The organism is Antiquaquibacter soli (assembly GCF_030580675.1).
GTDB lineage: Bacteria > Actinomycetota > Actinomycetes > Actinomycetales > Microbacteriaceae > Rhodoglobus > Rhodoglobus soli.
In genome coordinates this window covers 1-56,826 of sequence record NZ_JAUQUB010000001.1, presented here as the reverse complement: position 1 = coordinate 56,826, position 56,826 = coordinate 1, and the positions used below count along the sequence as shown (strand labels likewise).

General features: G+C 70.2%; 50 protein-coding genes (1 of these 50 only partly in view). 18 read left to right on the top strand and 32 right to left on the bottom strand.

All coding sequences use genetic code 11. From position 1 onward, the window contains the following. Positions 1–326, bottom strand: the 5' portion of a protein-coding gene (locus Q5716_RS00250) for an acyl-CoA dehydrogenase family protein (RefSeq protein WP_305001081.1). Its footprint begins 778 nt before the window's first position; only the first 326 of its 1,104 coding nucleotides appear in the window; its start codon is at positions 324–326; its stop codon lies beyond the left edge, outside the window. 265 nt (positions 327–591) lie between these two features. Beyond that, positions 592–957: a DoxX family protein gene (locus tag Q5716_RS00245; protein WP_305001080.1), complete on the bottom strand. Its 366-nt coding sequence runs from the start codon at positions 955–957 to the stop codon at positions 592–594. A 104-nt stretch (positions 958–1,061) separates the two neighbouring features. Between Q5716_RS00245 and Q5716_RS00240 the strand changes: the two genes are divergently transcribed. Together Q5716_RS00240 and Q5716_RS00235 are read left to right on the top strand one after the other, a co-directional pair. After that, positions 1,062–1,445 carry a winged helix-turn-helix transcriptional regulator gene (locus Q5716_RS00240; RefSeq protein WP_305001079.1) on the top strand — a complete coding sequence of 128 codons (384 nt, stop codon included), beginning with the start codon at positions 1,062–1,064 and terminating at the stop codon, positions 1,443–1,445. A gap of 19 nt (positions 1,446–1,464) precedes the next feature. Then, positions 1,465–2,445 (top strand): LacI family DNA-binding transcriptional regulator, encoded by a 981-nt coding sequence (locus Q5716_RS00235; RefSeq protein ID WP_305001078.1) that lies wholly within the window; start codon positions 1,465–1,467, stop codon positions 2,443–2,445. A gap of 19 nt (positions 2,446–2,464) precedes the next feature. Here the strand turns inward: Q5716_RS00235 and Q5716_RS00230 are convergent, their stop codons facing one another. Together Q5716_RS00230 and Q5716_RS00225 are read right to left on the bottom strand one after the other, a co-directional pair. Continuing rightward, positions 2,465–3,268, bottom strand: a complete 804-nt coding sequence (locus Q5716_RS00230) for a hypothetical protein (protein ID WP_305001077.1) — start codon at positions 3,266–3,268, stop codon at positions 2,465–2,467. Then, the gene (locus Q5716_RS00225) at positions 3,249–4,187 is read right to left on the bottom strand and encodes a HipA domain-containing protein (protein ID WP_305001076.1); all 939 of its coding nucleotides are present in this window, start codon (positions 4,185–4,187) and stop codon (positions 3,249–3,251) included. Before Q5716_RS00225 ends, Q5716_RS00230 begins: the two co-directional genes overlap by 20 nt. 167 nt (positions 4,188–4,354) lie before the next feature. On the opposite strand from Q5716_RS00225, the gene Q5716_RS00220 reads away from it, so the two are divergent. Genes Q5716_RS00220 through Q5716_RS00210 form a run of 3 tightly spaced genes read left to right on the top strand, consistent with a single transcriptional unit; the run spans position 4,355 to position 7,457 of the window. Beyond that, complete coding sequence (locus tag Q5716_RS00220; RefSeq protein ID WP_305002940.1) at positions 4,355–5,479, top strand: Gfo/Idh/MocA family protein; 1,125 nt, start codon at positions 4,355–4,357, stop codon at positions 5,477–5,479. Then, the gene (locus Q5716_RS00215; protein ID WP_305001075.1) at positions 5,479–6,615 is read left to right on the top strand and encodes a dihydrodipicolinate synthase family protein; all 1,137 of its coding nucleotides are present in this window, start codon (positions 5,479–5,481) and stop codon (positions 6,613–6,615) included. The genes Q5716_RS00220 and Q5716_RS00215 overlap by 1 nt, the downstream gene beginning before the upstream one ends. Next, positions 6,612–7,457: a sugar phosphate isomerase/epimerase family protein gene (locus tag Q5716_RS00210; protein ID WP_305001074.1), complete on the top strand. Its 846-nt coding sequence runs from the start codon at positions 6,612–6,614 to the stop codon at positions 7,455–7,457. Before Q5716_RS00215 ends, Q5716_RS00210 begins: the two co-directional genes overlap by 4 nt. Here Q5716_RS00210 and Q5716_RS00205 read toward each other — a convergent pair. Continuing rightward, the gene (locus Q5716_RS00205; RefSeq protein ID WP_305001073.1) at positions 7,454–7,903 is read right to left on the bottom strand and encodes a winged helix-turn-helix transcriptional regulator; all 450 of its coding nucleotides are present in this window, start codon (positions 7,901–7,903) and stop codon (positions 7,454–7,456) included. The genes Q5716_RS00210 and Q5716_RS00205 overlap by 4 nt on opposite strands. A 76-nt stretch (positions 7,904–7,979) precedes the next feature. On the opposite strand from Q5716_RS00205, the gene Q5716_RS00200 reads away from it, so the two are divergent. After that, entirely contained in the window at positions 7,980–8,681 is a 702-nt protein-coding gene (locus tag Q5716_RS00200; RefSeq protein WP_305001072.1) for an SDR family oxidoreductase, read from the top strand. Here the strand turns inward: Q5716_RS00200 and Q5716_RS00195 are convergent. From Q5716_RS00195 to Q5716_RS00180, 4 genes are all read right to left on the bottom strand, one after another. Then, positions 8,678–9,865: a kynureninase gene (locus Q5716_RS00195; protein ID WP_305001071.1), complete on the bottom strand. Its 1,188-nt coding sequence runs from the start codon at positions 9,863–9,865 to the stop codon at positions 8,678–8,680. The two genes, Q5716_RS00200 and Q5716_RS00195, sit on opposite strands and share 4 nt — an antisense overlap. Before the next feature lie 113 nt (positions 9,866–9,978). After that, positions 9,979–10,995: a Gfo/Idh/MocA family protein gene (locus Q5716_RS00190; RefSeq protein WP_305001070.1), complete on the bottom strand. Its 1,017-nt coding sequence runs from the start codon at positions 10,993–10,995 to the stop codon at positions 9,979–9,981. 12 nt (positions 10,996–11,007) lie between these two features. Further along, a complete protein-coding gene (locus tag Q5716_RS00185; protein WP_305001069.1) occupies positions 11,008–13,074 on the bottom strand; it encodes a beta-galactosidase in 2,067 nt (688 codons plus the stop codon). Then, positions 13,071–15,947, bottom strand: coding sequence for a DUF5107 domain-containing protein (locus Q5716_RS00180; RefSeq protein WP_305001068.1), 2,877 nt, complete (start codon positions 15,945–15,947; stop codon positions 13,071–13,073). The genes Q5716_RS00185 and Q5716_RS00180 overlap by 4 nt, the downstream gene beginning before the upstream one ends. Positions 15,948–16,031: 84 nt before the next feature. Here Q5716_RS00180 and Q5716_RS00175 point away from each other — a divergent pair, with 84 nt between their 5' ends. Continuing rightward, a complete protein-coding gene (locus Q5716_RS00175) occupies positions 16,032–16,895 on the top strand; it encodes a helix-turn-helix domain-containing protein (protein WP_305001067.1) in 864 nt (287 codons plus the stop codon). An 84-nt stretch (positions 16,896–16,979) separates the two neighbouring features. Here Q5716_RS00175 and Q5716_RS00170 read toward each other — a convergent pair whose 3' ends face one another. The 5 genes from Q5716_RS00170 to Q5716_RS00150 form a co-directional block, all read right to left on the bottom strand. Next, positions 16,980–18,332, bottom strand: coding sequence for a GH1 family beta-glucosidase (locus Q5716_RS00170; RefSeq protein ID WP_305001066.1), 1,353 nt, complete (start codon positions 18,330–18,332; stop codon positions 16,980–16,982). A gap of 102 nt (positions 18,333–18,434) precedes the next feature. After that, a complete protein-coding gene (locus Q5716_RS00165) occupies positions 18,435–19,763 on the bottom strand; it encodes an ABC transporter substrate-binding protein (protein ID WP_305001065.1) in 1,329 nt (442 codons plus the stop codon). Positions 19,764–19,869: 106 nt separating this feature from the next. After that, positions 19,870–20,724 (bottom strand): carbohydrate ABC transporter permease, encoded by an 855-nt coding sequence (locus tag Q5716_RS00160; protein ID WP_305001064.1) that lies wholly within the window; start codon positions 20,722–20,724, stop codon positions 19,870–19,872. Continuing rightward, positions 20,724–21,659, bottom strand: coding sequence for a carbohydrate ABC transporter permease (locus Q5716_RS00155; RefSeq protein WP_305001063.1), 936 nt, complete (start codon positions 21,657–21,659; stop codon positions 20,724–20,726). The genes Q5716_RS00160 and Q5716_RS00155 overlap by 1 nt, the downstream gene beginning before the upstream one ends. After that, entirely contained in the window at positions 21,656–23,761 is a 2,106-nt protein-coding gene (locus Q5716_RS00150; protein ID WP_305001062.1) for a beta-galactosidase, read from the bottom strand. The genes Q5716_RS00155 and Q5716_RS00150 overlap by 4 nt, the downstream gene beginning before the upstream one ends. Before the next feature lie 106 nt (positions 23,762–23,867). On the opposite strand from Q5716_RS00150, the gene Q5716_RS00145 reads away from it, so the two are divergent. Further along, positions 23,868–24,851, top strand: coding sequence for a Gfo/Idh/MocA family protein (locus Q5716_RS00145; RefSeq protein ID WP_305001061.1), 984 nt, complete (start codon positions 23,868–23,870; stop codon positions 24,849–24,851). Between the two features lie 96 nt (positions 24,852–24,947). On the opposite strand, the gene Q5716_RS00140 is transcribed toward Q5716_RS00145, so the two are convergent. Then, positions 24,948–25,970: a LacI family DNA-binding transcriptional regulator gene (locus tag Q5716_RS00140; protein ID WP_305001060.1), complete on the bottom strand. Its 1,023-nt coding sequence runs from the start codon at positions 25,968–25,970 to the stop codon at positions 24,948–24,950. 96 nt (positions 25,971–26,066) lie between these two features. Between Q5716_RS00140 and Q5716_RS00135 the strand changes: the two genes are divergently transcribed. Both Q5716_RS00135 and Q5716_RS00130 read left to right on the top strand, forming a co-directional pair. Next, positions 26,067–26,639: an L-rhamnose mutarotase gene (locus tag Q5716_RS00135; protein WP_305001059.1), complete on the top strand. Its 573-nt coding sequence runs from the start codon at positions 26,067–26,069 to the stop codon at positions 26,637–26,639. 34 nt (positions 26,640–26,673) lie between these two features. Next, complete coding sequence (locus Q5716_RS00130) at positions 26,674–27,726, top strand: LacI family DNA-binding transcriptional regulator (protein ID WP_305001058.1); 1,053 nt, start codon at positions 26,674–26,676, stop codon at positions 27,724–27,726. Here the strand turns inward: Q5716_RS00130 and Q5716_RS00125 are convergent. The 5 genes from Q5716_RS00125 to Q5716_RS00105 all read right to left on the bottom strand — a co-directional run bounded on the left by Q5716_RS00125 (position 27,669) and on the right by Q5716_RS00105 (position 34,974). After that, entirely contained in the window at positions 27,669–29,603 is a 1,935-nt protein-coding gene (locus Q5716_RS00125; protein ID WP_305001057.1) for a cellulase family glycosylhydrolase, read from the bottom strand. The two genes, Q5716_RS00130 and Q5716_RS00125, sit on opposite strands and share 58 nt — an antisense overlap. Positions 29,604–29,605: 2 nt before the next feature. Continuing rightward, positions 29,606–30,472, bottom strand: coding sequence for a carbohydrate ABC transporter permease (locus Q5716_RS00120; protein ID WP_305001056.1), 867 nt, complete (start codon positions 30,470–30,472; stop codon positions 29,606–29,608). Continuing rightward, positions 30,469–31,413, bottom strand: coding sequence for a carbohydrate ABC transporter permease (locus Q5716_RS00115; RefSeq protein WP_305001055.1), 945 nt, complete (start codon positions 31,411–31,413; stop codon positions 30,469–30,471). Before Q5716_RS00115 ends, Q5716_RS00120 begins: the two co-directional genes overlap by 4 nt. Then, on the bottom strand, positions 31,410–32,690 hold the full coding sequence (locus tag Q5716_RS00110; RefSeq protein WP_305001054.1) for an ABC transporter substrate-binding protein: 1,281 nt from the start codon (positions 32,688–32,690) through the stop codon (positions 31,410–31,412). The genes Q5716_RS00115 and Q5716_RS00110 overlap by 4 nt, the downstream gene beginning before the upstream one ends. A 193-nt stretch (positions 32,691–32,883) precedes the next feature. Further along, on the bottom strand, positions 32,884–34,974 hold the full coding sequence (locus tag Q5716_RS00105) for an alpha-amylase family protein (RefSeq protein WP_305001053.1): 2,091 nt from the start codon (positions 34,972–34,974) through the stop codon (positions 32,884–32,886). Between the two features lie 90 nt (positions 34,975–35,064). Here Q5716_RS00105 and Q5716_RS00100 point away from each other — a divergent pair, with 90 nt between their 5' ends. Beyond that, positions 35,065–35,634: a GNAT family N-acetyltransferase gene (locus Q5716_RS00100; protein WP_305001052.1), complete on the top strand. Its 570-nt coding sequence runs from the start codon at positions 35,065–35,067 to the stop codon at positions 35,632–35,634. Here Q5716_RS00100 and Q5716_RS00095 read toward each other — a convergent pair. Next, on the bottom strand, positions 35,631–36,380 hold the full coding sequence (locus Q5716_RS00095; RefSeq protein WP_305001051.1) for a DUF899 family protein: 750 nt from the start codon (positions 36,378–36,380) through the stop codon (positions 35,631–35,633). The genes Q5716_RS00100 and Q5716_RS00095 overlap by 4 nt on opposite strands. A gap of 70 nt (positions 36,381–36,450) precedes the next feature. Between Q5716_RS00095 and Q5716_RS00090 the strand changes: the two genes are divergently transcribed. Next, entirely contained in the window at positions 36,451–37,356 is a 906-nt protein-coding gene (locus Q5716_RS00090; RefSeq protein ID WP_305001050.1) for a TerC family protein, read from the top strand. Positions 37,357–37,545: 189 nt separating this feature from the next. Here the strand turns inward: Q5716_RS00090 and rocD are convergent, their stop codons facing one another. Both rocD and ddaH read right to left on the bottom strand, forming a co-directional pair. Next, on the bottom strand, positions 37,546–38,778 hold the full coding sequence (gene rocD / locus Q5716_RS00085; RefSeq protein WP_305001049.1) for an ornithine--oxo-acid transaminase: 1,233 nt from the start codon (positions 38,776–38,778) through the stop codon (positions 37,546–37,548). Beyond that, on the bottom strand, positions 38,751–39,605 hold the full coding sequence (gene ddaH, locus Q5716_RS00080; protein WP_305001048.1) for a dimethylargininase: 855 nt from the start codon (positions 39,603–39,605) through the stop codon (positions 38,751–38,753). Before ddaH ends, rocD begins: the two co-directional genes overlap by 28 nt. A gap of 103 nt (positions 39,606–39,708) precedes the next feature. On the opposite strand from ddaH, the gene Q5716_RS00075 reads away from it, so the two are divergent. After that, entirely contained in the window at positions 39,709–40,146 is a 438-nt protein-coding gene (locus tag Q5716_RS00075; RefSeq protein WP_305001047.1) for an Lrp/AsnC family transcriptional regulator, read from the top strand. A gap of 151 nt (positions 40,147–40,297) precedes the next feature. Here Q5716_RS00075 and Q5716_RS00070 read toward each other — a convergent pair whose 3' ends face one another. The 6 genes from Q5716_RS00070 to Q5716_RS00045 are packed head-to-tail and all read right to left on the bottom strand — an operon-like array spanning position 40,298 to position 46,694. Next, on the bottom strand, positions 40,298–41,071 hold the full coding sequence (locus Q5716_RS00070) for an SDR family NAD(P)-dependent oxidoreductase (RefSeq protein WP_305001046.1): 774 nt from the start codon (positions 41,069–41,071) through the stop codon (positions 40,298–40,300). Next, on the bottom strand, positions 41,068–42,255 hold the full coding sequence (locus Q5716_RS00065; protein ID WP_305001045.1) for a mandelate racemase/muconate lactonizing enzyme family protein: 1,188 nt from the start codon (positions 42,253–42,255) through the stop codon (positions 41,068–41,070). The genes Q5716_RS00070 and Q5716_RS00065 overlap by 4 nt, the downstream gene beginning before the upstream one ends. Then, positions 42,252–43,505: a cellulase-like family protein gene (locus tag Q5716_RS00060; RefSeq protein ID WP_305001044.1), complete on the bottom strand. Its 1,254-nt coding sequence runs from the start codon at positions 43,503–43,505 to the stop codon at positions 42,252–42,254. Before Q5716_RS00060 ends, Q5716_RS00065 begins: the two co-directional genes overlap by 4 nt. Positions 43,506–43,509: 4 nt before the next feature. Continuing rightward, positions 43,510–44,409 carry a carbohydrate ABC transporter permease gene (locus tag Q5716_RS00055; protein ID WP_305001043.1) on the bottom strand — a complete coding sequence of 300 codons (900 nt, stop codon included), beginning with the start codon at positions 44,407–44,409 and terminating at the stop codon, positions 43,510–43,512. Next, entirely contained in the window at positions 44,406–45,338 is a 933-nt protein-coding gene (locus tag Q5716_RS00050) for a carbohydrate ABC transporter permease (RefSeq protein WP_305001042.1), read from the bottom strand. Before Q5716_RS00050 ends, Q5716_RS00055 begins: the two co-directional genes overlap by 4 nt. A gap of 42 nt (positions 45,339–45,380) precedes the next feature. After that, complete coding sequence (locus Q5716_RS00045; RefSeq protein ID WP_305001041.1) at positions 45,381–46,694, bottom strand: ABC transporter substrate-binding protein; 1,314 nt, start codon at positions 46,692–46,694, stop codon at positions 45,381–45,383. Positions 46,695–46,968: 274 nt separating this feature from the next. Here Q5716_RS00045 and Q5716_RS00040 point away from each other — a divergent pair, with 274 nt between their 5' ends. Together Q5716_RS00040 and Q5716_RS00035 are read left to right on the top strand one after the other, a co-directional pair. Further along, entirely contained in the window at positions 46,969–47,742 is a 774-nt protein-coding gene (locus tag Q5716_RS00040) for an IclR family transcriptional regulator (RefSeq protein ID WP_305001040.1), read from the top strand. 42 nt (positions 47,743–47,784) lie between these two features. Next, complete coding sequence (locus Q5716_RS00035) at positions 47,785–48,144, top strand: GntR family transcriptional regulator (protein ID WP_305001039.1); 360 nt, start codon at positions 47,785–47,787, stop codon at positions 48,142–48,144. On the opposite strand, the gene Q5716_RS00030 is transcribed toward Q5716_RS00035, so the two are convergent. The 3 genes from Q5716_RS00030 to Q5716_RS00020 all read right to left on the bottom strand — a co-directional run bounded on the left by Q5716_RS00030 (position 48,145) and on the right by Q5716_RS00020 (position 53,100). Further along, positions 48,145–48,963, bottom strand: coding sequence for an aldo/keto reductase (locus tag Q5716_RS00030; protein WP_305001038.1), 819 nt, complete (start codon positions 48,961–48,963; stop codon positions 48,145–48,147). A 10-nt stretch (positions 48,964–48,973) separates the two neighbouring features. Continuing rightward, positions 48,974–52,402 (bottom strand): bifunctional proline dehydrogenase/L-glutamate gamma-semialdehyde dehydrogenase, encoded by a 3,429-nt coding sequence (locus Q5716_RS00025; RefSeq protein WP_305001037.1) that lies wholly within the window; start codon positions 52,400–52,402, stop codon positions 48,974–48,976. 110 nt (positions 52,403–52,512) lie between these two features. After that, positions 52,513–53,100 (bottom strand): NADPH-dependent FMN reductase, encoded by a 588-nt coding sequence (locus Q5716_RS00020; RefSeq protein WP_305001036.1) that lies wholly within the window; start codon positions 53,098–53,100, stop codon positions 52,513–52,515. Between the two features lie 78 nt (positions 53,101–53,178). Here Q5716_RS00020 and Q5716_RS00015 point away from each other — a divergent pair, with 78 nt between their 5' ends. From Q5716_RS00015 to Q5716_RS00005, 3 genes are all read left to right on the top strand, one after another. After that, positions 53,179–53,670 carry a MarR family winged helix-turn-helix transcriptional regulator gene (locus tag Q5716_RS00015; protein ID WP_305001035.1) on the top strand — a complete coding sequence of 164 codons (492 nt, stop codon included), beginning with the start codon at positions 53,179–53,181 and terminating at the stop codon, positions 53,668–53,670. Further along, positions 53,663–55,225: a phytoene desaturase family protein gene (locus Q5716_RS00010; RefSeq protein ID WP_305001034.1), complete on the top strand. Its 1,563-nt coding sequence runs from the start codon at positions 53,663–53,665 to the stop codon at positions 55,223–55,225. The genes Q5716_RS00015 and Q5716_RS00010 overlap by 8 nt, the downstream gene beginning before the upstream one ends. A gap of 71 nt (positions 55,226–55,296) precedes the next feature. Then, a complete protein-coding gene (locus Q5716_RS00005) occupies positions 55,297–56,604 on the top strand; it encodes an FAD-binding oxidoreductase (protein WP_305001033.1) in 1,308 nt (435 codons plus the stop codon). Positions 56,605–56,826: the final 222 nt, after the last annotated feature.

Below are 56,826 nucleotides of genomic sequence, written 5' to 3'. Positions count from 1 at the left end.
TCGTTGCCCTGCTCGCTGTTGCCGAACGCGAAGAGCTCCCCGGCGGATGCCTCATCCAGCAGCCACTGCAGCGAGTCGTCCCCCCGGTCCGCGAGCACCCGCGCGACCCCCACCCACACGAGGTGCATGTTGATCGCGAGGGCCGTGGCGGGGGCGTAGGCCGCGAGCAGGCGCTGGTCGCGCGCCGTCTCGAGCAGGCTGCGCGGCTTCAGGTAGCCGGCATCCCGGAGCTCGTCCAGGTCTTCGGTGAAGAAGGCGTTGTCGCGGTCGTATCCGGCGGCGCGGGAGCGGATGCGCGCCAGCAGTTCGGGCGTGAGCACGGTCATGGATGCAACGGTACGCCCGCTCCCTCTCCGAAGCCTCCCTCTCCGAAGTTCCCCTTTCCGGAGTTCCCCTCTCCGAAGTTCCCCTTTCCGGAGTTCCCCTTTCCGGAGTTCCCCTTTCCGAAACGACGGAGATTGGGCGGGGCGCATGACCTCCGCCGCATCTCACGGCCGTCGGGCCGCCGATCTCCGTCGTTTCGGAAAGAGAAAGACAGGTAGGGGTTGGTGTGGGGGATGCGTGAGTGCGGCGCGCGAGGCGGGACGGGTATCAGTAACCCAGGAAGCGGGTTACCGCCACGAAGGCCGCGAGGGCAGCCAGCACGAGGTTGATGCCGATCATCTGCGGCTCCTTGCGGCGCGCGTGCACGACGGCGGCGACGAGCTGCAGCACGGCGAGGCCGACGGCGGCGATCGGCGTCAGAACCGGGGCGATGCCCGTGAGCACCGGAAGGATGAGCCCGATCGCGCCGAGCACCTCGAGCGCGCCGATCGCCTTGACCTGCCACGGGCTGAAGTCGTCGACCCAGGCCATCTGGGCCTTGAGGTCCTCCCGCGAGCGGAGGAGCTTAACGCCCCCCGCGAAGACGAAGAGCAGGGCGGTGATGCCGGAGACGATCCACACGGCGATGGTCATAGTGGTTCCTTTCGAGAACTAAGGCACGTTTGGTAACCTTTGTACTCGATCGTCGCGGGGCACTGCAGTGTTCCCGAGGCACACGGGAGTAACCGGGAGGCACCATGATCACCGACGCGGACTGCCCCTCGGGCGGCATCGAGATCGTCCGGGAGGTCTTCAACCGGATCGGCGACAAGTGGTCGCTCATCGTGATCAGGACGCTGGATGCCGGCCCCCAGCGCTTCACGGCCTTGAGGCACAGCATCCCCGGCATCTCCCAGCGCATGCTCACGCTCACCCTGCGCCAGCTCGAGCGCGACGGACTCGTCTCGCGCACCATCTACGGCGAGGTGCCGCCGCGCGTCGAGTACGCGCTCACCGAGCTCGGCGAGACGATCGTGCCGCCCGTGATCGCCCTCGCGACCTGGGCGTTCGCCCACGAGCGCGACATCACCGCGAACCGCGACCGCTACGACGCCGAGCACTTCGCGGAGGAGGCGGGCTAGCTGCCGCTAGGGTGGGCGCGTGGCCGCAGGCAATCCGACGCTGTATGACGTGGCCCGGGAGGCCGGGGTGTCGTTGGCGACGGCATCCCGCAGCCTGAACGGCAGCGAGCGACGCGTCAAGGACGAGTACCGCGAGCGCGTGCTCGCCGCCGCCGCGAAGCTCGGCTACACCGTCAATGCCTCGGCGCAGGCTGTCGCGCGCGGCGGAACCTCGACGGTCGCCCTCCTTGTGAGCGACATCGCCGACCCCTACTTCTCGACGATCGCCGCGGGAGTGATCCGCGCGGCGGAGAGCGAGGGGCTCGTCGTCACGATGGCCGTCACCGAGCGGGACGCCCAGCGGGAGATCGAGCTGGTGAGGATGCTCCGCGGCCAGCGCCCCCGCATCCTCGTGCTCGCGGGCTCCCGATTCGCCGACGAGCCGTCGCGGGCGACCCTCGTCGGCGAGCTCGAGGCGTTCGAGTCGGCAGGCGGTCGGGTCGTCGTGATCGGCCAGGAGGATCTCCCGTTCGCGACCGTCGCGATCGACAACGCGGGTGCTACCGCTCTCGCCCGGTCGCTCGTCGAGCTCGGGTACCGGCGTTTCGCCGTGCTCGCGGGGCCGGCCGACCTCGTCACGGCTCGCGACCGCGCTGCGGCGTTCGCGGCCGGACTGCCGACTCCGCCGGTGATCGTTCACGGCGCGTTCTCCCGTGACGCCGGCTATGCGGCGGCGCACGACCTCGACCTCGACGGCATCGACGCGGTGTTCGCCGTCAACGACGTCATGGCGATCGGCGCGATGTCGGCCCTCCGCGACCGGGGTGTCGACGTGCCGGGCGCCGTTGCGGTGGCGGGCTACGACGACATCCCGACGGCTCGGGATGTCTCCCCCGCTCTCACCACGGTGCACCTTCCCCTCGAGGAGGCCGGGGCCGCATCGGTGCGCCTGGCACTCGGGCAGGAGTCATCCCTGCCCTCCGCGGACGTCGTGCTGCGGGCATCCACCCCCGCTCGCTGATTGGGTACTCGCTAAACGTCTAGCTCCTGCTCTGCCATTCAAAGAACCGGGTGTTTGGGCCTGCGTCGATAGTCATCCGCGCTAGGAGCCGCAGGTGCCATCCCGCTTCTGGTGGATTTACTCTCTCAACGAACACGTGAACCCGACCGTCACTATGAGCGGGCTTGACGCCGAAGAGCAAGAAATCAGGAACATAGCCAAGCGGATACCGTCCTCGCGTTGTTACGAGCAGCGCACGATCGGTGTACTCGTTGGTTTCCTCCGCAACAAGTTCAAGAGATTCACCTTCAACCAATTCACCGAGCAAGGATTCCAACTCGGAGACTGAGTAGCCGCCTCTGGGAACACCGTCTATGGGTACGGTTTTGCCGAGAAGATGCCTCATCCCATGGACGAGAAACCTGCTTGTCCACGCGCCGTCAGCGTATTCCGGCACGGGGAAGAGCTGCAGGGTGTCGCCTTCTCGCGATCCCCCCGAGCGATAGATCTGCTCCCACGGTGACGTTTCACCACTAAGGCCCAACTCTGAAACGTAGCGTTCAAAGTCAGGCCGCTTAGGATCCATGACTCGCTGCTGAAAAAGTGGGAATAGTGCACGCGATGTGTATTGAACGCCAAACTCCGGAAAGCCAAGAAGCGGCTTGAAACCTGCCACCGAAGCAGCAGATTCAAGATAGGCAAAGGAGTACTTTTCGCCGTCGAAACTCAACAGCGCGACTGGCGCAATCGCGCGGGTGTCTGGGTGCCCCCAGGCCACGACCAGCTCCCGCTGTCGACCGTCGGCAACCCCTGAAGGAGTGCGGTCAAGCGTCGCGGATGGCATGTCTTAGCCTCTCGATGTTGGTATGGGTGAGCTTAACGGCGAATGTACGCGCCACGGAGGACATTTGTGGTATCGCGGAAACCATTTCCTCCACAAGATCGAACTCGAAGTCCCCAAGTTTTTGTTCCCACTCGTCCTGCGTACCGACCTCTTTAATGGCGTTCGCGGCGAACGCAACCAAGTCCGGCATGGCCTCCGAAGTGTGGTGAAACCGAACAGCCTGACCACGAGTAGCCCATCCTTCGACTCCTCCACTCTTAGCTCCGTCTAGGATCAACGTCTTGTGGGCATCAGGGAGTTGATACCCGAGGGAGTTTTCGTTGTCGTATGCGGGCGCCAGCAGCGTTTTCGCGTCGCCCACGATGGGTCTCAGAATTCCCCAGTTGTTCTCGTGTCGATCTGCATTCGCGATGATCGCGTCGAGTGCGAGATATGAGACGAAGGTTTCCTGAGCGCCACGGATAGCGCCCTTAGACTCAGGGGGCGCGCCGATGTCTCTAAGAGAATCGAGGACGTTACGAAGGCTGTAACCAGCCGCCGCTCGACCTTTGTTCACCCAGCCCAAGCCGGGATAGGGAACGTCTGGACTGGCCGACATCCACACGTGCCCCGAGTGGAGTTCATATCCACGGGGCCGTATGTTCCGAGACAGTGAGCCGTCGCGACCCGCTCGTTTAGCGAGGCGGATCTCGGCGCTAGGAACTCCCAGTAGCGATGCAACTTCCGCGGCGATCTTCTCCGAAAGATCGCCGCATTGGATCGAACCGTCCTTGTGTATCGTCACGGGCTTGAACAGCCATCGATTGCGCGGTTCCTCAGAGTCCGCGGGATCCACCAACCAGACCTTTTCGCTGCGGCCCGCTGTCTCTTCGACGGCAAACTTCCAGTCTGAAACGTCCACGCGTTCATAACCGGCCACTATCCGACACTAGCTGCGAATACAAGACAGTGGTCCCGCATATCATTCGCACGCTGGCTGCCTTGCGGAAAGCGCATCCCGTCACCTAAGTTGGTAAGCGCTTTCCCGGCACTCCGGCCGGACGACCAGCGAAGGAGCATCCCGTGGCCCAGTCCATCGGCATCATCATGAACGGCGTCTCCGGGCGCATGGGCTATCGGCAGCACCTGCTGCGGTCGATCCTCGCGATCCGCGAGCAGGGCGGGGTTCTCCTCTCCGACGGAACCCGCGTGCAGGTCGAGCCGATGCTCGTCGGGCGCTCGAAGGAGAAGCTCGCCGAGCTCGCCGCGAAGCACGGCATCGAGCACTACACCGACAGCCTCGACGAGGCGCTCGCGAACCCCGACTTCCCGATCTACGCCGACTTCCTCGTGACGACGAAGCGCGTCGAAGCCATTAAGAAGGCCATTGCCGCGGGCAAGCACATCTACACCGAGAAGCCCACCGCCGAGAGCTTCGACGACGCCCTCGAGCTCGCGCGCCTCGCCACCGCGGCGGGCGTCAAGAACGGAGTCGTGCACGACAAGCTCTACCTCCCCGGGTTCCAGAAACTGCGCCGCCTCATCGAGTCGGGCTTCTTTGGCCGCATCCTGTCCGTGCGCGGCGAGTTCGGCTACTGGGTGTTCGAGGGCGACTGGCAGCCCGCCCAGCGCCCCAGCTGGAACTACCGCGCCGAGGACGGCGGCGGCATCGTGAGCGACATGTTCGCCCACTGGAACTACGTCATCGAGAACCTCTTCGGCCGCATCGACAGCGTCTACGCGCGGGCCGTGACCCACATCCCGACGCGCGTCGACGAGGCCGGGGCATCCTACGCAGCGACCGCGGATGACGCCGCCTACGCGATCTTCGAGCTCGACGGCGGCGCGATCGTTCAGCTCAACTCGAGCTGGGCCGTGCGGGTGAACCGCAAGGAGCTCGTCGAGTTCCAGGTGGACGGCACGCTCGGCTCGGCCGTCGTCGGGCTCTTCGGCTGCCGCATCCAGCCGCGCAACGCCACCCCGAAGCCCGTCTGGAACCCGGACCTGCCGGAGACGCACGACTACTTCCAGGACTGGATCGAGGTGCCCGACAACGACGTGTTCGAGAACGGGTTCAAGGTGCAGTGGGAGCAGTTCCTGCGGCACGTGCTCGAGGATGCGCCGTACGAGTTCGACCTGCTCGCGGGCGCCCGCGGGGTGCGGCTGAGCGAGGAGGGCCTGCGCTCCTCGGCGGAGGGGCGTCGCATCCAGCTCCCCGCGGTGTCGCTGTGATGCTGCGCCTCCTGGACGCCGACGGGGGCGTGACCTCCACGCAGCTCGCGGCCGCGCCGGCCTTCTCGAAGCCCGCCGCCCCGCTCGAGTCGCGGGTGGCGTACGCCGCCGCGCACGTCGTGCCGCGGGTGACGGGCAACAACGTGCCGGGCGCCCCCGCCGATGTGGACTGGGATGCGACGCTCGCGTTCCGTCACCACGTCTGGTCGTGGGGGCTCGGCGTCGCCGACGCGATGGACACGGCGCAGCGCAACATGGGCCTCGACTGGACCGCGTGCGCCGAGCTCATCCGCCGGAGCGCGGCCGAGGCGGCGTCGGTCGGTGGGGCGCTTGTGGTGGGCGTCAACACCGACCACGTCGACTCGGCCGCGATCTCGGTCGACGAGGTCATCGACGCGTACGTCGCCCAGCTGGAGGTCGCCGAGGATGCCGGGGCCGGCGTCGTCCTCATGGCGAGCCGTCACCTCGCCCGCGCGGCGAGCGGCCCGGGCGACTACGAGCGGGTCTACCGCGCTGTGCTGTCGCGCGCGGGCGGTCCCGTCGTGCTGCACTGGCTCGGCACCGCCTTCGACGCGAGCCTCGCGGGCTACTGGGGCTCGGTCGACGTCGCCACCGCGAGCGACACGGTGCTGCGCATCATCCAGGAGAACCCGGCGAAGGTCGCGGGCATCAAGATGTCGCTCCTGGATGCCTCGGCCGAGATCGCCCTCCGCTCGCGACTGCCCGAGGGCGTACGCATGTTCACGGGCGACGACTTCAACTTCGTGGGTCTCATCGACAGCGGGTCGGATGCTCTGCTGGGGGCCTTCGCCGCATTCGCCCCGAACGCGTCGGCGGCGATCCAGGCGCTCGACGCGGGCGACCGGGCCGGCTTCGAGCGCATCCTCGGCCCCACCGAGGCGCTCGCCCGCCAGGTCTTCGCGGCACCGACGCAGTACTACAAGACGGGTGTCGCGTTCCTGTCGTGGCTCAACGGGCACCAGTCGGCGTTCCAGATGGTCGGCGGGCTGCACTCCGGCCGCGACCTGCGGCACCTGAGCGAGATCGTGCGGCTCGCCAACGAGGCGGGAGCGCTCGAGCGGCCCGAGCTCGCGGCCTCCCGCTGGCACGCGATGCTGGCGGTGAACGGGCTGTGAGCGGGGCCGCGGCGACCCGGTTCTCGCTCAACCAGGCCACGATCAAGTTCGCGTCGCTCACGGAGGCCGTGGATGCGACCGTCGCGGCGGGAATCCCCTCGATCGGGTTGTGGCGCGAGCCGGTCGCGGAGTTCGGCCTGCAGGCGTCGGCCGCGTACGTGCGCGACGCCGGGTTGCGGGTCTCGAGCCTGTGCCGCGGCGGGTTTCTCACGGCCGTCGAGGCGGGCGCTCGCGCCGCCGCCCTCGACGACAATCGGCGCGCGATCGAGGAGACGGCGGCGCTCGGCGCCCCCGCCCTCGTGCTCGTCGTCGGCGGGCTGCCCGCCGGGTCGCGCGATCTCGCGGGCGCGCGGGAGCGGGTGCGGGATGCCCTCGGCGAGCTCTCACTGGATGCCCGGGCCGCGGGCATCCAGCTCGCCATCGAACCGCTGCACCCCATGTACGTCGCCGACCGCGCCGTGGTGTCCACGCTCGGTCAGGCGCTCGACATCGCGGAGCAGTTCGATGCGCGCGACGTCGGCGTGGTGGTCGACACGTTCCATGTGTTCTGGGACCCGGACGTGCTGCCGCAGATCGCCCGCGCCGGGGCATCCGGCCGCATCTCCAGCTACCAGGTGTGCGACTGGAACCTGCCCATCGCGACGGATGCACTGCTCTCGCGCGGCTACCCGGGCGACGGGTTCATCGACTTCGAGTCGCTCACGCGCGCGGTCGCTGCGGCGGGCTACGAGGGCGACGTGGAGTGCGAGATCTTCCGCCAGGACATCTGGGATGCGCCGTACCCCTCGGTCGTCGAGACGTCGCTGTCGCGGTACCGGGAGCTCGTGGAGCCGTACCTCTAGACCGCGTCGGCGAAGACGCTCGTCACCACGCTGGCGGGGACGGGCCGACCGTCGGCGGTGACGAACTCGAGGTGCACGGGCTGGCCGCTGGCCTCCTCGACGTAGGCGACGCTCGGCCCGGTCGGCAGGGCGCGGTGCCGGTCGCCCCACTCGGTGAGGGCGACGAGCACCACCCGCAGGTCGCGGCCCGCGGGGGTCAGCACGTACTCGAAGCGCTCTCGCGCGTTCTCGTCGCGGTAGGCGCGCTTCTCGAGCACGCCGTACTCGACGAGCGTCGCGAGCCGGTTGGCGAGGATGTCACGGGCGACCCCGAGAGAGTCGCGGAACTCGCTGAACCGCGCTCGGCCGCGGAACGCCTCGCGCAGGATCAGGAGGGTCCACTTCTCGCCCAGGACGTCGAGGCTGCGGGCGATCGAGCAGCGGGCGTTGAACTCGGTGGGATCCATACCGCCATCTTAGCTGAGTTTGATAATCGGACCGAGGGTGCTAGGTTGTGAATCCCAACCCAGCTAGGAGCATCCCATGACCGATCTCTCGGGCGCCATCGTCCTCGTCACCGGAGCGAACGGAGGGCTCGGCACCGAGTTCGTCCGCCAGGCGCTCGACCGGGGAGCCGCCAAGGTCTACGCGACGGCCCGCACCCCGCGCGACTGGGACGACGCCCGCGTCGTTCCCCTCGCCCTCGACGTGACGGACGAGGCATCCGTCGCCGCCGTCGCGCAGCAGGCGTCCGACACGACCGTCGTCATCAACAACGCGGGCATCGGCGGCACCGCCCCCATCGCGACGGGCGACATCGCGCTCATCCGCTCGATCATCGAGACCAACCTCTTCGGCGCGATCCACGTGGCGCGAGCGTTCGCCCCCGTCCTCGCCGCGAACGGCGGCGGTGCCCTCGTCGACGTGCACTCCGTGCTCAGCTGGGTCGGGTTCGCCGGAGCGTACAGCGCGTCGAAGGCCGCGTTCTGGTCGGTCACGAACTCGCTGCGCCTCGAGCTCGCCCCGGCGGGCACCCACGTCGTGGGACTGCACCTCGGCTACACCGACACCCCGATGACCACCGACGTGACGGAGCCCAAGAACGACCCCGCCGACATCGTGCGCCTCGCCTACGACGGACTCGAGGCCGGCTCGCTCGAGGTGCTCGCCGACGAGATCAGCGTGCGCGTGAAGCAGGGGCTGGCGGCGCCGGTGGAGGCGCTGTACCCGCAGCTCGCGCGCTAACCGCGGAGCAGCTCGGCGATCATCCCCACCCCGGCCTCGAGCTCGGCGAACGAGGTGCTGAGCGGGGAGAGCCCGAGGCGGATGCCGTCCGGCCGTCGGAAATCGGGGACGACCCCGCGCTCCCACAGCCGCGGCATGAGCTCCGCGAAGCGGGGGTGGTCGATCGTGATGTGGCCGCCGCGGCGGGCGGCGTCGCGGGGTGACGCGAGCCGGGCATCCGGCAGCACGTCGTCGACGAGCGCGATCGCGTGCTCCGTGAGGGCGACCGACTTGGCGCGCACCGCCTCGAGACCGGCCTCGTCGATGAGGGCGACCATGTCGCGCATGGCCTGCATGCCCACCATCGGCGGGGTGCCGGACAGGAAGCCCCGGATGCCCGGAGCCGGCTCATACCCCTGCCCCATCTCGAACGGGCTCGCGGATCCCAGCCACCCCTGGATCGGCTGCCGCAACTCCGCCTGCAGGTCGGACCGCACATAGAGGAACGCCGGAGCTCCCGGCCCGCCGTTCAGGTACTTGTACCCGCAGCCGACAGCGAGGTCGACGCCCCAGTCGTCGAGCGGCGTGGCGACGACTCCGGCCGAGTGGCACAGGTCCCACAGCACGAGGGCGCCAGCGTCGTGAGCGAGCGCGGTGATCGCCGGGATGTCGGCGAACCACGCCGAGCGGTACGCGACCGAGCTCAGCACGAGGAGGGCGGTCTGCTCGCCGAGCACGGGTGCCACGAGCTCAGGGGTGACCCCGCCGTCGTGCGGGGTCTCGACCCAGCGAACGGTGAGACCGCGGTCGCGAGCGATGCCCTCGACGAGGTACCGGTCGGTCGGGAAGTTGTCGCGATCGATGACGATCTCGGTGCGGCCCGGCCGGGCATCCAGAGCCGCGCGGATGAGCTTGTACAAGCTCACAGTCGTCGAGTCGGCGATCGCGACCTGGCCGGGGGCGGCGCCGAGGGCCACGCGGCCGAGCTCGTCGCCGAGAGCTAGGGGCAGCTGCATCCAGCCCTCGTCCCACCCACGGATGAGGCGACCGCCCCACTCCTCGCGGAGGAACGCCTCGACCCGCTCGATCGACGCGGTCAACGGCCTCCCGAGCGAGTTGCCGTCGAGGTAGGCGACGAGGCCGGGGCTCCCGACGAAGCGATCGCGGTAGTGCGCGAGCGGGTCGGCGGCGTCGAGCGGATGCACGGACCGAGGCTACCGCGCTGGCGCTGCCTCGGCCCGCGATCGAGTTGCCACTCGTGGCGGGAATGGCGCCCCCAGACCCGCCACGAGTGGCAACTCGACGCCGAGGCAGCCGGCTACGCCGCGCCAACCTGGCGGCGGGCCTCGTCGAGCACCGTCATGATTGCGACCGTGTCGTCGAGGGAGTGCAGGGGCGACTCGGTGCGGCCCTCGGCGATGTACGTCGCGACCGCGACGGCCTCGTAGCAGAGGCCATCGCGCCAGCGGAAGCCGTTCGGGTCGTCCATGCTCGCGAGCACCTCGTCGTCGCGCACGAGGTGCAGCTCGCCCGGGCCCATGAAGTCGCGCGGCAGGCGCACCTCGGCGAGGGTTCCGCTGACCGCCGCACGGCGCGGCGTGGAGACGAGCATGCTCGTGGTGAGCACCGCTTGGGCGGGAGTGCCGTAGTCGAGGATGACGGCGGCCTGAGCATCCACGCCCGTGGCGGTCAGCGAGCCGCGGGCCGTCACCGCCGAGGGCGTCCCGAGCACGAGGTGCGCGAACCACACCGGGTAGATGCCGACGTCGAGGAGCGCCCCGCCGCCGAGCGCCGGGTTGTAGGCGCGACCCTGCGGGTCGGTGTCGAACACCGCGCCGAAGTCGGCCGTGACCGTGAGCACGTCGCCGAGGGCGCCGTCCTCGAGCAGTCGCGCGAGCACCGTCGTCTGCGGCAGGAACCGCGACCACATCGCCTCCATCGCGAAGACCCCTGCTGCGCGCGCCGCCACCGCGATCTCGCGCGCCTCGGCGGCGGAGAGCCCGATCGGCTTCTCCACGAGCACGTGCTTGCCCGCGCCGATCGCGAGGAGCGCGAGCCGCCGGTGCTCGCTGTGCGGAGCGGCGATGTAGACGACATCCACACCGGGGTCCGCGACGAGCTCGTCGTACGAGCCGAACGACCGCCCGACGCCGTGACGGGCGGCGAACTCCTCCGCCCGCGCGAGCGTGCGCGACGCGACAGCGGCCACGCGCTGGTCGGTGTTGCGGTGCAGGGTCTCGGTCCAGGCGTCGGCGATGCCGCCGGGAGCGAGGATGCCCCAGCGCACGACGGGACCGCCGCGCAACGGCACGTGGGTGGGCTCGGGGAGGATCATGCGACGACGCTACTACCGCCGCTCGACCCTCCGCACGCGCGCCGAGCGAACCGCCGCCCGCCCGTCGCCGAGCGCCGCCCGGGCGTCCTCCGGCAGGGAGATCGGGGCCGCCGGATCCATCGACAGCACCTCGATCGTGACCTCGGCCGCCCCGTCGAGGAGGTCGAGCGGCAGCATCCACGACCGCCCCGTGAAGTAGCGGTCGTCCACCGGCCGCCCGTCGACGATCGCGCGGGCGACATCGCCGACCCAGTCGAGCTCGATCAGTACCCGCAGCCCCTCGCGCATCGGCAGCCCCGAGACGTCGAGCCGCCACCGGCCGGCGTCGGTCCAGTCGGTCGGTGCGGATGCCCGCTCCCACGGTCCGAGGCGAACGGGGGCGGGCATCCCGGCCTCCCGCAGTGCCGTGACAGGCACCTCGGCCGGCAGCGGATAGCCGGGCTCCAGCACCCGCCGCACGAACCGCTCGCCGTCCCACTCGTCGAACTCGGGATGCTCGCGCTCGGCGTACAGCCACTCGGGAGTGACCACGTCGTCGCACAGCACGAGGCGATCCCCCACGACGTGGGCGCGCTCCGCGTCCGCGCGAGACAGGAGGAGGAACCCGTCCACGTTCACCCGCTCGCGCAACGGCACCTCGGCTCCGTCGAAGGAGAGCCGCGCATCCGGGCCGCCGGTGACGACGAGGACGCCGCCGATCGCCGTCACGATCTGTGCCGTCGCCCAGTCGACGACACCGCCCGCCCACTCGAAACCGAAGGGCCAGAAGAAATATGCACCAGAAGGAATATCGACCGGGGGGAATCCCTCGAACACCACCCCGCGGTGCTCGGGCAGCGTTACGTGCGGCTCGTGATTCGTGACGAACACGAAGCCGCGGCCCCCCGAGCCGCGCACCGCCCAGCGCAGGGTCGTCGTGTCGCCGACCTCCGGCGCGTCCGGCGGCAGCACGAGGGGGAGTGGCGCGAGCCGGTCGCCGAAGCACGCGAGGAAGTGGTGCTGCAGCCGCAGCTTGCCGAGACTCGGCCTCGACTCGCCCATCACCCCGAGCGGCGCACCGAAGTCGTAGGAGAGCTCCGGCAGGTCGTTGCGGGCGCCCGTCGCGTGCGACTCCTGCAGTCCCCGCGCCGGATTGATGCCGTCGTGGAACATGTAGTACCCCTGCCACGTCGACCCGCTGCCGAGCTTCGTCAGGGCGAGCGCCGCGACATCGTCGGGCAGCGCGGTCGGTCGGCGGTGATAGGCCGAGACCATGCCGCCGCCGAGCTCGCACGTCGCGTAGGGGTAGCGCGACGGGTCCAGGTTCGACGGAGTGAGCGCGGAATCTCGCGTGTCCGCGCCGACGCCGACCTCGTCGCGCTCGTCCGAGTAATAGAAGTTGCTGGCGCTCGATGCGTCGTAACCGGCGTCGTGGGCGATCCAGAACGCCTCCGAGTATCCCGCGTAGAGCGGCAGCACGCGGTCGATCGGCAGGTGCGCGCCGCCCCACGCCGTGCCCGTCCACAGCGGGGCGTCGATGCCGCACTCGCGAGCGAGGTCGACGAGCGCCGCGAGGTGCTCGGGGTCGTCGTAGAGCTCGTTCTCCACCTGCACCGCGAGCAGCTCGAGCCCGTCCAGCTGCTCCCCCAGCGCCGCGAACCAGCGCCGCGCCTCCGCGAGGTAGCGCGGGTCGTTGGAGCGCGGCTCGAGGTCGCGCGCCAGGAGCCAATCGGGGAACCCGCCATTGCGCGCCTCGGCGTGCGCCCACGGCCCGACACGGAGGAAGACGTCGAGACCGTGCATCCGGCACAGTTCCACGAACGCCCGCAGGTCGAGCGATCCGTCGAAGCGCAGCTGCCCCTCGACCTGCTCGTGGTGGATCCAGATCGCGTACGTCGCGAGCACCGTCACGCCGGAGGCGGCGATCTTGCGCAGCTCGTCGTCCCATGCCGATCGGGGAATGCGACTGAAGTGCACCTCGGCGCTCACCGGGATCACCGGGATGCCGTCGCGCTCGAGGTATCGGCTCGTGACCGCGATGCCGCGCCCGCCGAGCGGCAGGTGGTCGCGCAGCGGCTCGGCCGCCTCGGGGACGATCATCGACCCACCCCCGGGAACAGCAGGCGCTCCGGCAGCGACGTCGCGAAGTAGTCCACCGAGCCGTCGGCCCGAACCGCGGTCGGAGTCGTCGGCTCGCCGCGCACCTCCCCGAGCGAGGCGGGCGGATGCGACGCCCGCGACTCCTGACCCGACGCGACGCACGCCCGCTCCCACGCCGCGATCGCGCGGCCCTCGCCGCCCTCCCACGGCTGGAACGGCCGCGACTCGAGGAGGGCCACCGCCTCCGTCGCGCGGTCGACATCGACGAGGAGCCCGGCGTATTCGATCGCGAGATCGTCGCGGGACAGCGCGGCGAGCGGCACGCGCGCGAGTCGCGCGGCGGGAGTGGCTCCGGCGCGGGCGAGCAACTGGTCGGACTCGAACCACAGCCGGGCATCCGTCGGCGCGACCGCGAGCGCTCGCTCGTACAGGTCGATCCCCGACTCGGCGTCGCCCGTCGTCACGACCGTCGCGAGGGCGGCGTTGCGGAGCGTGACCGGGTTCTCGTCGCCGAGCTCGAGCGCGCGCAGCCAGTGCCGGAGCGCCTCGGAGCGGCGGCCGGCGCCGTAGAGCAGGCACCCGAGCAGGGAGTGGGCGCGAGCATCCGACTCGTCCCCCTCGAGGGCGGCGACGAGCGCGTCGAAGTCGTCGAGCCCGTGCGGGAACGCGCGGTCGACGGGGGCCCGGCGCGCCCGCTCGAGGTCGGGGCCCGCGTCGAGACCCGCGAGCCGGGCGAGGTGCGCCCGGCGGTAGAGCGCCATCGTGCGCACATCCCCGGCGCCCGGGACGGGCTCCGCCTCCGCGACGGCGTCGAACAACGCGAGCGCGTGGTCGAGCTCGCCGATTCCCGCGAGCTCGGTCGCGGTGTCGAGGAGGATCGTGGGGTCGTCGGACGGATGCGCGCCGTCGAGAAACCTCAGCAGGGCATCCAGCGGATCCAGCGCCCGGGACTCGGCGAGCGCGACCGCCGCATCGAACCAGCGGTGCTCGCGGCGCAGCAGCACCACGAGCAGCGTGCGGGCGCGCAGGTCGTCGGCGTCGAAGCGCAGGGCCTCGCGCACGTTCTCGAGCGCCTCCGCGGTGCGGCACGACGCGGCATCCAGGCGAGCCATCTCGAGGGATGCGGCGTGCCGGAACTCGGCGTTCCACCGGGACTTCGCGAACGACGCGTAGGCGTCGCCCCGACGGCCGAGGCGCACGAGCACGAGCCCGCGCAGGTACGCCGGCTCCCCGTCGCGCGGGTTGGAGTTGTAGAGGCGTTGCCGCGCGAGCGCCGCATCCACCCCGGCGAGCGCTTCCGCGTAGCGCCCCGCCCGGTACGAGCGCCAGGCGAGCGACACGAGGGCACGAGCATCCCCCGGGTCCCGACGCAGCGCCTCCTCGAGGTACGGCAGCGGCGAGCGGGTCGGATGCCGGTACTGCTCGAGGTGCGTTGCGATCAGGTGCAGCTCGTCGCTCGAGGCCACCTGCGACGGCTCGGGTGGTTCGGTCGCGACGGCGGGAGGCGGGGTCGGCGCGTCGAGGCGCGGCTGCCACTCGAGGAGCACGCCCACGACCAGCCGCAGCTCGTGCGCCTCCCCGTCGAACGGCAGCTCCGCGGTGAACGGATGCCCCGGCGCCACGTCGACCGTCCACTCGCCGTGGATCTCGCTCCCCCGCCGCAGCGCCACCCGCACTCCGCTGTGACGCCGAGTCACCGCGGCCCCGAGCCGCGCGACCCCGCCCTCGACGGAGAGGTGAACCGCGGCATCCCGGTTCGCCTGGTGCACCACGCCGATGCCCTGGTACGGGTACCAGTACTGGGTGAAGGACTTCGTCTCGCCGGGGGCGATGAAGCTGAAGTCGGGCTGGTTGTCGGTGTAGACGCCCGCCATGAGCTCGACGTACGGGCCGTCCTCGTCGGTGAGGTGGGCATCCCACGCGTGGCCGAAGGGCGCGTTGCCCCACGTCCACTGCTTCTTACCGGGCGCGATGTTCCGGTCCGCCCAGTGCACGAAGCCGGCGCCCGCGCGGTGGTCGTAGCCGCCGAAGAAGTCGTCCTGCGTCGAGGTGACCATGTAGGAGGTCGGCACGGTGATGTTGCGGTACCAGTCGAGCCGGTCGGCTCCCGGGCGCGCCGGGTAGTCGACGCCGTAGTACGGCCGGTCGGCGGTCGGGAAGGCGGTGATCGCGCGGCGGGCGTGGTCGGCGACCCAGTGCACATCGGTCGGGAAGAACGACTGGTAGTCGTCGTGCACGGCGGCGGCGACGTTCGCCCACCACAGGAACGTGTGCCGCTCGCTCGTGCGGTTGTGCAGGCGGGCGGCGAGCTCGATGAGGGCCGAGCCCGGTCGGAGGCGGATGCCGTGCATCCCCTTCATGCGGTCGAACGGGTCGTGGTCGCTGCACCACACCGTTACCGAGTCGTCGTGACCCCACTCGATGTGCGAGTCGGTGGGCAGGAAGGTTGCAGGCCGGTGGTGCTGCGGCCAGTTGAACTCGACGCCGCCGGAGACCCAGGGGCCCGCAAGACCGACGAGAGCGGGCTTGATGACCGAGTTGCGGTAGAAGAAGTCGTAGCCGGCGACCTTGTCGAAGCCGACGTGGATGCGCCCGCCGAGCTCGGGCAGAATGACGAGGCGCACGAACTCGTTCTCCAGGTGCAGCGCGTCCCACTCCCGCTCGACCGGCTCGGTCGCGATGGAGTCGATGAACGGCAGCGGGTAGACGGCGCCGCTCGAGCCCTGGTAGACCCGCTCGTCGAGGTACATGGGGTAGCGGTCGGGCTCGCCCGGCTCGTAGGTCGGGATCGTGATGGGCTCGCGCCACGCGATCACCTGGCCGGCGGCCAGCTTCGTCGCGAGCGCGGGGGGTGCAGACGGCAGCGTGAGCATGCGGTCAACGCTAGGAAGCTCGCGCCTGGAGGAGAATGCACGAACCCGCTCGCGATATGGACGATTCGATGATGTGATTGTCGGATGGCTCTCGCCGACGGATTCCCCGGGGAGCGGTTCGAGATCGTCCCGCGCCCCGTCGTCGTCGACGCCCTCGCGCGGCCCGTGACCCGTCGCCTCGTCGTCACGGACGCGGGATACTTCCCCGCCGCGGCTGGGCACGCACGCTCGCGTCCCACCGGGGCTCACGAGGACATTGTGATGATCTGCACCGCCGGGTCGGGCGGCGTCGTGGTCGACGGCGTCGAGTTCGCCGTATCGCCGGGATGCGCGGTGCTGCTGCCTCGCGGCATCCCGCACTCCTATCGCGCCGCCGCGAGCGAACCATGGACGATCTGGTGGTGCCATCTGCGTGGCACGGATGCCCCGGAGCTCGTCGCCGCGACCGGCGCTGGAGCATCCCGCCCTGTGCTAATCCTCCGCCAGCCCGGGGCGGCCGTCGCCCTCATCGACGAGATCGTCGGCCACCTCGAGCGCGGCCACGGTCCGGCGAACCTCCTCGGCTCGACCGGGGCGGCCTTCAAGCTCTTCACCCAGCTCGCGATCGACCAGCTGCTGCCGGAGCGCGGCGACCCCGTCGAACGGGCGATGGCCTACCTCGCCGACCGGCTCGACTCCCCGGTGCGGGTCGACGACCTCGCCGCGCTCGTCGGCGTCTCGGCGTCGCACCTCGGAGCGCTGTTCCGGCGGGCGACGGGCGGCGGCGTGCTCGCCTACCAGACGAGCCTCAGGATGACGCGCGCCCGCAGCCTCCTCGACCGCACGGGCCTCCCCGTCGCCGAGGTCGCGCGTGCCGTCGGCCACGACGACCCGCTGTACTTCTCCCGCCACTTCCGCGACCGGCACGGGGTCTCCCCGACGGAGTACCGCGCGATCCACAAGGGGTGACCCTCCGCAAGGGCCCACCCGAGTCGCACGGGCGCGCAAAATCACCCGAGCCCATGCGAGTTACGTGAGCCCTTAGGGGCCGCTCTACTCCAGACCGCGCCGCGCGATCACGTCGCGGTACCACGCCGCCGAGGCCTTCGGGGTGCGCTCGAGCGTCTCCAGGTCGACGTGCACGATGCCGAACTTCTGCGAGAAGCCCGCCGCCCACTCGAAGTTGTCCATGAGCGACCACAGGTAGTACCCGCGCACGTCGGCGCCGTCGTCGATGGCCCGCGCGATCCACTCGAGGAACCCGGCGACGTAGCGGATGCGCTCCTCGTCGTGCAGCGGGCCGTCGACCGACGACGGCCCGTCGGCGACGCCGTTCTCGGTGATCCAGATCGGCCCGTCGAAGCCGTACTCGTCGCGCGCCATCATGATCGCGTCGTAGACGCTCTTCGGGTAGAACTCCATCCCGTTATCGAGGAAGTTGCCGCCCGGATGCCCGTCCCCGGCGACCCACCACTGCGGGTTGTAGTTCTCCGCGCTCACGACGACGCGCGAGTAGACGTTGAGGCCGAGGAAGTCGATCGGCTGGCTGATGGACTCGAGGTCGCCGTCCCGGATCTCCGGCATGACCCCTTCCGCAGTGAGACGGGAGACGATGCGGTCGCCGTAGGCGCCGCGCAGAAGGGGGTCGAGGAAGAAGCGGAACGAGTCATCCTCGTCGCGCTGCGCGAGCGCGAGGTCGGCCGCCGAGTCGGTCGCGGGATGCCGCTGCCAGATGTCGAGAACGAGACCGATCTCCGACCGCTCCGCCGCCGCGGACGCCCGGAACGCCGAGACCCCGGCGCCGTGCGCGAGCAGCGCGTGGTGCATGGCCTGCTTCCCGAGCCGCGGGTCGGCGTGGCCGGGGGCGAAGATGCCCATGCCGTAGCCGACCCAGATCGCGATCGGCTCGTTGAGGGTCGCCCAGCGCGTGACGCGGTCGCCGAGCTCGTCGAACGCGAGCGCGGCGTACTCGCCGAACCATCCTGCGACGTCGCGGTTGCCCCAGCCGCCGCGGTCCTCGAGCGCCTGCGGCAGGTCCCAGTGGTACAGGGTGACGTTGGAGGCGATGCCCGCGTCATCCAGCTCGTCCAGCAGGCGCTTGTAGAAGTCGAGGCCGGCCTGGTTCACACGACCGGTGCCCTCGGGCAGCAGCCGCGGCCAGCTGAGCGAGAAGCGGTACGTGTCGAGGCCGAGGTCCTTCATGATCGCGACGTCCTCGCGGAACCGGTGGTAGTGGTCGACGGCGACCTCTCCGCCAGGCTCGTCGCGCCACACCTTGCCAGGGGTGTGGCTGAACGTGTCCCAGATCGACGGCCCCTTGCCGTCGAGGTCCCACGCGCCCTCGATCTGGAACGCGCTCGTCGCGACCCCGAACTGGAAGTCGCGGGGGAAGGTGATTCTGGGCATGCTGGCGCTTTCTGTGCTGAAGAAAAGGGGCGGGCCGATGGACGCGACCCGCCCCGAGATAGAGAAGGATGCCGCGCTCGGCGCAGCGCGGCATCCTTCCGTCTAGTCGGCGATGGTGACCGTGAAGCCCTGCTCCTCCGCGTACTCCGCGATGCGGTCCTGCCATGCCTTGAAGCCCTCGGCGATCGAGGTCTTGTTCGAGATCGCCTGGCCGACGGTGTCCTTGTAGACGCTGCCGATGTAGGGCTGGAACGGCGTCCAGCTCCAGCCGACGACGGTGTCCTGCGCGGACTGGGCGAAGATCTGGCGCGCCTGCTGGCCGCCGAGGTACGCGATCTCCTCGTCGATGAACGCCGGGTCCTCCCACACCGCGTTGGTGGTGGGCAGCAGTCCCTGGTCGTCGCGCAGCGACGCGACACCCTCCTCGGAGCCGTTCACCCACAGGGCGAACTCGGTGGCCGCCTCCTGCTTCTCGCTCTGCGCGAGGACGACGGATGCACTGCCACCCCACTGGCTCGTGCCGGTGTCGCCCTCGTTCCAGACCGGCTGCGGTGCGACGCGCCACAGGCCCTCGTTCTGCGGGAGCACGCCCGTGAGGGCCTGGAGGCCCCACGCGCCGACGACCCACGTCGCGATCTGCCCGTCGCCCATCTGCTTGAACCACTCGTCCGAGCCCTGCACGGACTCGAGCGTGAGGCCGGCGTTGTTGAGCTCGGTCCAGTAGTCGGCCCACTGCAGCGCCTCCTCGGACTGCAGGTCGAGGGTCAGATCGGTGCCGTTCTCGATGGTCCACGGCTTGGCGCCGAGCTGCCAGAGGCCCATGTAGGGGGCATCCACGAGTCCGGGCTCGAGGTAGGTAATGTAGGCGTTCGGGTTTGCGGCGTGCAACTGCTCGGCCGCGGTCGCGTACTCGTCCCACGTCGTCGGCACCTCGACGCCCGCGGCCGTGAAGAGGTCCTCGCGGTAGTACATGACGCCGGGGCCGAAGTCCTGCGGCACCCCGTAGATCGCGTCGCCGAACTGCACGAGGCTCACCACGCCGGGCAGGAACGTGTCGGAGATCGACTCGCCGCCGGTCTGCGTGAGGTCGGCGAGGGCGCCGGTGAGCGCGAACGCGGGGATGGCGTCGTAGGTCATATGCGCGACATCCGGTCCGCCGGAGCCGGCGTCGACCGCATTCTGGATCTTGGTGTACTCGTCGATGCCGACGCCGACGTTCTCCACCTTGACGGTGATGTTCGGGTGCGCCTCCTCGAACTTGTCGACCGTGGTCTGGATGTCGGGCAACCACGTCCAGAACGTGATCTCGACGGGCTCGTCCGACGGGGTGTCGGAGCTGGTGCAGCCCGTGATGACAAGGGCTGTGGCAGCGAGTGCTGCGGCGACGGTCACCGCGCGGCGGACGCCGCGGGGTGCTGTGTGTCGGATCATTGATTCTCTCCTTGTGATGCTGACTTGACTCTTCGTTGAGAAGCGCCCACTCGATCCCCGGCCGGGCCGGCCAGGGTGTCGTCTCGCACCGACGATCGCCGCGTCGTCACTGCTTGACTCCTCCCGCCGCGATACCGGACTGCCAGTACCGCTGAAGGAAGATGAAGGCCACGATGAGCGGCAGGACCGCCAGCAGTGACCCCGTGATCACCAGGGGGTAGAGCGGCTGCACGACGCTCACCCCGCCCGCGTTCGCGAGCTTGTTCCAGAGGCTCAGGCCCACGGTGAGCGGGAACTTGTCCGACTCGTTGAGGACGATGAGCGGCAGGAAGTAGTTGTTCCAGGTCGCGACGAGCTGGAAGAGCAGCACGGTCACGAAGCCGGGCACCATGAGCCGGAAGGCGATGGTGAAGAAGATGCGCCACTCCCGGGCGCCGTCGATGCGGGCCGCCTCGATCATCGATTCGGGAACCGCATCCTGCGCGTAGACCATCATGAGGAACAGGCCGAACGGGCTCGCGAGCGCCGGCAGGATGACCGCCGCCTCGGTGTTGATCAGCCCCCACTGGGTGAAGAGCATGTAGGTCGGCACGGCGAGCGCGGTGCCCGGCACGGCGGTCGCGCCGAGGATGGATGCCACGACCCCGCGCTTGCCGAAGAAGTCGAACTTCGCGAGGGCGTACCCGCCCATCGCCGCGATGAGGGCCGCGCCGCCCGCGCCGACGACGGCGTACAGGATCGTGTTTCCGAACCAGCGGAAGAAGATGCCGTCCTGGTAGGTGGCGAGCTGGGCGACGTTGTCGAAGAACGCGAACGTGTTCGGGAACGCGAGTCCGAAGGTCGTGAACAACTCCTCGTTGCTCTTCGTGGAGTTCACGAGCAGCCACACGAGCGGCAGCATGAAGTACGCCAGGAGCATCCAGAACAGGATGGTCAGCACAGGGGACTTGCGGATGCGCATCAGACGAACCGGTCCCTCCGTGCGACGCCGAGCTGCACGACGTAGGCGATGACGACGGTGAGTCCGCCGAGGAGCACGGCGATCGCCGCCGCGTAGTTGGTCTGCCCGCCCATGAACGACAGGCTGTAGGCGTAGAGGTTCGGCGTGTAGTTGGTCGTGATGACGCTCGGCCGCAGGGCCTGCAGGATGCTCGGCTCGTTGAACAGCTGCAGGCTCCCGATCACGGAGAAGATGAGCGCGAGCGTGAGCGCCGGCCGCAGGGCGGGCAGCTTGATCGACCACGCCTTGCGGAACTCTCCCGCCCCGTCGATCGCGGCGGCCTCGTAGACCTCCTCGGGGATGGAGCGCAGCGCGGCGTAGAAGATCAGCATGTTGTAGCCGACGAACGACCACGTGACGATGTTGCCGACCGAGCCGAGCATGAGGCCGGGCCCGAGGAAGTCGGGGGCGGGCACCCCGAAGAAGCCGAACACCTGGCCGGCGAGCCCGAACCGCCCGCCGAAGATGTAGCCCCACATGAGCGCCGCGACGACGGCGGGCACCGCGTACGGCAGGAACAGTCCGATGCGCACGATGCGGCTGCCGGCGAGGCGCCCGGAGTCGATCGCGAGCGCGGCGAGCACCGCGATGAGCAGCATGATCGGCACCTGAACGACGAAGAACAGGAGCACGCGCAGCACGCCGTCGTGCAGCAGGGTGTCGCCGAGAGCCCGAACGTAGTTGTCGATGCCGACGAACACGGTGCCGCCGATGAGTTGCTTCTTGAAGAAGCTGATCACGAGGGCGTAGCCGAGGGGCACGACGATCGTGAGCGTGAAGACGACGATGAACGGGAGCAGGAACGCGTAGGCGATCCGGCTGGCCCGGAGCTTCGCGCTGGGACGACGGCGGCGCGTGGATGCGGCGACGTCGACGAGTGCGGTGGGCGCGGTCATCCGGTCGCCCCCGCGGATTCCTTCAGCACCCGCACGTCCCACGGCCCGAGCTCGATCGTGCCGTGGGCGACTCCCTCGAGGTCCGTAACCGGCATGGGGGGTGTCACCGTCTGCGACTCGAAGCCCCAGTTGTGAACGAACCACAGGCGCTCGCCGGCGCCGTTGACCGCGCCGTGCACCGTCACCCGGCCGGGTACGAGCTGGGACGCCCACGGGTGCTCCGGGGCGTCGGCGGCGAGCCAGCGGCCGAGGCTCTCCGCGAGCTCGAGGCTCGGCAGGCTGCCCAGGTAGCTGATGCGGCCCTCGCCGTGCGGGTGGGTCGTCGCCGCGGCCCAGCGACCGAAGTGCGGATGCTCGTACCCCGCGATCACCTCGGCACCGTGCGACTCGAGTCCCTCGATGAGTCCCTCAGCCTCTCCGGAGAGCTGCCCCGAGACGGGCACCGGTGCGAGCAGGTTGGAGAACTCGTCGTACCGCACCCCGGCCTCCGCGGCGATCCCCGCGGGCTGCACGTCGAGGCGCGGTCGGCCGATCTCGTCGGCATAGAGCGAGCGGATGCTCAGCACGAGGTGGCCCCCGGCGGCGGCGTACTCCCGCAGCCGTGCCACGAGCTCGTCGCTCACGAGGTACAGCGCGGGCACGACGAGCACCGGGAGCTCGGCCGCGAGCGCGACGGGGTCGGCGAGCTCGGCGTCGGCGGCGTGCATGACGCGAACCTGGTGGCCGGCGCGGCTGAGGCCTCCGTAGAAGCGGTACACGATGCGCTCGTAGGACGCGGCGTCCTTCGGCCCCTGCTTCTCCGCGGGAGCCGTCGGGTCCTGCAGCGGCGGGTGGAACTCGAACGCCCAGCGGGTCGGCATGGAGAACAGCAGCCCGACGCGCGCGTCGGGCACGATGCCCTCGACGGCGGGGCCGGCATCCCGGATCTCCCGGCCGAGCGCGGCGATCTGCTCGTAGACGCGACCCGGCTGGAAGCTGTGCGGCAGGATGCCCCCCCAGTAGGTCTCCCACGACCCGTGCATGGTGTGCCAGTGCCAGTACTCGATCGCCCGGGCACCGCGGGCGATCATCGCCCACGCGACCTGCCGCCACTGCCCGTCGTAGGCGGGGTAGTTGAACCAGGGGAAGCCGATCGACGTCGCATTGGTCTCGGTCACCATGAACGGCGACTGGCCGATCGCCCACGTGCGGTCGGCGACGAAGAACGGCGCCCAGCTGCCCGACGGCGGGAACGCGTACTCGCCCGCGGTCTCGGCCGCGAGCTCGGACTGGGTCGCGAGGTACTGGTTGGCGGCGACGAGGTCGGATGCCCGCCCGATCGCCCGATCGTCGACCGCGGCCCGCATCGGGTCGATGCACGTCGTGACGAACTGGTCGTCGCTCGCGAACTCGCGCACGATCCCGACCTGCCACGCGATGTACTCGGTCGTCAGGGTCGCCTGGTAGCGGCGCCACGCGAGGTCGTACTGGGGCACGTGGTTGCCGTCGGGGATCCACAGCTGATCGATGTCGGTCATGCGGTGGGCCCAGTGGGTGAGGTTCCACGCGTCGTTGATCGCCTCGACATCGCCGTACTGCTCGAGGAGCCAGGCCTTGAAGCCGGCGAAGACGTGCGCGTTGTGCGGCACCTGGTGGCCGGGCTCGTTGTCGACCTGGAAGCCGACGACGGCGGGGTGGTCGGCATAGCGGCCGACGACCTTCCGGATGATCCGCTCGGCGTACTCGCGGAAGACGGGATGCGACGTGTCGGTCTCCTGGCGAGCGCCCCAGTTCACGCGCACGCCCGTCTTCTCCTCGGCGGCGATCTCGGGGTGCTTGATCATGAGCCACGGCGGCACGGCGTAGGTCGGGGTGCCGAGCACGACGGAGATGCCGTGCTCGTGCGCCGTGTCGAGCACGGGCGCGAGCCACTCGAGCTCGAACTCGCCGTCGCGCGGCTCCCACGTCGACCACACCGACTCGCCGACCCGGATGAGGGAGAACCCGGCCTCGCGCATGAGGCGGAAGTCCTCGTCGACGCGCTCGACCGGCTCGTACTCGGGGTAGTAGGCCGCGCCGAAGAGGATGCGGTCTCCGATCCGGTAGGTCGGGGTCTCGGGCACGCAATCACTCCTTCGTGGTCGGCGCGCGGTCGTGCGCCGAGTCCAATTGTTTGCGCAAACAATTCTGTTGTCAAGCGGGAGCCGTGCTGCGCTAGCGTGAATCCCCATGAGCGAGCACAGCGGCGTCACACGATTCGGGATGATCGGCCACGGGTGGATGGGCAACGCCATCGCCCCGGACTTCCGGGAGTGCGACGGGGTGGAGCTCGTCGCGCTCGGGGCGCGGGACGCGGAGCGTGCTCGGCCGTGGGCCGAGGAGCGGGGCATCCCGTCGACCGTCGCGGTGGACGAGCTCCTCGCACGCGACGACATCGACGTCGTGTACATCGCGACGCCGCACCACAACCACGCCGAGCTCGCCCTGCGCGCCATCGACGCCGGCAAGGCCGTGCTCGTCGAGAAGGCGTTCACGACGACTCTCGCCGAGGCCGAGCGGGTGGTCGATGCGGCCCGCACGGCGGGTGTGTTCCTCATGGAGGCGATGTGGACGCGGTTCAACCCCGCGATCCGGGTCATCCAGCGCCTTCTCGCGGAGGGGGCGATCGGCAACCCCCGCACGGTCATGGCGAGCTTCGGCTTCCCCCTCCCCTACGGCGACCACCGGCTCTGGGATCCGGCGCGCGCCGGCGGCTCGCTCCTCGACCAGGGCGTGTACCCGCTCACGATCGCGCAGCTCGTGCTCGGCGAGCCGCAGTCCGTCGCCGCGACCGGGTCGCGGCTCGGCTACGACGGTGCCGACACCGGTGTCGACAGCGAGCTCGGCGTGCTGCTGGGCTACCCGGGCGGTCAGCAGGCGGTGCTCGCATCATCCATCCGCACGCAGTTGCCGCTCTCCGCAGCGATCGGCGGCGACGAGGGGCTCATCGAGATCGCGGAGGCGTTCTGGTCGGACACGACGTACACCCTGCGCAAGCCGGACGGATTCCGCGAGACGCGCACCGAGGCGAAGGAGGGCAACGGGTACGTGCCGATGCTGCGCGCCGTGCACGAGGCGGTGTCGAACGGATGGCTCGAGCATCCGCTCTCCTCGCACGCCGACTCGCTCGCACTCATGCGCACCGTCGACCGCGTGCGGGCCGCGCTCGGGTGACGCGCGTCCCGCACCACCCCGCCCGCAAGGGCACACTAGATTCGCACGGGCACGGCGAACTCCGCGTGCCATTGCGAGAGAGGTGTGCCCGTACGGCTACTGGAGCGGGGGTGCCGTCGACTGCCGCACGATGAGGTTCGGGATGAGCGGCTCCGGCTCGAGGGGCGGCTCGCCGTTGATGAGCGCGAGCACCGCCTCGATGCAGCGGCGACCGAGGGCCGTGAAGTCCTGGCGGATCGTCGTGAGCGGCGGGATCAGGTACGCCGCCTCCGGCACGTCGTCGAAGCCGACGACGCTGAAGTCCTCCGGCACGCGGCGCCCCGCCTCGTGCAGCGCGAGCAGCACGCCCTGCGCCATGCGGTCGTTCGCGACGTAGACGGCCGTGGCGCGGTGGTCGCGGGCGAGCTCCTTGCCGACGACGTACCCGCTCTCGGCGGTCCAGTCCCCCACGAGCGGCTCGGTCGCGACGAGCCTGGCCTCGCTCGCGGCGTCGCGCCAGCCCTGCACGCGCGACTCCGAGACGGTGAAGCCGGCCGGCCCGGAGACATGACGGATGACCCGGTGCCCGAGGTCGATCAGGTGGCGGGTCGCGATGCGCGAGCCCTCCGCGGAGTCGAGCATGATCGGCTTGTGCACCCCGGACTCGTAGGAGCTGAGCGTCACGACCGGGATCTCGTCGAAGCTCACGAACGCCGCGTGCGCGGTCGCGTCCTGCGGCGCGATCATCACGACGCCCTCGACCGACTGGCTCGCGAGCCGCTCGAGCGCTTCGGTCATGGTGCGGTAGTTCGACTCCCGCAGGCTCACGATCGACACTCCGTAGCCGGCCTCGCGGGCCGCCTGCTCGACCCCCCATAGCGCGGTCGCGGGGCCGTAGCTCAGATAGTCGGTGGCGATCACGCCGATGGTGCGGGAGCGGCTCGTCGCGAGCGTGCGCGCGGCCATGTTCGGGCGGTAGTCGAGGCTGTCGATGGCCTGCAGCACGCGGTCGCGCGTGTGCGGCTTGATGAACTCGTAGTCGTTGAGCACGCGCGAGACCGTCTGCGGCGACACCTTCGCGAGGCGTGCGACATCGGCCATCGTCGGTGCCCGCACCTTCGAGCCCTGCTGACGCGCCACTGAGCACTCCTTCGTTACCGCAAACAATAGTAAGCTGACGACGACGCGAGCCGCGTCATTCGGCGCACCATCACCCCCTCATCAGGAAGGGCCCTCATGGAGCGCGTCTGCTTCACCATGCTCGTCGCCGCCGAGCACCGGGACACGTACGTCGCCATGCACGCCGATCCGTGGCCGGAGCTCGTCGCCGAGCTCGACCGCACCGGCTGGCAGGACTACTCGCTGTTCCTCCGCGACGACGGCGTGCTCGTCGGCTACCTCGAGTCGCCCGACTGGGAGTCCGCGCAGCGCGACATGGCCGCCGCGGAGGTCTCGCCGCGGTGGTCGGTCGAGATGGATCGGCTCGTCGTGCCCGGCACCGTCATGCGGTGGCCGACGCTCGCCCTCCACCTCGAGTCCGCCCTCGGACTGCCCGAGGTGCGAGCGCCCTACCGCCATTGCGCGGTCGTCGACGCGCTGCCCGAGATCGATGACCGGATGCTCGAGCGCCTGCACTCGAGCGGCATGCGGAACCTCTCGGTCTTCGTCCGCGACGACGGCGTCGCGGTCGCCTATGGCGAGACCGACAGCCCGGGCATCCCGAGCTGGCCCTGGTCGCGACCGAGCCGCCCGCTGCGCGAGGTCTTCAACCTCGACGAGCAGCTTGCTCGACTGGGCAGCACTAGATAGACCGGTTTACCTGCCGACCGGTAGATTGGCTGGCATGTCCGAGAGCCCCCGCGCCAAGCGCCCGACGATCTCGGATGTCGCGGCTCGCGCCGGCGTCTCGAAGGGAGCCGTCTCCCGCGCCCTCAACGGCGGACAGGGCATCAGCGAGCCGACGATCGCGCGCATCCGCGCGGCCGCCCTCGAGCTCAACTGGACGCCGAGCGCGACCGCCCGCGCCGTCAGCGGCGCGGCGTCCCACGCGATCGGCCTCGTGCTCCGCCGACCCGCGGAGCTCCTCGAGGACGACCCGTTCTTCCCGGCGTTCATCGCCGGGGTCGAGGGAGTGCTGAGCCGCGCCGGCTACGCCGCCGTGCTGCGCTTCGTGAGCGACACGACGACCGAGCGCGACGCCTACACCCAACTGTTCGGCGAGCGCCGTGTCGACGGGTTCCTGCTCACCGACCTCCGCCAGCGCGATCAGCGCTTCGACTGGCTGCAGGCGATGGGTGCCCCCGCGATCGTCGCGGGGACGCCGCCGAAGGGATGCCCGTTCCCCAGTGTCGGCACGGGCAGCGCCCCCGCAGTCCGCGAGCTCGTGCAGCACCTCCTCGACGACGGGCACACCCGAATCGCGCACGTCTCCGGACCGAGCACCCTGCGCCACGCCCGCCGCCGCACGCAGATCTGGTCGGACACGATCCGCGCCGCGGGGCTCGAGCCGGGACCGCTCGTCGACGGCGAGTTCAGCGCCGACGGCAGTGTCCGGGCGACCGAGGAGCTGCTGGCCCTGCCGGAGCCGCCGACGGCGATCTTCTACGCGAACGACATCATGGCGATCGCCGGGATGTCCGTGCTCGCCGAGCACGGCTACCGGGTGCCCGACGACATCGCGGTCGCGGGCTTCGACGACGTGAGCCTCGCGAGTTACGTGGTGCCGTCGCTCACGACCGTGCACTGCGACTACCGCACGATGGGCCGCCGCGCGACGCAGATGCTGCTCGCCGTGATCCGGGGCGACGAGGTGCCCCACGTCGCCCCGGGCATCGGCGCTCAGCTGCGGGTGCGGCGCTCCAGCACGCGCACCCCGAAGGGCTCGAGCTCGAACTGAGCCGCTGGCGCGCCGTCGAGTCCCTCGAGCGACTCGCCCGCGGGAAGCGTGGGCGTCACGGGAACGGTGTCGCCCGACACGTTGACGAACCACGTGAAGCGGCGCCCGTCCTCGTGCCGGAGCCCGTCGACGACCACCCGGTCATCGCCCGACGCGACCTCGCCGGCCGCCCCCGCCTCCGCGGCGAGCGCGGCGTAGAGCCGCAGCACGTCGTCGTCGCGGCTCGAGTGCTCGCGCGTCGCGCCGAAGTACTCGATCGAGTACGTGGACAGGTACACCGCGCCATCCCCGACCCGGCGCCGCACGAGGGCGGCGCGGCCGCGCTGATCGCGCGCGAGCACCTCGACGCCCTCCGGCAGCGCCGAGTCGTCGAGCGGCAGCATGTGGCGGGCCTCGATGCTGCCCGCGACGGGGAAGAGGAGAGACTCCCCCGCCGCGAGAGATCCGAACGGCGTCGTGACGGTCCACTCGACGACGTCGTCGACGGGTTCGCGCAGTCCGTAGCGCAGGGTGTGGGGCATCCCGGCGAGGGCCGCGACATCCGGCCACCACGACCCGCGGTGCGACCCGCTCACCCCGCTGAACCACGACCAGTAGACGTGACTGCCGGCGGCCGCCCACTCCTCGAGGAGCGTGACGGTCGGCGCGGTGATGAGCTTGTTCGACGGCACGATCACGAGGTCGGTGCGCTCGAGCTCGTCGAGCTCGCGCACGATCGCGGGGGCGAGTCCGGCTCGCTGCGCCGCGAGGTAGGCGTGGTGAGTCACGACCGAGATCGCCGGGCGCTCCTCCGGGGAGATGCGCGGGTGCTGGTCGATGAATGACGGCAGCAGGATGCTCGTGCGCGTCGCCTCCCGTCGCGTGCGCGGGAAGTCCACCCGGTCGAGGATCTCCCGGAACGCGGTCACCTCGCCGAGCTGCTGCTTGGGGCTCCCGTCCGCTCGAGTGAGCCCGAAGCGCAGCTCGAACGGGTGGTGGCGGTACGGGTCTTGCTCCCACAGGTCGAAGTCGGTGTTGTTCCACGGCATCCAGCCGGTCGCCCCCGCGAGCAGCGAGAGGTGGAACGACTGCCGGTACAGGTCGCTCGCGGCGGCATCCGACGACAGCGCGTCCGGCACGCCGAACTCCTCCAGGATGACCGGCAGGCCGAACTGGGCGAGCTCGCACGAGTACGCCGCCGACGAGTGCACGCGCACCTGGTCGGTGCCCATCGGGTAGCTGTGCGGGCCGATGAAGTCGACGAGGTCGAGCTGGCGGCGGATGCGGAAGCCCGACTCGCGGCCGCTGAGCTCCATCGTCCACGCGCCGTCGCCGAGCGAGAGCGGCTTGTCGCTGCCGCCGTCGCGCACGGCGGCGCAGCACGTCTCCGCCCACAGCCGCACCGAGTCGGGATCGGACTGGCCCGCGTAGTTCGTGAACTCGTTGGAGACGAGCCATCCGTACACCGCCGGCGACGGGCCGAACCGCTCGACGACGCGACGGATGAACCAGCCCTGCTGCTCGAGCATGAACGGGTCGGTGTACAGGTCGCGACCGTCGCGCCACGGCACGTCCCAGTCCTCGCCGGACATGTGCCCGACGAGGAAGGTGGGGATGGTCGGGATGCCCAGTTCCTCGCTCGCGGCGAGGAAGCGGTCGTACGCCGCCATCCGCTCCTCGTCGATCACTCCCGGCTCCGGGTGGAAGTCGGGCCAGAACAGGAACGAGCGCGTCATCGTGAAGCCGGCGTCGACGAGGGTGCGCAGCTCCTCGCGCACGACCGTGTCGTCGTAGGCACGCCACATGAACGGTCCGCCCGCGCGCGACCAGTAGTTGACGCCGAGGATCACCTGCGAGTCGAGGTGCGGTCCGGGGCGGTCGAGGGGTTCTGCAGACACCACTAACCTTTCAGCGCACCCGAGATGAGTGCGTTCTCCATTCGTTTCTTGAGCAGCAGGTAGCACAGGTACACCGGCACGAGCGTGATGATCGTGCCCGCCGCGAGCACTCCGTACTGGGACAGCTGGTTGGTGACGAGCGTCGGCAGCGCGACCTGCACCGTCCGGGTGTCGATCGTCGAGCCCGCGATGACGAGGGCGACGATGTACTCGTTCCAGATGTTGATGAAGTTCAGCAGCAGCACGGTCGCGAGCGCCGGCATCACGAGCGGCCCGTAGATGCGCACGAGGATCTGGAAGCGGTTCGCCCCCTCGACCGTCGCGGCCTCCTCGAGCTCCTTCGGGATCGCCCTCATGTACTGGGCGAGCAGGATCACCGAGAGCGGGATGGCCCCCGCGACGTAGTACAGGACGAGGAACTCGCGCGTGCGGTACAGACCGAGCCCGATCGCCAGGAACACGGTCGGCACGAGGGCGGCGAAGCCGGGGATGAGGAAGCCGAGGGCGAGGCTGCGCTCGACGAGCTTGCCGAGCCATCCGTCGCTCCTCGCGATCCCGTACGCGGCGGGGATCGAGACGATCACGATGAGGATCTCGGCGCCGATCGTCACGTACGCGGAGTTCAGCAGCGCGTCGCCGAGGCTCGTGAAGCTCCACGCCTTGAGGTAGTTGTCGAAGCGCCACTCGGGCGGGAGCGCGAAGCCGGCCGAGAAGATCTCGGTGTTGTTCTTCAGGGATGACACGAGCAGGAAGTACAGCGGCAGCACGAGCGCCGCGGCGTACAGCCACACGACGACGTGGGCGAGCCCCATGAGCGGGGTCGTGCGGGGGCGCGACCGACGGCGGCGCGCGACGGCGGGGGCGGTCATGTGCGGCTCCTCAGGACGGAACGGATGAGGATGGCGCCGAGGATGCCCGTGACGAAGAGCACCACCCCGACGGCCTGGCTGTACCCGATGTCGGACTGCTCGAACGCCTTCGTGTAGATGAGGAACGACAGCGTCTGCGAGCTCGTGCCCGGCCCGCCCTTCGTGAGCAGCAGCACGTTGGTCGCGGAGAGGAAGAGCGTCCACAGGAACTGCAGCATCGCGATGACGCCGACGAAGCCCTGCACCATGCCGAACGCGACGTGCCACATGGAGCGCCAGTGGCCGCAGCCGTCGATGCGGGATGCCTCGATGATGTCGCCAGAGACGCTCGTGAGCTGGGCGCTGAACAGGATCGCGAGGAACCCGATGCCCGCCCAGAGGTCGACGATCATGATGACGGGGAGGGCGGTGGCGCTGTTGGCGAGCCAGCTCGTGGTCAGAGCATCCAGGCCCACCGCCGACAGCAGCTGGTTGACAAGGCCGTTCGGGGACAGCAGCGAGTAGAAGATCATGGCCTTCGTCGACGCGGACAACAGCGACGAGGTGAAGAAGATGATGCGCAGCGCCCCCGCGAACGGCGGCTTGAGGAAGAGGTAGTAGCCGAGCATGAAGCCGAGCACGACCATGATCGGCACGACGATGACGAGCTGGAGCGCCGTGTTGCTCATGGCCTTCCAGAACAGCGGGTCGGCGAAGACGCGCTCGAAGTTGCGCAAGCCCACGAACTCGGACTTCGCGATGAGCGTCGTGCCGTTCTGCATGCTCATCACGAACACGCTCGCGAGCGGACCGACGAGGAAGATCACGAACCACGCGAAGGCGGGGAGCGCGTAGAGCGCGGCGGCGTTGCGGCGCCGGCTGTGGAGCCTGGCGCGCGCCCCGCCGCCGGGCCGTGCCCCCGGGGAGGGGAGCACGGCCGGCGAGGTGGGCAGGGAGGTCATCCGCCGTAGACGGAGTCGAGCGCGGCGCAGGCCGCGTCGGCCGTGGTGCCCGGCTGGAAGGCGAGGGCGGTCTGACGGATGAACTGCTCGGTGAGCGTGCCGGGGATGTACTTGTCCGGGTGGACGGCGTACTCGACGGTCGCGGGGAGCTCGCTCGTGATCTGGGCGAGCAGCGGGTTGATGTCGCTGTCGAGCAGCGCCGGGTCGGTCTCCAGGGCCGTGATGACCTGCGCCTCGTTCACGTAGCGCGCGGCGACCTCGGGGCTGTACAGGTACTCGATGAACTGGCGGATGAGGTCGATCTTCTCGACGCCCTTCGTGGAGATCCAGTACCCGTTCGCAGTGCCCTGGTAGGCGGTCGGGAGGTCGTACTCGCCGTCGGCCGGCACCGGGAACCCGCCGAACAGCACGTTCGGGGCGAGCGACTCCTCGACGTTGGCCATCTCCCACGAGCCGGCGCTCATCATGGCCGCCTGGCCCGTGTAGAAGGCGGCGGACATGCTGGATGCCTCGAGCCCGCCGGCGTCGTCGATGAAGACTCCCGCGTCACGCAGCTCGACGAACAGCTCGAGGCCCTTGAGGGCCGCCGGGGTCGAGCACCAGCCGCCGTTCGTGAAGACCTCCTTGGCCTCCTCCGGGGTGAGGTACGACTGGGCGATCTGCAGCAGCAGCTTCTGGCCGCTCCAGTCGTTGCCGCCGATCGCGAAGGGCTGGATGCCCGCCGCCCGCAGGGCCGCAGCAGCGTCGATGAGCTCGTCCGTCGTGGTCGGGATGTCGACTCCCGCCTGCTCGAAGAGCGCGGTGTTGAACCACACGGGCCACTGGTAGCCCTCGAAGGGGAAGCCCTGGACCTGTCCGTCGGAGTCGCGCGTCCACTCGGCGAGCGCGGCGGGCAGGAGGCGGTCGGTGAGCCCCCACTCGTCGAGGTACTCGTCGACGGGGACGACGATGCCGTTGTCGATCCAGCTGAGCGGGTTCGCGACGGGGTTGATGTTGACGAGGTCGGCCTGCTTGTTCGCGGCGACCGAGGTCTCGAAGACGAGCGGCACTTCCTCGCCGCCGAACTCGACGTTGACGGTGATGCCGGACTCCTCCGTGAAGTCGTCGATGACGGACTGGAAGAGATCGCCACCGGGGGTGCCCGGGGAGGCGGCCGTGAGGATCGTGATCGAGTCGGCGTCGGAACCGCCGCCGGCGGTGCAGCCGGCGAGGGCGAGGGCCGCGGCGGTCGACGCCGCGGCGAGGACGAGAGCGGGTCGTCTCGTTCGAGTGTTCATCTCAGCTCCATTGTTGAGGGGGTGCGGTATGCGGGTGAGGACCTATCGTGCGAGCCGGATGATTCGCCGTTCTCGGGCTCGCGGCTCCGATTCTAGTAAACCGGTTGAGTGGATACTACGTTTGGCGCTCGACGAGTGTCAATACTGCGCCCGAAACTGCGGGCGATAAGGCCGATGACGTAAGTAAACCGATTCACTTGAGAACCCAGCCCTCGAGTCCCGCGTCGAGGTCGGCCTCCGTCGCCCGGAGGACGAGACGGCCCTCGACGAAGTCCGGTTCGACCGGGGTGGCGGCGCCGTCCGCCCAGCGCTCGACCGCCTCGACCCCGCGGGGCAGCTCGAGCACGCCGGAGGTGATCGGGATGACCGCGGTCGGCCCGTCGAAGACCCCTGCGCCGTCGAGGGACACGAGCGCCCAATCGCCCGAGTGGGCGAGGGATGCGACGGCCGGGTCATCCAGCCGCCCCGCCGACTCGGCGCGCAGGCACAGGGCCGCGAGCACTCCGCCGCGTTCCACGCGGCCCCAGCTCACCACGCGCGGCTGCACGTCGATGCGGCCGAGCTCGGAATCGAGCCACAGCGGATCCCACCGCGAAGTCGTGCGGTGCCAACGGTTGATGGCGCGACGGCGGGCGAGCTGCCGCGCCGTCGGGCGCTGCCGCTCGTCGAAGAGCGGGAGCACCGCGCCCGGCGAGCCGAGCACGGCCGTGTCGAGCACGACCTCGCCGTCCTGGTCCCAGAAGTAGCCGCTCGAGCCGTTCACCACGACCCCGTGCGCGCCGAGCAGCGCCGCCCACACGCTCCAGTGCCGGTGGCCCTCCGCCTCCGCGTGGTCGCCGTGGTCGCCCATGTCGTCGAGCGCGACGAGGTCGGCGATCTGCGCGTGCAGAGGGTGGATGCCGTACAGCTGGATCATCACGCCCGGGTCCTCGTCCCGAGCCGCGTCCGCGAGGATTCGGTACAGGGAGTCGCCGAGCCGATCGCCGCGGTACGCCGGGTCGCGGGGCGCCCCCGTGTCCGGTCCGGGGAGCCCGTAGCCGAAGTCGAGCTTGATGACGGCCGGGCGGTACTCCCGGATGATCCGCCGCATGCGCTGCTCGAGGAACGCGCGCGTGCGCGGCGAGCTCGGGTCGAGCGCCCAGTGCGCGGCATCCCGGGGGTCCATGCCCCAGTTCGCGGTCCGCGGGGTGCCATCGACGCCGGGGATGAGGTCGTCGGGGCCGAGCCCCGCCTCCTCGAGGTCGACGATCCAGCCCACCGACTGCCAGAAGCCCACCTCGAGGCCGGCGGCGCGCACCGACTCGGCGGTCGCCACCAGGTCCGGGAAGCGGTCCGTGCGCGGAAGGCCGGATGACTCGCTCGACTCCCACCCGTCGTCGAGCACGTAGCCCTCCGCCTCGAGCCCCACCGCCGCCGCGACGGCCGCGGGCACGTCGAAGTCGCCGCGGCGGAAGTCGCCCCACGAGTTCCACGCGGAGGCGGCAGCGGCGGAGGACGCATCGGGGCGCCCGCGCTCGAACGACCGGAAGTACGAATCGAACGCCGCGACCGCGGTCCGCCCCCACGAGACGCGCGCGAAACTCGGCCAGCGGCGCGGGCCGGCCGGCGGCGCCCAGAGGTCCTCGCGGTAGCGCCAGCGCAGGGCGCCCGAGGTGCCCCGCATCTCGAGGGTGAGCGCCGCATCCGGCACCTCTCCCGCTCCGGCCAGGAGCCAGCCGCGGTCGTCGCCGAACGCCGCCGCGTACACCGGCCGCGGGAACGCCGCGCCGTAGGGGCTCCCGAGCGCGGGGCCGAAGAGCCCGAGCGGCACGGTCGCCTGCCCGAGGTCCCAGCGCCGCAGGATGCTCGCCGGCGGCGCCGGCCTCGCGCTCGGCACGCACACCGCCCCCGACCGGAAGTCGGGCCACTCGGGGAAGTCCGGGTCGGAGACCCGCGTGCGCTGCTCGTCGGTGAGGGAGCTCGCGCCGAGGAGGATGTCGACGAGGGCGAGCCCGCGCAGGTCGAGCTCGAGGTCGGCGAGCTCGAGGCCGAAGTCCGTCTCGCGCAGCGTCAGGGAGCCGGTTGCCTCTCCCCCGAAGTCGAGGCGCACGGCGGCGCCGTCGGGCGTGCCGCTTGCGTGCAGCGTGCGGCGGGCACCCGCGGCATCCTGCACGTGCAGCGCCGGGTAGAGCGTGCCCTGCCAGACCGGAGCATCGTCGGCGAGCGGGCTCAGCCTCGCGGCACCGCTGCCCTCGTCGAGCTGGAATCGGTAGCCGTGGTGGTCGATGATCATGGCGTGTCGCACCCCTTCGTGTAAACCGGTTTACAACGTAGGGGCGCACACGCATCCCGTCAAGGCTTCGCTCGTGTCGGCCGACTCCGGCAGACTCTCCGCATGGCGATCGACGTGCGGCCCGCGACCTCTTTCGACGACATCGCCACGATGGTCGGGCCGAAGAACCCCGATTCGAACGTCTGCTGGTGCCTGAGCTACCGCGTGCCCTCCAAGGTGAACCTGTCCCTGCACCGGCAGGAGCGCGGTGAGAAGGTGCGCGAGCTCCTCGCCGAGGGGCCGCCCGGCGTGCTCGCGTACGACGGCGACGATGTCGTGGGCTGGGCGGCCGTGCATCCGAGGGCCGACACGTCGTTCGCGACGAACCGCACGATTCCCCACGTGGATGACTCGGCCGTCTGGTCGGTGTGGTGCATCCGAGTGCGGCCCGGCCACCGCGGTCAGGGCATCTCGCACGCGCTCCTCGCGGGGGCGGTCGAGTTCGCCCGGGCACACGGCGCCCCCGCCATCGAGGGCTACCCGGTCGACAACGCGGGCGCGAAGGTCGACCTCACGATGGCGTACGTCGGCACCCGCGCGCTCTTCGAGAAGGCGGGGTTCGTGAAAGCCGCCGACACGACGTCCGTGCTCAACGGCTTCCCGCGGGTCGTGATGCGGCTGCCGCTGAGCTAGTGGTGGTGCTCGTGGTCGCCTTCGGCGACCGCGCCGACTCCGGGCCGCGTCCACTGGGCGGTCGGGCGTCCGTCCCGGCGCCAGAACGCGCACAACTCGCCCTGCGGCCATCCCTCCGGTGAGTCCTCCCAGACCTCCTTGCGGCCGTACACCGTCATGTCCAGAAGCTTGAGGGACACCAGCAGCACCTCGTTGCCCCGATCGGTCGTCTCGTAGGTGAGGTAGATCTTGTCGCCGACGCGCAGGTAGCTCGCGATCTCGCCGCCCATGTCCCCCGCGACCCCGACGTCGTCGACGCCCGCGGTGGAGTACCAGGGATGCTCGTACCCCATGAACTCGCGGAACGGCTCGAGCTCCTCCCACGCCCCCCTCGAGAGCACCGCGAACGCGACCCCGCGCTCGGCGAGGTAGATCGAGTTGCGGAAGTCCCAGACGCTCATCGTGCAGCCCTCGCACTGACCCTCGAACGGCTGGCCGTCCTGCCACATATGGCGGTAGACGACGAGCTCGTCGTGCTCGCCGAAGAGGGAGCTGAAGCGCACGGGCCCGTCGGCGCCGACGACCTCGACGTCAGGAACCTCGACCATGGGCAACCGGCGTCGGGCGGCCGCGATCGCGTCGCCCTCGCGGGTGTGGGCTTTCTCCCGCACGAGCAGCTCGTTCCGCTCGCGCAGCCACGACTCGCGATCGACGATGGCGGGGATGGCAACGGGGGTGGCAGTCGGGGCGGGGGCAGGCGCATCCATGTTCACAGCGTACACATTCCGGCGCGAACTCGCATCACCTTCCCAGGCGGGCTCCCCCTACCCTGGGAGCATGGACCTCGCCCTCGAGATCACGCCCGATCTCATCGTCGCCTTCCTCACCCTCATCGTTCTCGAGATCGTCCTCGGGGTCGACAACGTCATCTTCATCTCGATCCTCGCGAGCAAGCTCCCCGTCGAGCAGCAGGCCAAGGCCCGCAACCTCGGGCTCACCCTCGCGATGATCATGCGCATCGGGCTGCTGTTCGCGGCATCCTGGCTCATCAGCCTCAAGGACGACCTCTTCACCCTCTTCGGGATGGGGTTCTCCGGTCGCGACCTCGTGCTCATCGCCGGTGGTGGCTTCCTCATCTACAAGGCCGTGCACGAGATCCACGAGAAGCTCGAGGGGGCGGCATCCGACCACTCCGGCGGCAAGGCCAAGTCGGTCACGTTCGTCGGCGTGATCATCCAGATCCTGCTCATCGACATCGTGTTCTCGTTCGACTCGGTCATCACCGCCGTCGGGATGATCGACAGCCTGCTCGTGATCGTCGTCGCCGTCGTACTCTCGTTCGGCGTGATGCTGTTCTCCGCGAAGTTCATCTTCGCGTTCGTCAACAAGCACCCGAGCGTCAAGATGCTCGCGCTCGCCTTCCTCGTGCTCATCGGCGTGTTCCTCATCGCGGACGGCTTCGGCGTCAAGATCGACAAGGCGCTCATCTACGTACCGATGGCATTCGCGATCGTCGTCGAGGCGCTCAACCTCGCGTACAAGCGGCGCATCGAGAAGCGGCAGGGTGCGGCGATCGAGCCTGTGCACCTCCGCCACGCCTACACGAAGGCGGATGACCGGCCGGCCGTCGCGGCGGCGACGTCCCACAACCCGGATGCGGGTGCCGTCTCGCTCTCGCGCAAGCCCGTCTCGGGCGCCGTCTCGCCCGACGACGACCACCAGGAGCCCGCCGGCCTCGGGTAGCAGCCCACTCCACCCTGTTTCTCAGGAATATCCGGGCGCCGGTTGCACTATCCACCCGGTGGTCGCATATTCCTGAGAAACGGGGGGGGATGCGGCATCCGGAGGCCGCGCTCAGCGGCACCCCGCGCACGCGCGCAGCAGCCCGCCGCGAACGACGGCTCGGGTTCCGGCGTTCGCAGCGAACTGGGTCTAGCGAGCAGCCAGCTCCTCGAGCACCGCCTCGAGCTGCTCGACGGCGAAGTCGAGGTCCTCGGGCTCCACCACGATCGGCGGGGCGAAGCGGATGGTCGAGCCGTGCGTGTCCTTGACGAGCACGCCGCGCTCCATGAGCAGCTCGCACACCTCGCGGCCGGTCGCGAGCGACGGGTCGATGTCGACTCCCGCCCACAGCCCCATGCCGCGCACCTCCGTGACGCCGCGCCCGAGGAGGGAGCGCAGTCCGCCCATCAGCCGGTCGCCCAGGATGCTCGCCCGCTCCTGCATGGCGCCCGACTCGAGCAGCTCGACGACCGCGAGTCCGACCGCCGCCGCGAGCGGATTGCCGCCGAACGTCGAGCCGTGCTCGCCGGGACGCAGCACCCCGAGCACATCGGCGTTGCCGACGACCGCCGACACGGGAACGATTCCCCCGCCGAGCGCCTTGCCGAGCAGGTAGAGGTCGGGCACGACGCCCGACCGGTCGCACGCGAACGTCGACCCGGTGCGCCCGAGCCCGGACTGGATCTCGTCGGCGATCATGAGCACGCCGTGGCGCGAGGTGATCTCGCGCACCGCCTCCAGGTAGCCCGGCGGGGGCACCACGATCCCGGCCTCGCCCTGGATCGGCTCGAGGAGCACGGCGACGGTGTTCTCGTCGATCGCGAGGTCGAGAGCCGCGGCATCCCCGTACGGCACGACCACGAAGCCGGGGGTGAACGGCCCGAAGTCGGCGCGCGCCTGCTCGTCGGTCGAGAAGCTGATGATCGTCGTCGTGCGGCCGTGGAAGTTGCCGTCCATCACGATGATCGTCGCGCGATCGGCCGGTACGCCCTTGACGCGGTAGCCCCACGCGCGGGCGACCTTCACGGCCGACTCCACGGCCTCGGCGCCCGTGTTCATGGGCAGCACCATGTCTTTGCGGGCGAGACGCGCGAGAGCCTCCGCGAAGGGCCCGAGGCGGTCGTTGTGGAACGCGCGGCTCGTGAGCGTGATGCGGTCGAGCTGCTCGCGCGCCGCGGCGACGAGCGCGGGATGCCCGTGCCCGAAGTTCACCGCGGAGTACGCCGCGAGGCAGTCGAGGTAGCGCCGGCCCGAGACATCCGTCACCCACGCCCCCTCGCCGGAGGCGACGACGACCGGCAGCGGGTGGTAGTTGTGCGTGAGGTGGGCCTCTTCGGCCTCGATGAGGTCGGCGCTCAGCGGCGAAGTTCCAGAGTGCAGCACTTGACGCCTCCTCCCCCGAGCAGCAGCTCCGACAGGTCCACCCCGATGGGGTTGTAGCCGCGCTCGCGCAACTGGCGCTCGAAGTCCTTCGCGCGCGAGGCGATGACGACGTTGTAGCCGTCGGAGAACGAGTTGAGGCCGAGCACCGCGGCATCCTCCTCGGTGACGACGACCGCGTCGGGGAAGCGGGTGCGGATCTCCTCGAGGGATGCCTCGTCGAACGCGCTCGGCAGGTAGGCGATGTTCGCCGGCTCGGGTCCTGTGCCGTCGGAGAGCACGGCGATGGCGGTGTCGAGGTGGTAGAAGCTCGGGTTGATGAGCTGCAGCGACACCACCTCGCGGCCGAAGATTCGCGCGAGCTCGTCGTGGCTGCCCGAGTCGGTGCGGAAGCCCGTGCCCGCGAGGATGACGTCGCCAACTCGGAGGAAGTCGCCTTCTCCCTCGTTGACCTCCTCGGGGGCACGGACGTCGAAGCCCTGCTCGCGGAACCAGTCCATGTAGGCGGGGCCCTCCGGCTGGCGCTGCGGGTAGGTGAAACTCGCGCCGTACGCGATGCCGTCGAGGACGAAGCCCCCGTTCGCGGCGTAGACCATGTCGGGAAGTCCCGCGATCGGCTCGATGAGGTGCACGTCGAATCCGAGGTCGAGGTAGGTGCGGTACAGCACCTCCCACTGCGCGACGGCGGTGGCGGTGCTCGTCGGGTCCTCGGGGTGCATCCACGGGTTGATGCGGTAGCTGACCGTGAAGTGCTCGGGTCGGCACATGAGCACGGTCTTGGGCTGCGGGATGCGGCTCGTGGCCGTCGTCGCGGGATCGGTCATGGTCATGCATCCAGTGTCACACGCACCTATCCGCAATGTCAGAGCGTGCAGCGCACCGAACCTGCGTCTGAGTATGCCCTCACGCACGATTTCATCGTAGGATGCACGGATGGACAGCCTCGACTACGGCATCATCGACCTCCTCCGCCAGAATGCGCGCGCCGGCTACGGCGACATCGGCGAGGTCATCGGCCTGTCGGCCTCCGCCGTGAAGCGCCGCGTCGACCGGCTCGTCGCGGACGGCGTCATCCGGGGCTTCACCATCCAGGTCGACCCCGCCGTCGACGGCATGGCGACGGAGGCCTACGTCGAGCTGTTCTGCCGCGGCACCGTCGCCCCCGAGGAACTCAAGCGCATCCTCTCCGGCGTGCCCGAGGTGGTGGATGCGGGTACCGTCACCGGCTCGGCGGACGCCATCGTGCACATGCGCTCCCGAGACATCCCCTCGCTCGAGGTCGCGCTCGAGAAGGTGCGCATCGCCCCCAACGTGGACCACACGCGCTCCGCCATCGTGCTCTCGCGGCTCATCCACCGCACGCACGACTGACGCTCGCTCGTCGCCCCTCGGTCCCCCGATCCGCGCCTTTCGGCGCGATCCGGACGCCGCGGCCTGCGGATCCCGCCGAAAAGCACGGGCGGGCATCCGAGAACCGCGGCGGCCGCGCCACCACACGCGGCCGCCGGGGTGACCTCGCCCCTTAGCTCGCGCGCGGCGATTGCTGCGCCGCGAGCCCGCCGTCGATCGCGATGACCTCGCCCGTGAGCGTCGGCGCGCTCCCCGAGGCGAGGTAGGCGACGAGGCTCGCGATCTCGCGCTGGGTCGTCTCGGCGCCGGCGGGGATGCGCGCGCGACGGCGCACCGCCTCCTCGTCGCCGATCGCCTCCCAGCGGTCGCTCCACACGTAGCCCGGCGCGATCGCGTTGACGCGAACCCCGTACTCGGCGAAGTCGATCGCCATGCTGCGGGTCATCCCGTCGATCGCCGCCTTCGACGTGTTGTACGCGAGGCGGTCGTGGATGGCGCGCTGCCCCGCGAGCGAGGAGATGTTCACGATCGACCCGCCGCCGTGGGCCGCCATCGCCCGCGCCGCGAGGATGGAGCACTGGTAGGTGCCGAAGACGTTCACCTCGAGCACGTCGCGGAACAGGTCCCCCGACTGGTCGAGTGCTGCGACGTCGGTGATGCCGAGGTGCGCCGCGTTGTTCACGAGGATGTCGAGCCGGATGCCGCGGACCTCGAGCTCCGCGAAGGCCTCGGCGACGGCATCCGGGTCGGCGAGGTCGAAGGCGAGCGACTGCGGCGCGGAGCCGGGCACGGCCGCGGCGACGCGAGCGGCCGCCTCCTCGGCTCCGTGCAGTCCGTGCACGAGCACTCTCGCCCCCTGCTCCGCGAGCTCGGTCGCGATCGCGAGCCCGAGGTTGTGGGCGGAGCCGGTGACGAGGGCCCACTTGCCCTCCAGCGGCCGGGTCATACGGTCATCCCCTCGTGCGACGTGTCGTGCCGGGCCGCCTGGTCGGCGGGCCGGATGTCGGTGAGCGCCCCCGAGTAGTGGCGCAGGTCGTGGCGGACGAACGGATGCCCGGCGAGCGCCGCCTCGTCGATCTCGACGCCGAGTCCCGGGGCGTCGGACACCCGGGCCACCCCGTGCGCGATGACGGACGACTCGGTCGCGATCTCGCCGCGCCACGGCACGTCGGTCGCCATCGTCTCGAGGTAGCTGAAGTTCGGGGAGCACGCCGCGAGCTGCAGCGTCGCCGCGTTGGCGACCGGCCCGGACGGGTTGTGCGGGGCGAAGCCGACCTGCCAGAGCTCGGCGAGGGCGCCGATCATCCGCGTCTCCCAGATCCCGCCGGCGTGCGACACGTCCGGCTGCACGAAGTCGGCGCAGCCCGACTCGAAGACCTCGCGGAAGTCCCACCGCGTGTACAGCCGCTCGCCGAGCGACAGCGGCGTCGTGGTGCGCTCCTTGAGCCGCGAGTAGTTGGCGAGGTTGCCGGGGATGAGCGCCTCCTCGAGCCACAGCACGTCGACTCCCTCGAGGGCGTGCGCGATGCGCTGCGCGGTCGGCAGCTCGAAGCGCCCGTGCGCCTCGATGATGATCTCGGCGCGCCCCTCGACGGCGGATGCGACGGCCTCGACGACCCGCATCGACGCGGCGAGCTCGGCCGCCGTGAGCGACCGGAACGCCGACCCGAACGGGTCCCACTTGATCGCCCGGTAGCCCCACTCGGCAGCCTCGACCGCCTTGTCGGCGAACTCCCGCGGGGAGCGCGCCCCCGCGAACCAGCCGTTCGCGTAGCACGGGATGTCAGCGCGGGCGGCACCGCCGAGGAGCCCGTGCACGGGCATCCCGGCCGCCTTGCCCTTGAGATCCCACAGCGCCATCTCGATGGCCGAGAGCGCGCTCGTGAGCACCGCTCCCCCCCGCCAGTACGCGTCGCGGTAGGCCTCCTGCCACCAGCCCTGGATGTCGCCGAGGTCGCGACCGCGCAGGGACGCCTCGAGCACGAGGATCGCCTGCTCGACGGCGTGCTCCTTGTACTCGAGCGTCGCCTCGCCCCAGCCGTGCAGGCCGTCCTCGGTCTCGAGCTTCACGAGCACCCAGTTCGTGCGGTAGGCGTCGCACAGGTAGGTGGTGAGCGCGCGGAGCCTCATGCGCGGTCCCGATCGAGTCGCGGGATGCCCGAGCGGATCGTATCGGTGATGCTGCGGTGCCACGGCACGTCGTCCCAGAACCCGAGGAAGTGGGGGTGGCAGAAGTTGGCGCTGCAGTCGAACGAGTACCCGCGACGGGCGGCGATCGCGGTGCCGATCTCGGCGGTCTCGCGGTGGATGCGCCAGTCGAGCAGCGGGTGGTCGAGCCAGTTGACGAGCCCCCACGCCTCCGTCTGGCCGACGTGCAGGTTGTGCGGGCGGGCCGCGGCGACGACCCGGTCGACCTGGTCCTCGAACTTCGCGACCCACTCGCCCTTGCGGGACTCCCAGGCCTCGAGCACGGCGGCGTAGGTCTCGTCGTAGTGGTAGTCCTGGGGGATGAGCCGGGCATCCTCGGCGTAGGCGTTGCCGCCCTGCTCGGTGCGGAACAGCTCCCCGGGCCGGCCGTGCCGCTCGATCGTGCGGGAGTAGTCGGAGACGTCGTCGAAGCCGGGCAGGTAGTTGAGCCAGATGTGCACGTCGAGGAACTCGAGCACGCCGAGGTCGAGACCCTCGAAGTAGCGCTCGAAGCTGTCGAAGGTGAAGCTCGTCGAGATCGTGAGCTGCGGCCAGCTCGCCCGCAGGCGCTCGATCGCCTGGGAGATGAAGCCCCACAGGAAGTCGCGCTGCCGGTCGTTGTAGCCGCCCTTCGGGTTCGGCGGCCACGCCATCGTCTTCACCGTCCGGTGCAGCCACGAGAAGACGTGGCCGTTGGGGTACTCGTTGAGCACGTCGAGGTACACGACGGTATCCATGAGTCCGTTCGCGTCGATGAACTCGAGGGTCTCCTGCCACACGCGCACGAACTCGTCGAGCCCCTCGATCTGCTCGTTGCGACGGTCATCCGTCGGCTTGAACCACGTCGACAGGGCGACCTTCACGCCGTGCTCGCGGCACTTCGTGAGGAACTCGACGAGAGCCTTGCGCGGCTCGATGTACATCGTCCACGGGTTGCCCCACATGCCGAAGCCGTAGAACTGCGGGAACTGGTTGGGCACGTCCTTGAAGCGCTCGACGAGGTCTCCGCCCGGTCCCCGCGCGATGAGGTGCGGGAAGACGTCGATGCGCACGGCGTCGTAGCCGCGCTCGACGAGCTCGGAGAGGGCGCGGTCCCAGTCCTCGAAGCCGCCGCCGCGGTAGCGCCGACGGAGCCACGACGAGTCCCACATCGTGATCGACAGCGGCTGGGTGATGAGGTCGAGGCTCGTCATTGCTCTACTTTCCGATGCCGGCGGTGAGGCCGTCGATGATCTGGCGGGTGGCGATGATGAACAGGACGAGCAGCGGAACGGTCGCGATGACGAGCCCCGCGAAGAGGGATGCCCAGTCCGTCTGGTACTCGCCGAAGAAGGTCGTGAGGCCGACGCCGAGCGTGTAGTTGTCGCGGCTGCGCAGCATCACGAGCGGCATGAGGAAGTCGTTCCAGATCGGCACGAAGCGGAAGATGAGCACCGTCGCGATCGCCGGCCGCACGAGCGGGAGCATCACGCGCCAGAACACCGCGAGGTGGCTCGCCCCGTCGATGAGCGCCGCCTCCTCGAGCTCTCCGGGAAGCTGCCGGAAGAACGCCGTGAGGATGAAGATCGTGAACGGGATGCCGTTGGCCGCGTAGATGAGGATGAGGCTCAGCGGGTTGTCGATGAGGCCGAGGAAGTCCATGAGGTAGAACATCGGCAGGATCGCGAGCATGAAGGGGATGAGCAGTCCCGACATGAAGAGGCTCTCGAGCCCGCCTCGACCGCGGAAGCGCCACCGGGCGAGGGCGTACGCCGCCGGGATGGACACGACGGCCGAGAGCAGCACCGACGCCACCGTGATGAGCACCGAGTTGAGGGCGTAGGTCGCGAAATCGGCGCGCACCCACGCGTTCACGTAGTTCTCGACCGTCGGGTTGGTCGGGATCGGCCACGGGTCGCTCGCGATCTCGAAGTGCGTGCGGAACGAGTTGCCGATCATTGTCAGCAGCGGCACGATCGAGATCGCCGCGTAGACCCAGAGGACGAGCTGGATGGCGACCGCTTCCGGGCTGAATCGGCGCCGACGCCGACGCGGAGCGCGGGCGGTCGGCAGCGACCGGGACTCCGGGAGGGTCGAGGCCTCGATCATCGTCGTCATGTGAGGTTCTCCTCGTAGCGGCCGAGCAGCCTCCGGGCGATCACGGCGCCCCCGAGGATGAACAGGAACAGGACGGTCGCGACGGCCGACGACATCCCGAGCGCGTTGCTCGCGCCCGAGTGGAACGACTCGCGGAAGAAGAGCAGCGAGAGCACGTCGGTCGCCCCCGCCGGGGAGCCCGTTGCGCCCCCGAAGGCGTACGGGAGCGTGAACGACTCCATGGCGCCGATGAACGTCAGGATGGACACGGTGCCGATCACCGGAGTGAGCAGCGGCAGGGTGATGTGCACGAAGCGCTTCCACCCGCTCGCCCCGTCGATCGACGCCGCCTCGTGGATCTCCGGCGACTGGCCGGCGAGTGCTGCGCCGTACAGGAGGACGGGGAATCCGATCCACTGCCAGACGGAGACGAGGATGAGCACGGGCAGGGCGGTCTTCGGGTCTCCGAGCCACGGGAGGGCCAGGGCATCCAGGCCGACCGCGCGCAGCGCCGCGTTGACGGGGCCGAACGTCGGCGACAGCAGCAGGGTCCACAGGTAGCCGACGACGAGCGGGCTCACGAGGTAGGGCGTCGTGTAGAGCACCTGGAAGACGCGGCGCAGCGGTCCGAAGCGCTGCAGCTGCACGGCGAGGAACAGTCCGATCGAGTTCTGCAGGATGAGGGTGCCGACGAGGATGGCGAGGTTGTGGGCGAAGGCCCGCGGCAGCTGCGTGACGTACGGCTCCTGGGTGAAGAGCACCACGAAGTTCTGGAACCAGTTGAAGCCGACGATGTTGAGGCCGCCCTTGAACTCGAAGAGCGAGAATCCGAGGGCGGCCGCCATGGGGTAGAGCAGGATGACCGCGAAGAGCACGAACGCCGGGATGATGAAGGCGGCGATCACGACCGGGTGGGGTCGCTTCGCATCGAACGTGCTCTTCGCGGTCACTGTGGTTCTCCTGCTGTACTGCGGTTGTGCGGGTGTGCCGGACTAGTTCGCGAAGTCCGCCGGGTCGAACCAGGCGTCGATACCCGTCTGGATCGCGTCGGCCGCGCCCGCGGCATCCTGCTCGCCCAGCCAGATCTTCTGCACCTGCTCGCCGTAGATGTCCGTGCCCCACGGCGTGCCGTAGCGCAGGTAGGCGAGGCCGAGGTAGGTCGACGGGTTGGCGAGGAATCGGTCGTACATCTCGGCGACGTACTCGTTCTCGATCGTCACGCCGTCGCGGGCGGGGATGGTCGACATCTTGTTCGCGTAGAGCTGGGCGAACTCGGCCGAGGCGAGCCAGTTGAGGAAGACCGCGGCCTCGTCGGGGTGCTCGGTGCGGGCCGAGAGCGCCCAGCCGCCGTCGCCGTAGGCGACCGTGACCTCGTCGCTCGGCCAGCTCGAGTCGACGGGCACGTTGAAGGTGCCGTAGTCGAGGTCGGCGCCGAGGTTCGCGAAGCTCGACACCTGCCAGGTGCCCGACGGGTACATCGCGGCCATGCCGGTCGCGAAGATCGTCACGGCCTCGTCCAGGGTCACCGAGGTGACGTTGTCGACGAGGTAGGGCTGGATCTCCTGCATGAGCTCGATGGATGCCACGCTCGCGTCATCCGTGAGGTCGACGTCGCCCGCCACGAACTCCTGCGTGAACTCGGGTCCGCCGCGGCGGGCGTTGCCGAGCACCTCGCCGGCGAGGGCGATCTGGCCGGCGACCGCACCCGGGATGACGATGGGCGCGACGCCCGACGCCTTGATCTCCTCCGAGACCTCGAGGAACTCGTCCCACGTCGTCGGCACGTCGAGGCCGAGGTCGTCGAAGATCGTCTTGTTGTAGTAGACCTGGGCGGTCTGCATGCCCTGCGGGACGGCGTAGATCTGGCCGTCGCCGCGAGCGGTCACTCCCGCGAGCGCCGTGTCGGAGAAGCCCGCCCAGTCGGTGATGATGTCGTCGATCGGGGTGAGGTTGCCGCTCTCGGCGAAGCTCGAGATGACGCCGTACGAGCGGATGGCGGCGATGTCCGGGCCGCCCGAGCCGGCGAGGCCCGTTGTGAGGAGGGTCTGGTAGTCCTTGTCGGGCTGCACAAGCACCTCGACGTCGATGGTGGGGTTGGCCTCCTCGAAGACCTCGAGCACGCCGTCCTCCAGCGCCTCGCGAGCCTCGTTGCTCCACGTCCAGACGGTGAGGGTGACGGGGTCGCCGGCGGGCTCGGGCGTGGCCTGGCATCCGGAGAGGATGACGGCCGAGCCGAGGGCGAGCGACAGGCCGCCGAGCACTGCGCGACGGCGCAGCACCGGTCGGCGCTGTGGGATTGAGTTCACGGTTACTCCTTTGTAATGACCTCGTAGTCGTCGCTCTCGCGACACCACTCTGTGCGACGGAGCGACCCGATCTCCACCGCTAGGGCAATGGATTCGAGGGGCCGCGGAGGTCACGCTAGGTGCGTGTCGCACGCTCTGCAAATATGATGCACTAGGCGCAATTCGGGGTGGGCGGGTGTCTCCAGGCGCAACGGTGTTGCGAGGGCCGCATCGGGGTTCCTACGATGCCGACACCGTCATCCACCACCCGAATCGACCCGGCGAAGGAGCCGACATGGAGGGATCCAGCCACCGCACCCTGGCTCGCGGAATCGCGATCCTCGAGACCGTCGCCGAGGCCCCGGACGGCTCGACCATCTCCGAGCTCGCGGCCATCACCGGCAACGACAAGAGCACCACCTCGAGGCTCGTCTCGTCGCTGTGCGACTTCGGCTACCTCACCCGCCTGCCCGACCGGCGGGTCGTGCTCACCGGTCGGGTGCTCCGACTCACGCGCGGGTTCCAGGCCCAGTTCGACCTGCAGAAGGTCTCCCGCCCGGTGCTCACGGAGCTGCGCGACCGGGTCGGGGAGTCGGTCATCCTCACGATCCGCGAGGGCAACTTCTCGGTGAGCATCGACCAGATCGACCCCGAGCGGAACTTCCGCATGGTGCCCCACGTCGGCAACACCGCTCCCCTGGATGCCACGGCCGCCGGCCGAGCGATGCTCTTCGCCCTGCCCGCCCCCGAGCAGCAGCGCATCCTCGCCGCCATCCAGGACGAGCCGGTCGAGCATCCCGAGGTGCGGCTCACGCCGCGCACCCTGCAGGCCGAGGCCGACAAGGCCCGGCGGCGCGGGTTCGTGTGGATCCAGCGCTCCGACGACGTCGAGCGCGTGGCATCCGTCGTCCTCGACACGCTCGGGGCACCGCTCGCCGCCGTCTCCATCTACGGGCCGCGGTACCGCATGCGCGACCGCATCGACGAGCTCGGCCGCGAGTGCAAGCAGGTCGCCGATGCGATCGGGATGCTCGCCCGCGGCCAGCGGGCCCGCGACTCCCGCTGGTAGCCGGGCGGTGACCGGCGTCGCACCGCGCACTAGGGTGACTGCATGGTGTTCACGGTCGACAAGGGCTCCCCGGTCACTCTCTTCGAGCAGCTGCACTCGCAGGCCATCTCGAAGATCGAGTCCGGCGAGCTCATCGCGGGCACGAAGCTGCCGACCGTGCGCCAGCTCGCGACCGACCTCGAGGTCGCCCCGTACACCGTCGCCCGGCTCTATCGGGCGCTCGAGGCCGACGGCTTCGTCGAGACCCTCGGCCGCAACGGCACCGTCGTGAAGGCCCGGTCGGGCACGTCGGCCGAGCTGCTGCAGGTCTCCGCGACGGAGTACGCGGCGCGGGCCCGTGACCTCGGCATCGAGCCCGCGACGGCACTCGAGTTCGTTCGGACGGCGCTCGGGGTCGACTAGCTAGTGCCCGACGCGGTCGGAGTCGTTGCCCTCGTGCGTGTCGAGGGTCGCGATCTCCGCGAGCGCCGCCTCGTCGAGCTCGAAGTCGAGGTCGAGGTTCTCGCGCAGCCGATCGAGGTTGCCCGACTTGGGGATCGCCACGAGCCCCTGCTGCAGGTGCCACTTCGCCACCACCTGGCCGGGGGTGCGGCCGAGCCGCTGCGCGACCGCCACGATCGCCGGCTCCTTCAGCACTGACGCGCCTCCCCCGCCGAACGGGCTGTACGACTCGGTGACGATTCCGCGCCGCGCGTGGTCCTCGCGCTCGGCGACCCGCGCGACGTGCGGGTTCAGCTGGATCTGGTTCACCGCGGGAACGGTCCCCGTCTCCGCGGCGAGGCGGTCGAGGTGGGCGGCCTTGAAGTTGGAGACGCCGATCGAGCGCGTGAGCCCCTCCGCCTTGAGCCGCTCGAAGGTCTGCCACGTCGACACGTACTGGTCGCGGGCGGGAAGCGGCCAGTGGATGAGCAGCAGGTCGACGTACTCGAGCCCCAGTCGCTCGAGGCTGTCGTTCAGCCCGCCCACCGCGCGGTCGTCGCCCTGCCACGGGCCGTCGAGCTTCGTCGTCACGAAGAGCTCCTCGCGCGGGATTCCCGCCCGGCGGATGGCCTCGCCCACAGCATCCTCGTTCTCGTACCGCGCGGCCGTGTCGAGGTGCCGGTAGCCGAGCTCGAGGGCGGCGGCCATCGTCGCGGCGCCCTCCTCGTTCCAGAGGCCGTACGTACCGAGTCCGAGCTGCGGGATGCTGTGGCCGTCGTTGAGCGGGAGGGAGGGGATCATGCCTCCCAGCCTAGACAGCGAGCCCGAGCATCCCGCGGTCGGGGTTGCCGAAGCGGTGCGCGGTGATCGACACCGACTGCTCGTGCAGGAACGTGAGCAGCTCCACGCGCCCCGAGGTGGTGACGGGGCCGGAGTAGACCGCGAGGTCCGGCGAACCGCCGGCCGCCGTGGCGAGGGCGCGGGCATCCCCGCCGATGAGGCGGACGCGACCCGACAGCTCTCGGGCGCGCGCGAGGAACGCGGCATCCGACTCCACCACGACGTCGACGACGAGCGCCGACGGCGCCGGGTCCCGGAAGGACTGCACGAGCCCCGCCGGGAGCGGCACGGCCGAGCTGATCGTGAGCGCCGAACCGGCGAGCGACCCCGCCGCGATGAGGCGCACGAGGTGTCCGAGCGACTCGCCCTCCGAGAGGCGCAGGGTCACCGGTACGGGCCGGTAGCGGAAGATGTTGCGCTCGACGCCGAGGGCCGAGACATCCCGCGACTGGCCGAACTCGGCAGCCCACGCGCGCTCGTCGCTCTGGGCGGCGCGGCGCACGCGGTCGAACTCGGGGAAGTCGAGACCCGACTGCCCGCGCTTGACGACCGTCGAGACCCGCCGCGACAGCCCGTCGATGAGGATGTTCTCCACGGGGGCGGCCTCGACGGGCTCCCAACGACCGAGGGTCGCGACGTAGTTCGGCCCGCCCGCCTTCGCGCCGGTGCCGACCGTCGATCGCTTCCATCCGCCGAACGGCTGCCGCTGCACGATCGCCCCGGTGATGCCGCGGTTGACGTAGAGGTTGCCCGCCTCGACGGTGTCGAGCCAGCGCGACACCTCGTCGGGATCGAGCGAGTGGATGCCCGCCGTCAGCCCGTACGCGACGCCGTTCTGAATGCGTACCGCCTCCTCGAGCGTGGCGGCCTTCACGATGCCGAGCACCGGACCGAAGTACTCCGTGAGGTGGAACTCGCTCCCCGGTCGCACCCCGGTGCGCACTCCGGGCGACCAGAGCCGCCCCGACTCGTCGAGCTGGCGCGGCTCCACGAGCCACGACTCCCCCTCGCCGAGCTCGGTGAGGGCGCGCTTGAGCTTGCCGTGCGCGGGCTCGATGATCGGGCCGACCTGGGTGGTGGCCTCCTGCGGGTAGCCGACGCGCAGGGTGCGCACGGCGTCGACGAGCTGCCGTTCGAACCGCTCGCTCGAGCCCACCGAGCCGACGAGGATGGCGAGCGACGCGGCCGAGCACTTCTGGCCGGCGTGGCCGAACGCGCTCTTCACGAGGTCGGCGACGGCGAGGTCGAGGTCGGCGGACGGGGTGATGACGATCGCGTTCTTGCCGCTCGTCTCAGCCAGCAGGGGCAGGTCGGGGCGCCAGGAGCGGAACATGGCCGCCGTCTCCCACGCGCCCGTGAGGATGACGCGGTCCACGCGCGGGTGGGCGATGAGCTGGCGGCCGAGGTCGCCCTCCTCGATGTCGACGAGCGTGAGCAGGTCGCGCGGGATGCCCGCCTCCCACAGTGCCTCCACCATGACCGCGCCGCTGCGCCGCGCCTGCGGTGCCGGCTTGATGATGACACCGGAGCCGGCCGCGAGCGCCGCGAGCACGGAGCCCGCCGGGATCGCGACGGGGAAGTTCCACGGCGGGGTGACGACGGTGAGCGCCGGCGGCACGAAGGTGGCGTCCTCGACGGAGTCGAGCTCGGCGGCGCGCTCCGCGTAGTAGTGGGCGAAGTCGACGGCCTCGCTCACCTCGACGTCGGCCTCCGCGATCGTCTTGCCGGTCTCGCTCGCCATGACCTCGATGAGGCGGCCGCGGAACGCCGCGAGCACGTCCCCGGCGTCGTGCAGCTGCCGCGCGCGCTGCGCCCCGGGTACCGCACCCCACGCGGCGCCGGCGCGATGGGCCTCGGTGATGCGCTGCTCGAGGGTCGCGGCATCCCGCACGCTCGCGAGCTCGATCGTGCCGACCCCGAGCCGCGAATCGCCGCTGCGGGCGAGCACGCGCGCGGCCCAGTCGCGGTTCGCGGGAAGCGACGGGTCGGTGTCGGGCTCGTTGGCGAAGCCCTCCGCCGGGGCGACCTCGAGAGTGGTCGCGCGGTCCTGGGTGCGGGCGGGGCCGATGCGCAGCGACTCCATCGCGTCGAGGGATGCCCGGAAGCGGCCCTCCTCGCGCGCGAAGACGCTCGACGAGCTCAGCTCGAACAGGCCGGACATGAAGTTCTCGCTCGAGGCGTTCTCCTCGAGGCGGCGGATGAGGTAGCTGATCGCCGAGTCGAACTCGCGGGGATGCACGACCGGCGTGTAGAGCAGGAGGCCGCCGACATCCCGGCGCACCGCCTCCGCCTGACCGGTGGCCATGCCGGCGAGCATCTCGTACTCGACGCGGGACTCGACCCCGCGCTGCTTCGCGAGCAGCCAGGACCACGCGACGTCGAACAGGTTGTGCCCGGCGACGCCGATGCGGACAGCGGCGGCACGCTCGGGGGTGAACGCCCAGTCGAGCACTCGCTTGTAGTTCGCGTCGGATTCGACCTTGCTGCCCCAGGTCGCGAGGGGCCAGCCGTGCATCGTGGCATCCACCCGCTCCATCGCGAGGTTGGCACCCTTCACGACCCGCACCTTGATGCCGGCGCCGCCGCGCGCCTTGCGGGCGACCGCCCACTCGGTGAGCTCCTGCAGGGCGGGAAGCGCGTCGGGCAGGTAGGCCTGCAGCACGATGCCCGCCTCGAGGTTTGCGAGCCGCGGCTGGTCGAGGAGCTTCGTGAAGACCGCGATGGTGAGGCCGAGGTCTTTGTACTCCTCCATGTCGAGGTTGATGAACTTGGGCCTCGGCGAGCCGGCGGCGTACTCGTACAGCGGAGTCAGCCGGGCGACGACGCGGTCGACCATCTCGTCGAACGCCCAGACGTTGAGCTGGGCAGACACCGACGAGACCTTGATGGAGACGTAGTCGACGTCGTCGCGCTCGAGGAGGGCGGTGGTTCCCTCGAGGCGCCGATTGGCCTCGTCGTCGCCGAGCACCGCCTCACCTAGCAGGTTGAGGTTGAGCCGCACCCCGTCCGCCCGGAGGTGGGCGAGCGTCTTATCGAGGTGCTGGGGGCTCGCGTCGATGACGAGGTGCCCGACCATTCCGCGCAGCACGCGCCGCGCGATCGGCACGATCGGCCAGGGCAGTAGGGGCGCGAAGCCGCCGCCGACGAGGATGGCTGCCCGCAGGTACCACGGCAGGAAGTCGGGGATGCGGTGGCTCAGCCGCTCGAGGTTGCGGCCGGCCACGCGCAGATCCTCCGGGCGCACGACCTTGTCGACGAAGCCGAGCGCGAACTCGAGCCCCTTCGGGTCCTTGAGGAGTCCGGCGAGGCGCTCAGCGCTGGCATCCGTCTTCGCGGTGGATGACTCGCGCAGCCACCGCCGCACCGTCGTGACGGCCTCATCGGCCAGCTCCGAATGCATGAATCGAGCTTATTCGGGGCACTTGCGGCGAAGCTTGGAGTCTCGCGCACTGTTAGTGCGTGGTCGGGCATCCCGGCGCAACGTTTCGCCGCCCCGCCGCTCCCGCACGGCTACGCGGCAGCGGTGAGGGCCGCGGAGCGCACCGTGCGGAGGGCGGTCGCCCACGAGACCAGCTGGTCGAGCATCGTCGACAGCGGCGCCTCGTGGTGCGGGATGGGCTTGAGGGTCGTGAAGCCCTCGAAGTCGGAGTAGAGCGAGATGCCCACCTGCTGGCGCACGTCGGCCATCTGCAGCTCGCCGACGATGAGCCGCAAGTGCTCGACCGCGCGGGCGCCGGATGCTGCTGCCCCGTACGACACGAACCCGGCGGCCTTGTTGTTCCACTCGCCGTAGAGGTAGTCGAGGGCGTTCTTGAGCACCCCGGAGGTGGAGTGGTTGTACTCGGGGGTGACGAAGACGAAGCCGTCGAACGAGTCGATCGTCGCGGCCCAGCGGCGGGTGTGCTCGCCCGCGTACTGGCCCGCCGACGGCGGGATGGCCTCGTCGAGGTGGGGGAGGTCGTAGTCGGCGAGGTCGATGAGCTCGAAGGCCGCGTCATCCCGGGTGGCGGCCTGCTCGAGGACCCACTTCGCGACCTGTTCGCCGCGCCGACCGGGACGGGTGCTGCCGAGGACGATTCCGATTCTGAGCTGGGACATGGGAGCCTTTCCGATGTAGTTGACGTGTCACCATAACTCGCCTTTTGGTGACACGTCAACTACCGGTAGAATGTTGTGATGACGGCTTCACTTTCGGAGCAGGAGCTCGCAACGTGGCGAGGCTTCGCGCTCATGCGGCGACAGCTCGACCTCACCCTCGAACGCCGGCTCCAAGCGGACGCGGGTATCTCCTCCGCCGACTTCGCCGTACTCATGTCGCTCCAGGAGGAGCCCGCCCGCCGGTTGCGCGCCGGCCGCATCGGCGACCTCATCGGCTGGGAGAAGAGCCGCGTCAGCCACCAGCTGTCGCGCATGGAGCAGCGCGGCCTCGTCACTCGAGAGGAGTGCGGCGACGACGCGCGCGGCGTGTGGATCGGCATCACCGCCGAGGGCAGCCGGGCCGTGCTGGCGGCACTGCGCGACCACACCGAGGCGATCCGCCAGTACTTCTTCGACCTCCTCAGCCCCGAGGAGCAGGAGGTACTGCGCAGCGTCTCCTTCCGAGTGCTCGACGCCATCAACCCGCCGATCTGCCAACCCGAGGTCGACGAGCTCGCGGCCAGTGCCTGACCCGCGGCGCGGGGCCGACGCCCGCGACGTCGTCATCGTCGGCGGCGGCCACAACGGACTCACCGCGGCCGCGTACCTCGCGCTCGCCGGCAAGCGCGTCACCGTGCTCGAGCGTCTCGACTCCGTCGGCGGGGCCGCGGTGTCCGCGGAGGCGTTCGAGGGAGTGGATGCTCGGCTGTCGCGGTACTCCTACCTCGTGTCATTGCTGCCGGAGCGGGTCATCCGCGACCTGAAGCTCGACATCCGGCTCGCGCGGCGGCGGTACTCCTCGTACACCCCCGACCCGACCGACCCGGCGCGCGGCCTGCTCATCGACAACGCCGACACTGCCGCGACCGACGCGGCGCTGGGCCCGGATGCCGCGGCCTGGCACGACTTCTACGCGGGCACGGGCCGCGCCGCTCGCGCCCTCTTCCCGACGGTCACCGAACCGCTGCTCACGCGGACCGAGGCGCGAGCCGCCCTCGGTGACGACGCGCTGTGGGCGGAGCTCATCGAGCGACCGATCGGCGAGGCGATCGAGTCCCGGTTCGAGAGCGACCTCGTCAAGGGCGTCGTGCTCACGGACGCCCTCATCGGCACGTTCGCCCCCAACGTCGATGCGACGCTCGCCGGCAACCGCTGCTTCCTGTACCACGTCATCGGCGGCGGCACGGGCGACTGGGACGTGCCGGTCGGCGGTATGGGCGCCGTGACCGGCGAGCTCGCCCGGGCGGCGCGGCTGGCCGGCGCCGAGCTCGTGACGGGCGCCGAGGTGACCTCGATCACCCCCGATGGCGAGGTGACCTATCGCGTCGGCGGCGAGGAGCGGTCGCTCGCGGCGACGTGGGTGCTCGCCAACGTGGCGCCGTTCGTGCTCGAGCAGCTGCTCGGCGAGGCGCCCGCGGCGACCGAGCGGCCCGAGGGCGCCCAGGTCAAGGTCAACCTGCTGCTCAACCGACTGCCCCGCCTCCTCGACCCGGCCGTCGACCCGGCCGCGGCGTTCGGGGGGACCTTCCACATCAACGAGTCGTGGGCGCAACTGCAGTCCGCGTTCGAGGTGGCGGCGGGCGGGAGCATCCCGAGCCCGCTGCCGTGCGAGATCTACTGCCACTCGCTCACCGACCCGAGCATCCTGTCGCCGGAGCTGCAGGCGTCGGGAGCGCAGACGATCACGGTGTTCGGACTGCACGTGCCCGACCGGCTCGTCGACGAGTCGACCAACGAGGCGCGCCGCGATGAGCTCGAGCGCGCCGCGATCGCGTCGCTCGACTCGGTGCTCGGCGAGTCGATCGAGGACCTGCTGCTGATGGATGCCTCCGGCCGCCCCACGATCGAGGCGAAGACGACCCTCGACCTCGAGCACGCCCTGCGCATGCCCGGCGGCAACATCTTCCACGGTCCGCTGTCGTGGCCCTTCGCCGAGGACGACGCCGAGCTGTCGACCCCCGCACAGCGGTGGGGGGTCGCGACGAGGCATCCGCGTGTCCTGCTCTGCGGGTCGGGGGCGCAGCGCGGTGGTGCGGTCAGCGGAATCGGCGGGCACAACGCCGCCATGGCGGTGCTCGAGTCATAAGTCGGTTGCGCGGAGGTTGCAGGCCGCGCCCGACCTACCCCGATGTGGGCGGCGCTCACTAGTGTTCAGGCATGCTCACCTACCTGACGGCCGCCGCTGACGGCTACACCGCCCTCGCCACCGGCTTCAACACCGCCTTCCCCCAGACCCCCGACGCCGTCGTCGCGGTCTCCACGCCGGAGGAGGTCGTCGAGGCGATCGCGTACGCGCGCGACCTCGGCCTCCCGGTCCGCGTGATCGCGACCGGCCACGGCACGCACGGACCGGTCGACCACGGGCTCCTCATCAACGTCGCGGGGCTCTCCTCCGTCGTCGTCGACCCGGTGGCCCGCACCGCGACGATCGGGGGCGGCACGCGCTGGGCGCAGGTCGTCGCCGCGGCGGCCGAGCACGGGCTCGCGCCGATCACCGGCTCGTCGACCAACGTCGGTGTGGTGGGCTTCATCACGGGCGGCGGACTCGGCCCCCTCGCCCGCAGCCACGGCTTCGCGTCCGACTGGGTGCGCGGCTTCACGCTCGCGACCGCGGCGGGCGAGGTGCTCACCGTCACCGCCGACGAGAACGCCGACCTGTTCTGGGCACTCCGCGGCGGCAAGGACGGCTTCGGCGTCGTGATCGACGTCACCATCGAGCTCGTTCCCCTCGACTCCCTCTACGCCGGCGCGCTCATCTTCGCCGAGGAGCACATCGAGCAGGTGCTCCGCGGCTGGGCCGCCTGGACCCTGGATGCTCGGGCCGACGTCACCACGAGCGTCGTCGTCATCGGCTTCCCCCCGTTCGAGCAGGTGCCCGAGCCGTTCCGCGGCCGCCGGCTCCTCATGCTGCGCTTCGCCTACCCGGGCGACATCGCGACGGGCGAGCAGCTCGCCGCGCCCCTGCGCGCGCTCGCCCCGATCTACATCGACGGATTGCGCCCCCTGCCGATCGCCGATGTCGCGCTCATCCACAACGACCCGTCCGATCCCGGCCCCGGGTGGGGACTCGGCGGGATGCTCACCTCGGTGCAGGGCGGGCTGGTGGACACCGTTCTCTCCTTCGTCGGACCGGGCAGTTCCTCGCCCTTCCTCGCCCTCGAGCTGCGGCACGTCGGTGCGCAGACCCGCGTAGACGTGCCCGAGGGCTCGGCGGTCGGCGGACGGAACTCGGACTACACGTTCCACATCATCGGAGCGCCGGACCCCTCGCTCTTCGAGTCGGTGCTGCCGGGCGCGGGCGCCGGGTTCACGGCGGCGGTCGCCGAGTGGCTGTCGCCGGAGACGACGGTGAACTTCGCGAACGTGCACACGATCGACCGGGCGTGGCCCGCGGAGACCCGGGCGCGGCTCGACTCGATCCGGGCGGCGGTGGACCCGACGGGGATGTTCCCGTTCGACGCGTAGGGGGTCCGCTGCTGTTCTCTGTCCGGCTTCTCCCCCTACTTCCCGCTCGCGGACAGTTTTCCACAGTCCGGCAGCATGAGAACACGCGTTCGAATGTCGCTGCTAGATTTGAGGTATGAACACCCTGAGTCTGCCGGCGTTGCAGGCGTTCTCGCGTGCGGATGCGGCGGCGCTGTCGGATGAGCGGCTGCTTGAGGAGCAGCGTGCGTTCGCGGCGGCGCG

Bases quoted from the DNA above. Each gene is read 5' to 3' on its own strand.
- Q5716_RS00245 (WP_305001080.1), bottom strand. From the start codon at position 957: ATGACCATCGCCGTGTGGATCGTCTCCGGCATCACCGCCCTGCTCTTC.
- Q5716_RS00240 (WP_305001079.1), top strand. From the start codon at position 1,062: ATGATCACCGACGCGGACTGCCCCTCGGGCGGCATCGAGATCGTCCGG.
- Q5716_RS00230 (WP_305001077.1), bottom strand. From the start codon at position 3,268: ATGCCATCCGCGACGCTTGACCGCACTCCTTCAGGGGTTGCCGACGGT.
- Q5716_RS00220 (WP_305002940.1), top strand. From the start codon at position 4,355: ATGAACGGCGTCTCCGGGCGCATGGGCTATCGGCAGCACCTGCTGCGG.
- Q5716_RS00215 (WP_305001075.1), top strand. From the start codon at position 5,479: ATGCTGCGCCTCCTGGACGCCGACGGGGGCGTGACCTCCACGCAGCTC.
- Q5716_RS00205 (WP_305001073.1), bottom strand. From the start codon at position 7,903: ATGGATCCCACCGAGTTCAACGCCCGCTGCTCGATCGCCCGCAGCCTC.
- Q5716_RS00200 (WP_305001072.1), top strand. From the start codon at position 7,980: ATGACCGATCTCTCGGGCGCCATCGTCCTCGTCACCGGAGCGAACGGA.
- Q5716_RS00190 (WP_305001070.1), bottom strand. From the start codon at position 10,995: ATGATCCTCCCCGAGCCCACCCACGTGCCGTTGCGCGGCGGTCCCGTC.
- Q5716_RS00185 (WP_305001069.1), bottom strand. From the start codon at position 13,074: ATGATCGTCCCCGAGGCGGCCGAGCCGCTGCGCGACCACCTGCCGCTC.
- Q5716_RS00180 (WP_305001068.1), bottom strand. From the start codon at position 15,947: ATGCTCACGCTGCCGTCTGCACCCCCCGCGCTCGCGACGAAGCTGGCC.
- Q5716_RS00175 (WP_305001067.1), top strand. From the start codon at position 16,032: ATGGCTCTCGCCGACGGATTCCCCGGGGAGCGGTTCGAGATCGTCCCG.
- Q5716_RS00170 (WP_305001066.1), bottom strand. From the start codon at position 18,332: ATGCCCAGAATCACCTTCCCCCGCGACTTCCAGTTCGGGGTCGCGACG.
- Q5716_RS00165 (WP_305001065.1), bottom strand. From the start codon at position 19,763: ATGATCCGACACACAGCACCCCGCGGCGTCCGCCGCGCGGTGACCGTC.
- Q5716_RS00160 (WP_305001064.1), bottom strand. From the start codon at position 20,724: ATGCGCATCCGCAAGTCCCCTGTGCTGACCATCCTGTTCTGGATGCTC.
- Q5716_RS00155 (WP_305001063.1), bottom strand. From the start codon at position 21,659: ATGACCGCGCCCACCGCACTCGTCGACGTCGCCGCATCCACGCGCCGC.
- Q5716_RS00145 (WP_305001061.1), top strand. From the start codon at position 23,868: ATGAGCGAGCACAGCGGCGTCACACGATTCGGGATGATCGGCCACGGG.
- Q5716_RS00135 (WP_305001059.1), top strand. From the start codon at position 26,067: ATGGAGCGCGTCTGCTTCACCATGCTCGTCGCCGCCGAGCACCGGGAC.
- Q5716_RS00130 (WP_305001058.1), top strand. From the start codon at position 26,674: ATGTCCGAGAGCCCCCGCGCCAAGCGCCCGACGATCTCGGATGTCGCG.
- Q5716_RS00120 (WP_305001056.1), bottom strand. From the start codon at position 30,472: ATGACCGCCCCCGCCGTCGCGCGCCGCCGTCGGTCGCGCCCCCGCACG.
- Q5716_RS00115 (WP_305001055.1), bottom strand. From the start codon at position 31,413: ATGACCTCCCTGCCCACCTCGCCGGCCGTGCTCCCCTCCCCGGGGGCA.
- Q5716_RS00110 (WP_305001054.1), bottom strand. From the start codon at position 32,690: ATGAACACTCGAACGAGACGACCCGCTCTCGTCCTCGCCGCGGCGTCG.
- Q5716_RS00100 (WP_305001052.1), top strand. From the start codon at position 35,065: ATGGCGATCGACGTGCGGCCCGCGACCTCTTTCGACGACATCGCCACG.
- Q5716_RS00095 (WP_305001051.1), bottom strand. From the start codon at position 36,380: ATGGATGCGCCTGCCCCCGCCCCGACTGCCACCCCCGTTGCCATCCCC.
- Q5716_RS00090 (WP_305001050.1), top strand. From the start codon at position 36,451: ATGGACCTCGCCCTCGAGATCACGCCCGATCTCATCGTCGCCTTCCTC.
- ddaH (WP_305001048.1), bottom strand. From the start codon at position 39,605: ATGACCATGACCGATCCCGCGACGACGGCCACGAGCCGCATCCCGCAG.
- Q5716_RS00075 (WP_305001047.1), top strand. From the start codon at position 39,709: ATGGACAGCCTCGACTACGGCATCATCGACCTCCTCCGCCAGAATGCG.
- Q5716_RS00070 (WP_305001046.1), bottom strand. From the start codon at position 41,071: ATGACCCGGCCGCTGGAGGGCAAGTGGGCCCTCGTCACCGGCTCCGCC.
- Q5716_RS00065 (WP_305001045.1), bottom strand. From the start codon at position 42,255: ATGAGGCTCCGCGCGCTCACCACCTACCTGTGCGACGCCTACCGCACG.
- Q5716_RS00060 (WP_305001044.1), bottom strand. From the start codon at position 43,505: ATGACGAGCCTCGACCTCATCACCCAGCCGCTGTCGATCACGATGTGG.
- Q5716_RS00055 (WP_305001043.1), bottom strand. From the start codon at position 44,409: ATGACGACGATGATCGAGGCCTCGACCCTCCCGGAGTCCCGGTCGCTG.
- Q5716_RS00040 (WP_305001040.1), top strand. From the start codon at position 46,969: ATGGAGGGATCCAGCCACCGCACCCTGGCTCGCGGAATCGCGATCCTC.
- Q5716_RS00035 (WP_305001039.1), top strand. From the start codon at position 47,785: ATGGTGTTCACGGTCGACAAGGGCTCCCCGGTCACTCTCTTCGAGCAG.
- Q5716_RS00030 (WP_305001038.1), bottom strand. From the start codon at position 48,963: ATGATCCCCTCCCTCCCGCTCAACGACGGCCACAGCATCCCGCAGCTC.
- Q5716_RS00025 (WP_305001037.1), bottom strand. From the start codon at position 52,402: ATGCATTCGGAGCTGGCCGATGAGGCCGTCACGACGGTGCGGCGGTGG.
- Q5716_RS00020 (WP_305001036.1), bottom strand. From the start codon at position 53,100: ATGTCCCAGCTCAGAATCGGAATCGTCCTCGGCAGCACCCGTCCCGGT.
- Q5716_RS00015 (WP_305001035.1), top strand. From the start codon at position 53,179: ATGACGGCTTCACTTTCGGAGCAGGAGCTCGCAACGTGGCGAGGCTTC.
- Q5716_RS00005 (WP_305001033.1), top strand. From the start codon at position 55,297: ATGCTCACCTACCTGACGGCCGCCGCTGACGGCTACACCGCCCTCGCC.